The following is a 57,671-nucleotide window of genomic DNA, read 5'->3' on the forward strand; positions in this document are numbered from 1 at the left end:
CGGTGAAGGCGCGTTCAATCAGGGTGTCTTTTTCGCGGTTGGACAGCAACCCTGCTGGGGTGCGTGAAACGGTACTGAGGATATCTGGGGGGTGAATGTCGGCCACAATTGCTCCTGAAGATTTTAGAGATTGTGTCACAAAGCCTGAAACGGTTCAAGTGCAGATCCGACTGCAAAAACCCCTCTGGCAGGTGTCCTGGACATTCCAGAAGACGAAAGGAAAAGGAGACTGGTTGCCCAGTCTCCTTCAAGTCAAGTGGTTGCCTTACCAGCGATCGTTGCGCTGGGGTCGGCTGTTGTAGTTGCTTTCGGGTGCTGATTTGGTGACGACAATGTTGGCAGCCTGGGGCCCTTTGCCGTTCTGACCTTGCTGGACGTCGAATTCAACTTCATCGCCTTCATTGAGTTTTTTAAAGCCATTGCTTTTGATGGCACTGAAGTGGGCAAACAAATCGGGGTTGCCCTGGTGTGAAATGAAGCCGAATCCTTTTTCTGCGTTGAACCATTTAACGGTGCCTGAAGCCATGTTCTACTCTCTTTTCCCTCTCAAAAACAAAAAACACCGCACTCAAAAACCTGTGCCGTGTTGATTTTGGCGTCTCTGGAAGAAATTCATTCTGACACAAAAATTCTCAAAAAGCAAGACATTATTTTTGACTGAGAGATGACATGAAAAATCCTTCCTCTCATGTGCATCTGGTACAATGGATTTTAGACATCCTTGTCTGGATTTTAAATTCATCCCTGAATTCATTTCCCTTCATGCGGTGGCTGTCCACAAACGCCCCCCTTTCCTCGATTCCTCCGGGTGGCCCTTGCAGGTCATCTCGCCTGCCCTTCGTGTCAGAAGGGAAACTTTTGATGAGAGGAACCCATGCAACTGACTGCCCCCTGGAACACCACCGAGACCCACCGCAACCTGGTGCTTGAACTGCTCAACACCTGCGATTCCGTGGGAAACAACGACATCCGCCAGGCACTGGGCTGCACCGCAGGTCACGTGCATCTGGTGATGGATGACCTGATCACCGAAGGACATGTACAGGCCGACACCCGCGGACCGATCCGGTACAGCAAACGCACCTTCACCTTCGAAGAAAGGCACGTTCGCCCGGAATGGTTTGAGCGTCTGAAACGCTGGTTTCAGGGAGGCAAAAGCGAGACCTCTTTTCTGGTGGCCCGTCAACTGGACCTGAAATGGGAAGAGGTGGAAGCCACCATGGAAGCCATGCGCCAGCAAGGATGGCTGCACGGAAGATTCGTGGGCCGCATGTGCATCTACGCCCTGGTGCCCAGAGGAACCACCTTGCAGGGCCCGGCAGGACAGCAGGAACCTCGCGTCATCAGATGACCTGGAGTCCTGCCATTCCTATGGGTGGGTAGAGGGTCCTGATTCTCCTCTGGTCTGCATTCCGCAGTGCACCGCAGCATGTTCCGTCGTGTTGCGGTGCATTTGAGCGTCTGAACGAAATCCAAATCAAGCCCCAACCGGACCAGCACCCCGGGTTTTCCCAGCCTTTCGCGGCCCACTTCTGGAGGTCCCATGAACAGCGATCTTTTGCTTCTCACCTTGCGCCGACTGCTCACCGAAATTGTCCGCCTGCGGTTCAAAGACCAGTTCGCCCGCCACCGCCAGATGCAGGTGGACCTCGCCGACAATGACATTCGCAGCAAACTGACGGACATTGAGGCTCTGGTTGTTCCACTGCTGGGTGCGCAGAACACCGAGCAGGTGATTCTGGAGGCTTTGCAAGAGGCACGAGAGCACCGAACCCAGCCCTGAGGAGGTCATGGGCTTCAGATCCGGTCAGATGCACATGTTGCCTCACCGCTGCCCATGAGCATCACCTGCACCATGACGGATCTCCATCCAAATTCCATGTGCGGCCAGCTTCCCCAGCAGTGTGCCTTGCCATGGGTTTGAACGGTTTTGTGCATCCACTTTTGGTGTTCGGGGTGGAACCAGACCTTTGAAAGGGGTGAGGGATTTCTTCAAGTCCTTGCTTATCAGGCATGCAACACCCTTTTCTGGACATCAACCACCATTTGGTTGATCAACGATCCCTCCACACAAAGAAATACCCATTGTTTTCCAGGCGTTCTGTGAGGTGATCTTTCCAGCATTCAACTTTGAAGTCATCCATGACCCATTCTCTTCCCTTCACCTGAAGCCTGCAGAGAAAACGCAAACAAAACCATCAATTTCGCAGCCAATGAATCAATGCAAGGGGTGAGCCCCTCACCTGAGGGAATGTGAGGGTGAAACATGAACCGACTGGTGCTTTCTCAAGCCAAACAGGAATTTCTGGCAGGCACAGGGTGCAGCAGTCCGGCTCAAGCCATCGAGTTTGGTTTGAGAACCCTGCAAGAGTGGACAGCGGTCCTTGACTGCTGCCAGAGGTCCTCTGAGGACCTCAAACATCAGGGGAAACCTCAAGGCAGACCCGCTGGTTCGCCAAAACGTCAGGTGTCTTGAGGTGGATTTGCAGGTCAAGTGAAGCTGTACCTCTGGGTGCAGGGATTGCCCAATATCCGCTGAAGGAGCTTGCATTTACTCCAGGAGAGCAGGACAGAGCGAATCCTTCTGGAAGGATAGGGTTCCAATCAAGAAAAAAGACTGCGCTGTCCTGGGTGGCAGCGCCAACACTTTAACCCCTTTAGGGTTCTTATCCAGGTCAGGTGCTCAGCGTGAAGCTGCTTTGCTCAGCCACTCCAGAGCTGCTTCTGCCTGATTGAGCACCGAAATGTGTCCTTCTTCAGGCCTCAACCAGAGTTCTGCTGCAGCAATGTGCCGGGTCAGCCACTGGCTGTGGGAAGCGGGCACCATGCGGTCTTCTTCACCATGCACCAGCAGCACGGGAACCTGAATTTGTGCAGGGTCAAAACCCCAGGGATTCACGTAAGCCAGATCATCGTCGATCAGGCCTTCTGGACCTGCAGCCAGTGCAGGTTCGACCACGCTGTTGATCCAGGACCAGGCACCGTTCAGGGCCTCAAAATCTGCTCCGGTGAACACCTCTGGGTCCCATTCAGGGGGAGAAGCCTGGAAGGCCTCTTTGGCCTTGCGTCCTGCCACAGAGGCTTGCAGCGACTCCGGGGAATGCATGCCTGCAAACCAGTCCAGCCCTTCTGCGCCATATGGGGCCAGTCCAGCCAGACTGACCGCAGCCTTGACCCGCTCTGGCAGCAGTGCTGCACAGGCCAGGGCGTGAGGGCCTCCGCCAGAGTGTCCCATCACTGCAAAATGCTGAATGCCCAGCTGATCTGCAATGAAAGCCACATCCTGAGCCATGGAGCCCACGGAGCGGTCTGGCACAGGCGTGGAGGTGCCATAACTGGGGCGGTCAAAGCCCACCCAGCGCACCCCCAGGCGTTTTGCTGCTTCAAACAGGGGAACAGGAGGTCTGCCCAGGTTGGGGGTGCCGTGGTGCCAGATCACGGTCAGGTTGTTCTGGTCTGCAGAGGGGGTGTCGTACACATGCAAGGTGCGACCATCGGGCAAATGCAGGTCGGTTTCGATGCCGGGTTGTCCTGGGGTGGGGGTCCAATGCAGGTTCATGGTGTGGGTCATGGGTGCGCCTTTCTGTTGCAAGTGGTTTAAAAGTGAAATGTTTGGGATTTTTAGTATTATAACATAATTAGGCATGGGGCAGTAAAGGTGAGGGCGGTCAGCCTGTTGGTCGGTCATGCTGGCCAGAAGGACAGGGGAACAGGAGATGCCCACTTGACGCCATCAAGACTCCATTGCAATGCATGACATGCTATCCTGAAGATTGAGTATGTCAGAAACAGATTTTTACCCTTATACTTTGCACAAAGCACTCAAAACTGCAGGATCACCGGTGCACCATGCACAAGTGACTCCCCATGGCGAAGTCCTGTTTGCCCAGGGCTGCCACCTCCATGTTTTCGATGTTTCAACAGAACAGCTGAAACACTCCATCACCACCAAAACAGGATTCATCCAGGGTTTTGCGGTCACCCTGGACCGGCTCGCCCTGGTGACCGCTTCAGGTGCAGTGGAGGTGTGGGACCCTCAAACAGGCAGGCAGATTCAGACCCTCCCGGTTCAGGCCTCTCGGGTGTCCTGCCGTCCCCAGGGAGACCTGCTGTTTCTGAAAACAGGACCCGCCACCCTGGCCGTCTGGGATTTTCAGAACCTCAAACCCCTGCGGGAAGTTCAGTCCAGGCTCTCAGAAGTCAACCTTTTGGAAACCAGCCTGGATGGTCTGCAAATTGCCCTGGGAGGAGAAGGCATCGAAGTGCTGGACCTCCCTGCCTGCACTTCACGCTTTGTCCTGAACGTGGAATGGGAAGTGCAGCACATGCATTTCCAGCCCGAAGGCGTGGGGTACGTTGATGCAGCCGGGTGGGAAAATGAAGAACTTGTCCGCCTGGTGTCCTCTGTGGACGGCACCCCCCACTACAGCTTCAGCCACCATCGAGATGATTTTTCATCTCTCCAACCTTACGCTTTTGTGGACTCTGAACTGCTGGTTACCTCTCCAGCACGAGGAGAATTGCAGCTTCACCACCCCCAGCAGGTTGACACCGAGCCCGAGACCTGGGAAATTGGCTCCTGGCAGATTTCCCTGCTGAAGTTTCAACAGGGTTTGCTGCTGGTGGGGGATGTGACTGGACAGGTCCAGCTGTTTGACGTGTCCAAAAAGCAGCGGATTCAGTCGTTTCGGGCGTTCGACAGCCGCGTTCTGCAGGTGGATTATTCCGCAGATGGCTCAAGGTTGTTGGCCCTGGGATATGGTGATCAGGTGGATGTGTGGGAAGCCAAGGCTGGTGAGGTTCTCTTCCAGCACACTTTTGATCGGCCCACCTGTCTTGCCAGCTTGGGTCCAGATGGAAGTGTGCTGGCGGCCCTGTGGGTCAATGAAAACGAGCTATTCCTTGAGGTTTTGAATGCGTCCACTGGAGAAGTCATTTACCAGAATGAGGAAAAGGCCACAGCATTGGCTTTCGCTGAACACCCTGCAGCATTGTTTGGTTTTGGAAGACATGTCACCTGCTGGCACCTGCCCGATTTTGACAGCACCGATGTGCTGGAACCTGCACGGGTCAGAAAGGGACAGGTCATTTCACAGGAAAACACCTTTTTTGTGGAAGGCGACCTGGGCTCCAGTGCAGGCGACATCTCTCCAGATGGCCGCCTTCTGGTGATGGGGAGAAGCACCCAGAATGGCAGGGGTGTGGTGCTTTTGTGGGACCTGCATCAACAACGTGAAATCTTCCGCATCCACCTGGACGATGGAGTGAGAAAGCTGCAGTGGAACCCCAGCACAGAACAGGTGGTGATGCACCTGCACAACAAAATGGCTTGCCTCTGGACCCTGCATGGGCAGCAACAGAGGGAGTTGCCTTTCTTGGTGGAGGCCATCACCATGCATCAGACTGGAAAATGGCTGGCCGTTTCGACCGAGAGGTGTGAAGTTCACCTGCTTGATGTTGCCACGCTGGCAGTGTTGCAAACCCTCGACGGTTTCTCCAGTCCCGTTCAACAATTGGCTTTCGATCGATCGGGAAGGCATCTGGTGACCAGCAGTGGAACTGTGGATCAGCAAAGCAGTTTCAACATCTATGGCCAGAGCCAGTGACTTGATCGTGAAGAATGCTGTCTTGTAAACCAATCTCAACCTGTCTGTCTTGATGGAAACCAGGGCCACCATGGAATGCTTCCTACTTCTCAGCCCTCGGCCCTCGGCTTCTCCCCAGCATCACCAGCGCCACCCCGCACAGCAGCACCTCCGAAATCCCCTCTGCCACCCAGATTCCAGTCAGGGAAAAGAAATGGGCAGAGAGCAGCAGCACCGGAAGTTTCACCATCACAATGCCCCCAATGGTCAGCCAGAGGGCTTTTGCAGGCAAACCCAGGGACTGAAACACTGCAGCAGCAACCATGGACACCCCGGCCACCGGGCAGGCCAGGGCCATCCAGCGCAAAGCAGAGGAGCCAGAAGCAATCACTTCGGTGTCTCTGGAGAGCAGGGAAATCAGGCTGGCTGGAACCAGCGTGCAGAGCGCACAGATCAGCAGCCCATACCCCACGGTGGTCAGGATGGACACTTTGATGGTCTGCTGCACCCTGTCCTGTTTGCGCTGCCCAAAATTGAACCCCACAATGGGCTGCATGGCCTGCACGATGCCCATTTGTGGGATGGACAGGGCCACATAAAGCCGGTTCACCACGGCAAAGATGCTCAGGGCGCTGTCTCCTCCCATGCCTTTCAAAAGGTTGTTCACCACAATGGCCAGCACACTGGCGCTGAGGTTGCGGGTCAGGGAGGGCAACCCCACCAGCAGGATTTCCTTCAACGTCTGCCAGTGGGGTCTGAAGTGCTTGCTTCTGATCTGGTAGGAGCGGTTTTTCCTGAAGAAAAAGAAATGCATCCCCATCCCTGCCGAGACCGCCTGACCGCAAACGGTGGCCAGGGCTGCTCCAGCGGCACCCAGGTGCAGCACCATGATGAACAGCCAGCACAGCACCACATTCATGGTCACCGGAACCACCCAGATCAGGGTGGCGTAACGGGCACTGCCATCTGCCCGGATGATCGCTGAAAACCCTGTGCTGGTGAGGGCCCCCAGAAAGATGATGCGTCCGTATTCGATGGCGTAAGGTGCAATCGCGTCTGTTGCCCCAAGCAGGAACACCAGGGGCCTGATGAACGTGGCCCCCAGCACCGTGAGGGTGAGGGCCGCAGTCCAGAAGATCAGGTGAGAAGCCGCAACAGCACGGGAGGCTCGCTCTGTGTCTTTTGCGCCCAGCGCTCTGGACACCACCGACGCCCCACCTGCGCCAACGGTGGTGGACACCGCACCCAGGGCAATCAACACCGGAGCAATGATGGACGCCCCGGCAGCAGCAAGCGGCCCCACGCCTTTTGAGAGGAAATACACATCGGTGATGGTGTAGATGGCATAAACCAGCAGGGCGAAGGTGGTCTGGGTGGACATCTCCAGCAGCAGCCTGCCAATGCTGGCGGTGCCCAGACGTTCCACACCAGATGGGGTTTTCATGTCAGATCAGTGCTCTTTCAGCCACTGCATGGTGTCTGCAATGAAGGTTCTGGAAAAATTGAAGATGTCGTCGGTGTCGTAATGGCGGTAATGGCATTCCACGTGCATCACCAGACCCAGGTGCAGTGAGTACAGGTGCATGCGCTGTTCTTCTGCAAAAGTGAATTCAGTTTTGCCGTAGCCGCGCATCTGCTGGGTGATGCCTTCCCCGAAGAAGGGGCGGAACTGGGCTTCCATCAAAGGTTCAGCCCACAAAGCGCGTTCAAAGTCGATGATCCCGATGATTTTGTCATCCCTGGCGAAAAAATTGGGGTTCCAGCCATCCCAGTGCACCAGACACGGAGAGGTGATGTCTTCCAGCGCAGGAAGGTGCCGGTGCAGGGTGTCACGGATCTCCTGGTAAGAGAAATCAAATTGCACATCTTTCTTTTCTGCATCTTCCAGTACAGCCTCAAAGATTTTCAGGAAAGCGTCTTTCCAGGTGGCTGCCCGCAGTTTCTCGTTCCCTTCATATCCAAAATAGGTGCCCTGAAAGGTGTTGATCTCCCGGACCACCTGCCCGGTTTGCTGCTCCAGCTCTGTCCAGGTTTCTGCCGGAAGGTGGCCTTTGAGGTGTTCGAGGGTGTCTCCAGTGATTTTCTCCATGAAGAAGTAACTGGAGTCGCACACTTCATGGCTGGGGTCGTAAAAGTGGATTTCGGGAACCGGGATCCTGGGGTTGGCTTTCACCAGACGCATGGTGTGCACTTCGGTGGTCATGATGTCTTTCTCGTACTGCATGACTTCTGCACCTGCTGGTGGGGCGATTTTCAGCACCACTTCCCGGCCATCTGCCAGCTGAATCAGGTAACCAGCGTTGAACCAGCCATCTTTGAGTTCCTGAATGGCGTTTTCGTGGTCTGCCAGTGTGGTTTCAGGGAAAGCCCTGGCGGTCATCTGGGCAATCTGCGAACGGGTTTTGAGGTTTTTGGTTTTGCTTTCCATGGGGTTTCCTCCGCAGGTGGGGACAGGTGAAAGGTGAGGGCAGGAGACAGGTTGTGCTCTGTCTGAAGGGGAGCAGGAAGATGAGGCGGAATGGAGCAGAACAGGCCGCCCGCTGCCGATTTATTGAAGCAAGGTTTAATAAATCAAAGATATTCTGAAAGCGCTTTCATGTCAAGGGGATGTTTCGTCTGGTGGTTGTTTCAACTGGGAAATGGCCAATCATCCCATTCTGGACGCATTTTGAGGGGTTTGTTGCCTCATGGGCAAAAAGGATGTGCAGCGGTAAAAGTCCAGATCCTGGGCCATGAGGAGCCCCAGGAATAAAAAGGTTTTCAGGAATCCAGCCAGAAGATCCATGAAAAAACAGGCGTCAGATGCGGCATTTTGTGCGAGTCAAAAAAGATCCTGCTGGTTTTTGATTGCGATTTCAAAAAGCCCGTGTCTTGATCAGGGCATTTCTCCCCGAAGTTTCTGCTGCTCCAGAATGTGAGCCCCATAATGGGCTGCACTGTACAGTCCACCCATTGGCCCCAGTGGGCTGACCATCACCCGGGGATGCAAATCCAGTTCGGAGAGGGCTTTCTGCAGTTCTTTCTGCAGAGGGTCGGCAGCGTGCGGTACATCCTGCAAGACCATCACTGCCGGATCCAGCACTGCAGCCACGGCTGTGAGGTGGTTGGCCAGATCCTGGTTGAACAGCTTCAGGGCTTTCAGGGCGCTGCGGTCGCCTTGCACGGCCACTGCGGCCACCTCTGCAGTGGTGCTGCCTGGGATGGCGCTGTGCAGGTGCCTGATCAGCCTGCGGGCCAGAATGTCGTGCCTGCCGCGTTTTGCAGGGTCTGCAGCATAAGAGACTTCTCCTGCTGCGCCTGTTGCGCCGTGGTACACTTTGCCGCCCAGCACCATGCCCAGCCCGATGCCGTGGCTGTAATTCAAAAACACCAGAGGGTCTTCTTTTGCAAGGCCCAGGGTGTGCCAGCTGTGCCATGCAGACAGATTGGCGTCGTTTTCCACCAGAACGGGCCAGCCCAGCCGCTCTGAGAGGTCTTTTTCCAGCGGGTATTCTTTCATGCCCAGCGGATGGCTGCTGAGGATACGGGTGCGCGGATGAACGGCCCCCAGCACGCTGATCACCGATAAATTTGCGCTGCCCTGTTCCTGCAGCCACGCTTGCAGCAACTGGACATTGTGTTCAGGGTCTTCGCTGAAACGGGAGAAGGCGGTCCCGTGTGTTCGGGTTTCGCTTCCCTCCTGAAAACCGCCCAGCAGATTGAAGCGGCCTGCCAGCACCTGGGGTGCCCCGAGGTCCAGTGCGGTGATGGTGGTGTCCAGGCGCAGGCCCACCCGTGCTGCAGGTCTTCCCCGACCTGATGGAGGCGGGGTTTCTTGCAGACGGGCCAGTTCGCAGGCGATGAGTTCATCCACGGCGGCAATCACCGAAACCACGCTCAGTCCGGTGCGCTGGGCCAGTTCCGGGCGGGTGCCGGGTGCGGTTTTGAGGGCGTGGTACACCTTTTCACGGGCAGGGATGGAATCGCTTGAGAGGGTCATGGTGCCTTTCTGATGAGATTCTAGAGGCTGGCGGGTCGCTTGACAATCCTCCCATATTTTACTAGGCTTGATTTAATAAATCCAACCTTAGAAATTCTGATCCCGAAACGTTCCCTGACCCCCAAGAGGTGCCCCATGACCCAGACCCAGTCCCCAACCGTTGAAGACCTGCTGCAACAACTCACCCTGCAAGAACAGGTTTCTTTGCTTTCTGGCGCAGATTTCTGGCGCACCTCTGCCATTGAACGCCTGGGCATCCCGCAGCTCAAGGTCAGCGATGGTCCTGCCGGAGTGCGGGGTGGGGGTCCTCTGGTGGGCGGCAAGAAAACCGCGGCTTTCCCGGTGGGCATTGCGCTGGGCAGCACCTGGAATGAAGATTTGCTGCATGAAGTCGGGCAGCACCTGGCCCGTGAAGCCACCGACAAGGGCGCAGGGGTGCTTCTCGCCCCCACCGTCAACCTTTTTCGCAGCACCCTGAACGGACGCAACTTTGAGAGCTACTCCGAAGACCCTTTCCTGACCGGAAAACTCGGGGCCGCCTACATCCGTGGTTTGCAGGAAAAAGGCGTGGCTGCCACCGTCAAGCACTTTGTGGGCAACGAATCCGAGTACCAGCGCAACACCATCTCCAGCGACATCCCTGAACGTGCCCTGCGTGAACTGTACCTGCTGCCTTTCGAGATGGCCGTCAAGGAAGGCAAAACCTGGGCGGTGATGAGCGCCTACAACAAACTGAACGGCACCTTCGCCAGCGAAAACAAACGCCTGCTCACAGACATCTTGCGCCAGGAGTGGGGGTTTGATGGCCTGGTGATGTCGGACTGGTTTGGCAGCCACAGTGCAGGAGAAAGCGTGCTGGCAGGCCTGGACCTGGAAATGCCCGGTCCGGCCCGTGCCCGCGCAGCCCTCTTGCAGGAAGCCCAGAACGATGAGGCCTTGCAGGAAGCCATCAAGACTGCTGCCCGCAATGTGCTGCGCCTCCTGGAGCGCACCGGGGTGCTGCATCAGCCCCTGGATGTGCAAGACGCCAACGAAAAAGACCAGGAGCACCAGGACACCACCGCCTTGATCCGCAGGGCTGCCGCAGAAGGCATGGTGCTCCTGAAAAACCAGGGTGATTTGCTGCCCTTCCCTGCCGGAGCAAAAGTCGCCGTGATCGGACCCAACGCAGCCAAGGGACAGGTGATGGGTGGAGGCAGCGCCCAGATGAACGCCCACCGTCAGGTCTCCCCCCTTCAGGGGCTGCAGGCCGCACTGGGTGAAAATCAGGTGTCTTACCACATCGGCTGCTACAACGACAAATTCCTGCCCGTGCACCAGGGGGGTTTTGACATTGCCTATCAGGAGCTGGGCTCAGACACCGTGCTGGTCCAGGAACACCAGCCCCTCGGGGAAATCATGTGGTTCGGGTTGCCTGAAGGGGTGCCCAGGGCTTTTCAGGCAAAAATGACCTCCACCCTCAGCATTCCCGAAGAGGGCCGCTTTGAACTCAGTCTGGCCAGCGCAGGCCTCACCCGCCTGTATGTGGATGGGGAACTGGTGGTCAACAACTGGGAAGATTACCGTCCTGGAGACACCTATTTCGGATTTGGCAGCGATGAGGCCAGAGGCGAAGCCACCCTGACTGCAGGTGAACACACCGTCCTGATCGAATACCGCACCCCGGAAGTGGCCCACGGTTTCGGGATCAGTGCCGTGCGTTTCGGGTTCCGCAAACCCCTTCCCGAAAACAGCATTGCAGAAGCCGCCCAGCTTGCTGCAAAGGCAGATTACGCGGTGGTGTGCATTGGCACCAACGGCGAATGGGAAACCGAAGGCGTGGACCGCTGGGGTTTAGACCTCCCAGGTCAACAAGATGAACTGGTGCAGGCCGTGCTGCAACAGAATCCCAACACCATCGTGCTGCTGCAAACCGGAGGCCCCGTCCTGATGCCCTGGCTGAACCAGGCTCCTGCTGTGCTGCAGGCCTGGTTTCCCGGCCAGGAAGCCGGACATGCCATTGCAGATGTGCTGCTGGGTCAGGCGGAACCCTCAGGACGCCTCCCCCAGACCTTCCCTGCTCAGCTTTCAGACGATCCCACCCACCCTGAAACCCCGGACCTGCAATACCCCGGTGAAAACGGACACGTGGAATACCAGGAAGGCCTCTACATCGGGTACCGCCATGTGGACAGGAAGGAACTCAGGCCCCTTTTCCCTTTCGGGCATGGTCTGGGTTACACCACCTTTGAACTTTCTGACCTGCAAGCAGATCCCACTGAACTGAATCCCGGAGACGCCCTCACTGTGACAGTCAAGGTGCAGAACACTGGCCAGAGACCCGGCCAGACCGTGGTGCAACTCTACGTCACAGACCAGCAAAGCACCCTGCAGCGCCCCGAAAAGGAACTCAAAGGGTTTGCCAAAGTCTCCCTGGAACCTGCAGAAAGCACCACCGTGCAACTGAAGCTGGACATGCGCTCTTTTGCCTTCTTCGATGACCAGCAGCAAGCCTGGGTGGCTGAAAAAGGCACCTTCCTCCTCAAAGCAGGCCAGAGCAGTGCCGACCTGCTCCTCTCCCTCCCTGTGCAACTCAACGCAGACTGGCTGGACAGCGTCCAGACGATCTGATTCCTCTTCCTCTTCAAAGGCCCCCGGGAAAGCTGTGTCCTCCAGCACCTCTCCGGGGGTTCTGATGTTCAGCCTCCCACGTGCACGTAAGGGCAGTGTGCCGGATCGGATTCGGCTTTGCGCAAAATTTCATTGATTATAATGTTTGCAGATGGACAGTCCCCTGCACCGCTACAAAGCCGAATTCTTCAAAACCCTGGGTCACCCCCTCAGGCTCGCCATCCTGGATGCCCTCAGAGAAGGCGAGCTGTCTGTGGGTGAATTGCAGCAACGGCTTGATGTGGACCAGAGCAGCTTGTCCCAGCACCTGGCGAAGTTGCGCACCTTCAATTTCGTGACGTCCCGCAAGGAAGGCACCCTGGTGCACTACCACGTGCATGACCAGGAGGTGTACGGTTTTCTGGATCTGGCCCGCAGCATTTATGAACGTCAGTTGCTGCAATCCAGCCAGTTGCTTCAGCAATTGCAGCAGGGTTGATCTTTGATGGTGGGCTTTGTCCCTGGCTCAATAGATTAGAAAAGTATAATATTAGAATGTGATCATTAAAGAATCAAGGTTGTACACTGTGCTGGTTTTCCTGGATGTGAATGGAACCCACACCTACAAACCCTTCACCCTACACAGCGAAAACAGCATCCAGGCCCAGGATGAAGCCCTGAAACGCATCCAGACCCAACACCCCAACGCCCACCTGAACATCACCTGCATCTGCCTGCAAGACCATCCCAACGAACACAGCGCACAGGGCTGGTTTCACACATGGACCCCTCACCTGACCCAACAACCCTGAAACGCATTGCTCCAGTCATCCATAAACCCATGACCAGACCCCAAGGGGCCTTGCTGTACCCCCACGTTGTCTCTCATGTGGGCTGTGGGTCACAGGGCGTGGTAGGCGTCCGTCAGGCATTTCATCAGGTGGGCGTGTCCTGGATGGGTGTCTGGAGATGCTTTTGGGCTACACGGAGGCAGCGCAGGCAGTGGCGTTTGTGCTGGGCGTATTCTGTGAGGGTGCACCTTTTCGTAGTGGGGGATGCCCCCGATATCCACGCCCTTTCACGACCCGAAACAGCAGCGATTCACAAGACAGCAGCACCAGACGCCGTTCTGACAGGCTCTCCTGTCGAGGATCTTCTGACATGCACAGCAGGACTGTTATGGAGGTTCACTGTACTGCACTGGGTTTCCAGCCAATTCGGACCCCACCCACCTTGCCCTTCAGGGACGCCCTCAGGCAAAGTCACCCCGGTGGGAACCCCATGGGTCAGGTCGCCTCGGGTGTGGTTGTGCCCTGTGAAGTCAGGGCAGTGCCCTTTTGGTCCTTGGGGATGCCGGTGGTTGATGCTGGTCCTGATGGGATTGACTGTCCAGGTCGAAGACACACCAGGCAAAGCTTTTGATGCTTTGCTGTTGATTCACTCATTTTTTTACATATTAGAATATTAAATATTTATAATATTTTAATATGGAGCCTGAACTGCATCAGTACAAAGCTGAATTCTTCAAAACCCTGGGGCATCCCCTGAGGCTCGCCATCCTCGACCAGCTCCGCAAAGGCAGCCAGACGGTCACCGAACTGCAAAACCAACTGCACGTCGACCAGAGCAGCCTCAGCCAGCAACTCAGCAAACTCCGACAGCAAAACTTCATCCACGCCCGCAAAGACGGCACCACCGTGCATTACCAGGTGGAAGACAGGGACATCTACACCTTCCTCGACCTCGCCAGAAGCATCTACCAGCGGCAAATCCACCGCAGCAGCCAGATCCTGCAGCACCTCCAGCAATCCATGGCATCCAGGGAAGAACCATGAACACCACCAAACGTGCTTTTCAGCATCCCCTCAATCCCCTGCCCGCCTGGAAGAAAGAATTCCAGCATTACACTCCCACCCACCTCCAGCAAGACCTGCTCGCAGGCCTCACCGTCGCCGTGGTTGCCCTGCCCCTCGCCCTGGCCTTCGGGGTCACCAGCGGAGCAGGTGCCGCAGCCGGACTCTTCACCGCCATCATCGCTGGACTGCTGGCCAGCCTGTTCGGAGGAAGCCGCTACCAGATCACTGGACCCACCGGAGCCATGACCGTGGTGCTCATCCCCGTGATTGCCCAGTACGGACTGGAAAAAGTCTTCGTGGTTGGCCTGCTCGCCGGAGCGATGGTCACCCTCATGGGCATCCTGAAACTTGGACGGGTGGTGCACCTGATTCCCTGGCCGGTGATCACTGGATTCACCAACGGCATCGCCATCATCATTTTCTTGCAGCAACTCCCCAACTTCCTCGGGCTTCCCCCCTCGCACAGCGAAAGCAACATCCTCCTCACCAGCACCCACCTGATTCAGGCTTACCTGCAGCACCCCAACTTCCTCCCCCCCCTCACGGCCCTGGTCACCATGGCCATCATGCTGTTCTGGCCCCGCATCACCAAAAAAATTCCCGGCAGCATCATCGCGCTGGTGCTGGTGACCAGCACCAGCGTGCTGCAACACCACACCCTGCCCCGCATCGGGGAGATCCCCCACGGGTTGCCCACCCCGCACCTGCCCAGCCTTCCATTTCAGGACCTCGGAACCCTGTTCAGTGCAGCGCTGGCCATTGCGGTGCTCAGCGCCCTGGAAAGCCTGCTCTCGGCCGTGGTGGCAGATGGCATGACCCTCAAAGACCGACATGACCCGGACCGGGAACTCATCGGACAGGGCATCGCCAACCTGGTCACCCCCATCTTCGGAGGCATCCCCTCCACCGGAGCCATCGCCCGCACCGCCGTGGGGGTCAAAAGTGGCGCACACACCCGACTCACCGGCATTTTCCACGCCCTGTTCCTGTTGCTCATTGTGTTGCTGCTCGGACACTATGCCGCCAGCATCCCGCTGGCGGTGCTCGCTGGCATCCTGATGGTCACCGCCTACCGCATGCTGGAATTTGAGGCCATCAAAACCCTGCTGAAAAGCACCCGCAGTGACCTCAGCACCATGCTGATCACCACGCTGGTCACGGTGATGTTTGACCTGATCCTGGCCATTGAAGTGGGATTGCTCATTGCAGGGGTGCTGTTCATCCAGCGCATGATCCAGAGCCACACCTTCGAATCCATCGACCTCACCGAAAACACCCCCCTGGACCTGGAACATGACCCGCACCTCCTGAAACGCAGGGTGCTGGCCTACCGGGTGGAAGGCCCACTGTTCTTCGGGGTGGCTGGTCGTTTCCTGGAAAACCTCACCAGCCTCAGCAGCATCGACGTTGTGATCCTGCGCATGCGGCGCGTCAAAACCCTTGATGCCAGTGCCGCACACGCCCTGGAGGCCATCTTGCATGAATTGCACGGGAGGGGCATCACCCTGATGTTCTCCGGGCTTCAAAACCAACCCCGCATCCTGCTGGTGAACATGGGCCTGTATGACGTGCTCACCAGACATGGCCACCATGATTTCACCAGCACAGACCAGGCCATCACGCACGCCTGGACGCATGTAAAACGCAACCAGGAGGCCCAATGAACCGCATGGAATTCACCCTGAGTGGGGCACCATCAAGAACCATGTGCAGGAGCTTCTGGTGCAACTGTCTGCCAGTGACCACACCCAGGCGGCAGTGAAGGCCGTGCGCAGTGGCCTGCTGTGAGAGAACAGGGCAAGCTGCAAAGCTGCTGGACTGGGGTCTGAAGCGCTACCCTCGGACAGGCTTCTGGATTTCTATCAGTTTTCTGTCAGGATTCTCAATTTGACTTCAGTCCCTCTCAGACGAAATTCAGTGCCCCATTTTAAAGTGGGTTCAGGAAAGGTATAGGGGAATCTCCCCGGGAGGTGATGCCATGTTGTTCTTGATTGGCGCCCTGATGTTGCTGCTGGCAAAATGCATCACCCCCGTCCAGAGCAGGCTGGCTGCACCCGCTTCAAGGTGGGTGCAGCAGCAGATTCGCAGCTTTTAAACTCCCACACTGAACAAAACCTCTCAAAAAACAATAAAAGTCACGCAGGGCATCCCCTGCGGTTTTCTTTTGGATGCAGTTGGAGTGTCTGGAAGAGCAAAGTCAGTGCATTGTCAGGGCCAGCCACTGCTGGCCTTTTTGTTGTTTGGGCTTCTTCAACCAGTCATGACAAAACGCACGCTAGCAGGAGACTAAATACAGGTTTTTTCTGTCTGGCACGAGACATTTCGATTTTCCGTATGCCGCTTTCAGAGTGGTCATTCTGGGTTGAAGATGTTGACAAGAAACGCCGCCTACTCATGAAACACCTGCATCCCAATGTTTAAACTGGTATCTTCCTAAGACTGGTTTCTTGTTCGATCAAAGACGGACCAGCCACCTTAGAGGTTCAAGGAGATCCCATGTTCAATCGTCTCGTATTCCTGATCGCTGCAAGCCTTCTGGCCTGCACAGCCAGTGCTGAAACCTGGACATTTAAAGGTCAGATCGTCGAATGGCCCGCAGGTAAAACCGGAGTCCTGAAAATGTATCCTGGAGCAGACCTGCGCTACATTCCCGTCGGAGCCATTTCACTGCTTGAAACCCAGATTGACAGTAAAGGCCAATTTATCCTGACCCTTCCTAAAGAGGGGATTAAAGCCACTCTGACAAAAGAATTTCTCTTGCTGGGAGACCCCAAGACCTGTCAACATCAAAGTAAATCACAGGCGGTGAGGGTGGTTCCCATGACCTTTGTGATCTTCAACAGCAAAGGCCAGAACATTGACAACCTGGAGATCAGCATTCCAGGAGACCCCCCACAGACGCTCTCCGTTTTTTATGCTTCTCAAAGCGCCAATCTTTCAGCTGTCTGTGGTGTGGATAGATCCATGGTGTTGAGTGTGCAGATTAAGACGGGCTGGAACCTTCTGATATTGAAGCAAAACAGCAGCGGAGTCATGCTGAACTCTGTCAAACAACTGCCTGAGGGCGTGATCTGGGAATCAACTCTACATTTGAAGTACCTCTGATAAGGCCAACCTGGAGCAGGAATGGCAGGCACTCTTCAACCCAGAATGACCACTCTGAAACCAGAATGACCACTCTGAAACCAGAATGACCACTCTGAAAGCGGCATACGGAAAATCGAAATGTCTCGTGGCAGACAGAAAAAACCTGTATTTAGTCTCCTGCTAGCGTGCGTTTTGTCATGACTGGTTGAAGAAGCCCATGACCAGCGGTCCCCGGCACAAACTGGCCAGATTTGCTTCCTCGCACAGCTGCAGCATGGCAGGGTTGTCTTCAAAGAGGTTTAGCTGCTGCTGGACGGCACTGCAATTCAAGCGCACACTGAAACGCTGCGCACGCTCCACATCGTCGGTGCTCCTGCTGTTCCTGCAGCAGACCGGAAAGTTGTGGGGCGTGCCAGGACCTCAGGGCTTCTTTGATGTCGTCCAGGGACATGTTGAAATCCCTGAGCAAAATGATCTGCCGGGCTTCTTCCAGCTGGCTGAGGGTTGTAGTAGTGGTACCCGCTGTGGGGGTCGGTGTGCACCGGGCGCAAGAGGCCCTGCTCGGCGTAGATCTGCAGGGCTTTGCGGGTCAGGCGGGCAATCTGTGGGAATCGGCCACTGGGAATCAGGTCACGCATCCTCTTCTCTGCTGAAAGCAGGGTAATCCTGGCCCCGGGGGCCAGCACAAGGGGTCAGGATACAGCTTCAACGCAGCAAAAGTTTACAGTTCCTCAGCATCCAGGTCGCGCAGGAGGGTGTATTGGTTCAGCAAGTGTTGCTGCACCTCAACCATCTGCAGCAACTTGAATACCAAATAGATACTTATTTCACGAACTTCAACCAACCCTACCCCCCTCACCCTTCCCTTCTTTTTCCATGTGTTTTTGACCCTCTTTTTCCCCTTCCCTTTTCCAGCTTTTTTCCCTTGCTTTTTCATTTCTTTGCTGTTGCCACAGCTTCAGCTCTGGGCAATAAGCAGCTTGCGGAATTGTGGAAGGGCTCAGCCCAGCAAGACAACAGGGAAGTTTCCCTGCTGGGCATGACCTTGTGGGTCAGGTTTCCGTTCTGCTCGGCTGCATTGACTGGGTTACACCCTCACGGTCAGGCCATCCCAGGGGATCAGGTAACCATGCTGATGGGCGTACCTTGCGAGTTCCTGGTGTTCGGGGTTTCCCTGGTGTGACAGGTGCGTGGCGTAGATTTTTGCGTTGTCTTCAAGCAGACCTGCCTCCCGGAGCCAGGCCATGGTGGCACGGAAGCGTTCTGCATTCAGGTGCCCTCCTCCATCGCAACCCGGGCCATAGGTGTGGTCCAGCACCACCAACGAGAAACGGAGACCGCTGACTGAAAGCTGGTTCTGTGTGGGCTCCAGCAGGGTGTCCGTGTCCGTCGCGTACAGCAGGGCGCGCCCCCCGGATTGGATTGCGTAGAGCAGCGATTCTGCAGCAGCGTCGTGGTTGGCTTGAAAAGCGGTGATGTGGTGGTCCCCGATGGTTGTGGATTCGCCTGCCTGAAGGGGGTGAACCTCGGTGTTGAGCAGGTGTTGCGTTTCTGCCCTCACAAGATCCCCTTCAAAACCTGTGGCTTGCAGCATCATGGACATGCGCCCCAGTGTCCCTGAGGAAGCAACCAGGGTCAGGGGGGACGCCCAGATGCAGCCGTAATCGGGAATGCGGGTGATCAAATGGTTGGGATCGAAGTGATCGTGGTGCGGATGGGTTTGCAGGAGAAAGCGAATCTGACCCGGGTCAAAACCAAAAGTCAGCAGGGCCTGGATGCTGTCTGGTCCCAGGTCAATCAGCAGGTCCCGGTTGACCATCACGCTGGAGCGTCGCCGAATGTTCTTGCCACCCGTGCCCCGGGCTTGCTGACAGATGGTGCAGGCGCAAAAAGGCAGGGGGTAAGCGCTGTCAGCCGCTGTGCCCAGAAAAGTGAGTTCCATGAACCAGTGTAAAACGGAAGCTGGGAGGTGATGGTCTGAATCCTTTAAAGCTTTTGCTTTTTCCCTGTGTTTTTTCCCTGTGCTTATGCATTGGCCTGGGCCTGGTGAAAAAGCCGAAAGAAAAGAGAAAGGTGGAAATTGGGGGTGAGAAGAAGGAAGAAAGGTGGAGATTGTGGGTTGGGGGAGCTTTGATTTAAGCTCGTGAAAAAAAGATTGAATTGAATTTGATTGAACAGGGCTCTTTACCCTGCTGGTGGAGTCGCTGGTATCATGCAGAGGGTCACCATGAAAATCGTTTGCATCTCAGACACCCACAACCAGCATGACCAGTTGCAGTTGCCCCACAGTGACGTGCTGATTCACGCTGGTGATTTTTCCATGCGGGGTCATGTTGCAGAAACCCAGGCTTTTCTGACCTGGTTTGCTGCCCAGCCTCACCCCCACAAGATCTTCATTGCAGGCAACCACGACTTCATCTTTGAGAAACGACGCAAGAAAGCCCGGGCCATGGTGCCTGATGGAGTGATCTACCTGGAGGATGAAGGGGTTACGCTGGAGGGGGTGAAGTTCTGGGGATCACCCATCACACCGACTTTTTTCGACTGGGCCTTCAACCGTGGTCCGGCCACCATTGGCAGTTACTGGGACCTCATCCCGGATGACACCAACGTGCTGATCACCCACGGCCCACCTTTTGGGACACTGGACCAGGTGTTGCCAGAGGGTGAACACGTCGGCTGCCCGCGGCTCCTGGCAGCACTGGAGAGCCGTTTGTGCCCGAAACTCCATGTCTTCGGGCACATTCATGAGGCTTATGGTCAATTTGTGCAAGGTGGGCGGGTGTCCGTCAATGCGTCCATGCTCAACCAGGAGTACCTGCCGGTGAATCCGCCGGTGGTGGTTGAACTGTCCTAAGGGCAAGATCCCGAGGTTCACATCTGCGGGGGCTTTTCGCCCTGCAATGCCACTGCAGATGTGACGAACAGACTGTTGTGTGCAGGGGGTTGGGGTCAGTCGGTTCCTGCCTCTGCGTACCAGTTGCGGTCCCAGCGGTGCCCATACAGTTTTTGCACCTGCTCCCGGGGAAGCCCCTGTCCATCTGCCAGTTGCACGTTGCGTTCCACGTTGCGCACACTGCGCATGCCCACGATCACCGTGGACACGGCAGGATGGGAGAGCACAAAACGCAGGGCGGTTTCGGGCAACTGCTCGGTGTTGATCCCCAGGTCCTGTTCGATGGCCTGCAGGTGGGTTTGCAATTCTGTTTTGCGGTTCCCACCGAAGTAGTGGTTGCGCCAGTCCTCTCTGGGGAATTCCGTTGCGGGGGTGATTTTTCCGGTGAGTCCCCCTTCGTCGAGGGCCACCCGCACAATCACACCGACGTTGTGTTCCAGGCAGGCGTCCAGCAGACGGTCCTGGGGGCTCTGGTCAAAGACGTTGTAAATCACCTGCACGCTTTCCACCTGACCAGACTCGACGAGTTTCACCCCGTTGCTGGCCTGGTGGTCGTTGATGGAGATGCCAAAATGCCTGATTTTGCCTTCTTTTTTGAGTTGCCCTATGGCCTCCAGCCAGTCGCCCTGGTCGGTCCAGCTGTCATCCCACACGTGAAACTGTTGCAGGTCAATGTGGGGCAGGCCCAGGTTCTTCAGGCTTTGTTCGGTGCAGGCCATCACATGCTCACCTGGGTAGGTCTCCTGGGCGGTGGTGCGTTTGCGGGCAGGCCACAGGAAGTTTTTGGGTGGGACTTTGGTGGCGACCAGCACGTGCGGGTGTTCTCTGACCACCTGCCCCACCAGCCTTTCACTGTGACCATCTCCATACACCAGGGCCGTGTCAATGAAGTTGCCGCCCAGCTCCACATAACGCCGCAGGGCATTCAGGCTTTCGGTGTCCTCGGCCCCGATCCACATGCTCTGCCCGATGCCCCAGGCCCCGTATCCGATTTCGGTGACGCCCAGTCCAGTCTGTCCCAGTGTTCTCTTGTGCATGGTGTGTCCTTTCGTTTGTGCAGTGAAGAATGAACCCACAGGAAACTTGAAGGCCTGTAGGAGGCTTTGCCCGGGGGTGAATTGTGCTGCAGCGGGCACCCCATGCCATCCGGCAAGGCTGGGATGTTCCGGCATTTTCAGCTGCCCGCCCTCTTTGCCCTTTCAGCAAAGGCCTTTCACCATCCTGTTTCAGCCCAGAGCAAAAGCAGGATGCCGTCTCACATCAAAAAAGTGAGCGATCACATTCTACCATGACCTTTCAGGAAGCACCAAACCACTTCCACTGGATTCGCCTCATCTGTGGCGTTTTTCTCAGCATGGCCTGCGCAGCTTCACCTCAGGCTGCGCCTCCAGGCCGCCGGGGTCTGGCCCACGTTTTTCCTGAATTGAACAATGAAATGTGTGGGGTCTCCAAAACCACACGCAAGCCCGAGGTCTTCCACACCCATGTCGGTTTCCAGCAACAGCCGACGCGCTTCGGCCAGGCGGCGTTCGGTGATCCATTCCAGCACGGTTCTGCCGCTTTTCTGTTTCACCAGTAGGCCGGGGCGCGGTGCAGGTGCTGCGCCACCTCCCTCAGGCTGATGCCTTCCCGGAAGTGCCCTTCAATGAAGTCCCCAGCAAGGGTTGCATGCGCTCACTGGCGGGGTTTCCTGGGACAGAAAAACGCTCCAGTGCCGTGGTCAGCAAGATCAGGTAACCTTCGGCCATCTCCAGATAACGCAGTTCTTGCTGCGCCAGTTCTCCCGCCAGTTCTTCCATCCAGCAACACCAGCGCAGCACCTGACCTGTCTGCAGCAGGTGGGGACCATCCATGAGCCCCATGTGGGTGCGCCAGCGCCAGCTTTCCTGCAGGTGATGTGGGAGGGCATCCAGGTCAAAGGGCACCATCCAGCCATGGGCGTCTTTCACCCCCCTGCCATCCTAGAGGTGGCGAGGGCCAATCCGAAACAGCTGTCCTGCCTGCACGGGCACCTGCTGGCCATTGATGCGGTGGTGGCCTGCCCGTGCAGTGATCAGCACCAGTGAGTGAAATTGCCGGTAATGGGGACGGTCTTGCAGAGAAGCATGCTGTGGGTAAAGGCGCACCACTCCCAGCCGCACAGGCAGGGGATGGGCAGGTTGAAAGGTCACCACTTTGGGGGCAGGTTCAGTGGGCATACCAGAAGCATACCTTATCATCGCCGAGGGGAACTTCGTGTTCAGCCACTCCGAGGGGACATTTGCAGGCAAGCACGTGGCCTTTGCTGATTTGTTCCGCATCGAGAACGGCAAAATCGTGGAGCACTGGGATGCCATCCAGGAAGTTCCCACAGTGGGCCGCAACGCCAACGGGATGTTCTGACCGCCAGGCTGCTTCCTGCATGAGAATGGAAACATGAAACTTGAGCAGGTTCAAAAGAGCAGGATTCAAAAGAGCAGGATTCAAAAGAGCAGGATTCAAAAGAGCAGGATTCAAAAGCGACGAAGGGTGTTGTCCACAGGGTGTTGTCTGCGCAGTTGGGCACCGGTAAACTGACCTGAACCCATCAGGCCATTCCAACGAGGTGAACCCATGACCAGACCCCAGCCCACCGAGTACGTTTCCTTTTACGCCCGTTACATCGATATGGTGCCAGAAGAGGATGTGCTCGCTGCAATGCACCAGCAGGCCGCTGTGACTGCTGAGCAGATCCTGCGCTTTGCTGGCAAACCTGACGCCCGCTACACACCAGACAAATGGAGCGTCAAGGAGGTCATCGGTCACATGACCGACACCGAGCGGGTCTTCGGACAGCGGGCCCTGTTTTTTGCCCGGGGTGACCGTGCCGAACTGCCCCCTTTCGAACAGGATGACTGGATGAAGGAATGCGATTTCGGGGCCTGTTCGCTTGAGGGCTTGCTGGAGGAATTTCAGGCGGTGCGTCGGGGCCACGAACTGTTTTTTCGCCACCTGGCCGTGTCCGCCTGGGAGCGCCGGGGCATTGCTGGTGGCAATCCGTTCACGGTGCGGGCGCTGGCTTACGGCATGCTGGGCCATGAACGCGCTCACCTGCAGGTCTTGCTGGAGCGCTACAGCTGACCTCCTGCCAGGCCGGGAGCAGCATTTTGTTGATCGGTGACCAAAAAAGAACCCATGTCCCAGAAAACCAGGGCCGGTTGCAGGATGCGCAACTGTTCCCTCCTGGTGAAGCTTGCTCTTGCTCAACAGTCTCCTGCCTTCAGACTTCTGGTTCCAGGAGGGGCAACACCACGTGCTTGATGATCCGGGCTGTTCCCTCCGAAGGGTTGTGGTAGGCATAAGGCACATCGGAGGGGAAGGTCAGGGTGTCTCCTTGCTTCAGAGGAATGCGCTGCCCATTGTGTTCCAGTTCGATCTCCCCTTGAATCACATACAGGATTTCTTGCACGCCGGTGCGGTCGGGGGCGGCCTGGTAGTGGTCTCCGGGGGCCAGCGACCAGTGCCAGAGTTCGGTGGTGCAGGGCATGGGGGGGGAGGCCAGCATTTCGGCATGGCTGTCCGGGTGGGTGTTATGCCAGACCACCACGCCCTGCCAGGGGTGTTGTGGGGAAAAATCGATGGTGGAGCGGGTGGTGATCAAATCCATGAAGCGCACCCCCAGGGCGTTGGCCAGCAGGTCGAGGGTGCCCAGGCTGACGTTGTTCTGTGCACCTTCGATGGCAGCAATCATGCGCCTGCTGATTCCGGAGTGGGCAGCAAGGTCTTGCTGGGACCACCCTTTCTGGTTGCGGGCCTGCTTGAGGTTGCGGGCAATGTGTTGCAGGCGTTCCTGCAATTGGGTTGACATCGGTTCGTCCATTATGCAATATATTACACATCTCGCCTGTGCAATATATTGCACAGCACAGCTTTCCTCTGGCAGCAATCCGGCCACCCCCTCAAATCACCCCCACACGAATCCCAAGGAGCACCATGAACACGGCACTCGCAGGACTTCTCTCTGCCCTGACCTACGGCACCGCCGACTTCCTGGCGGGTCTCGCCAGCAGACACGACCCAGCCCTGCGGGTCATTGCCCTCACCCACCCCCTGGCCGCCCTCTTCCTGCTTGCCCTGGCCCTGAGCCTCGGGCAACCCATCCCGGCCCTGGAAAGCCTGCTGTGGGGAGCAGGCGCAGGCCTCATGGGGCTGCTGGCCCTGCTGGCCTTTCTGCAGGCCCTGGCCATTGGACCCATGGGAGCCGTGTCGGTCACTGCAGGAGCGCTCTCTGCGCTGGTGCCGGTGGGGGTGGGCCTTGTGCAAGGTGAAACCCTGAGCCTGCTGGGATGGGTCGGGGCTGCCTGCGTGCTGCTGGGAACCCTGTGGCTCACCCTGAGTCCCCATGGCCAGCACGCAGAAAAACACAGTTCTGGCATGCTGCTGGGCATCCTGGCCGGACTGGGCTTCGGGTTCTTCTTTGTGCTGCTCGGACAGGTCCAGGACAGCTCTGGAAACCTCTGGACCCTGGCTGCAGCCCGCATCAGCAGTTCCCTGGTGGCCCTTCCCCTCACCTTATGGACGGTGGGCCTGCAGCCCCGCAACCTCAAGCTCATCCTGGCTTCGGCTCCTGGAGACACGCTGGGAAACCTGTTTTACCTGCTGGCCGTGCAGGGCGGTGGACTCGCCCTCTCTGGACTCCTGACCAGCCTTTACCCTGCAGTGACCACAATGCTGGCGGTGCTGGTGCTCCGCGAGCACCTCAGGGGCAGACAGTGGGCGGGGATGATTGTGGCCCTGACCGGAGCAGCACTGCTCGCCACCTCCTGACCAGCGTTGCCGACCAGGGGCATTCGGCAAAGGTTTCCTCAAGAGTGAAGAAAATAAAGACGTTCAGGGGCACCCTCCCTGTACATTGAAAAAGTGAAGTCCGTGGACATGACTGAAAAAACACCCGACGAACCGGGGTGCAGGCCGCTCAGCCAGACCTTCAAACCCCATCTGTGGGGCCACGGTTCCTTCTGGCACCATCATGCCAGGTTCAAACGCGACATCCTGCTGGTTTTTTTCAACTTCCCCTCCAAAGCTTCCCCTGGAAGCCTGGTGGTCTCCGGCCTGTGTGCAGGGCTGGTCAGCAAGCATTTGTCCCCCAACCTCAAAACCTGTGGAGCAGGCTGACTTTCAGCCCCTCCTGGACGGGATTCATCAAGGAGCAACCATGCCCGCAAGCATCACCCGGGTCCTCATTGTGGAAGACAGCCCCGAAGACGCCGAAATCCTCCGGCATCACCTGAAACGCAGCGTTTCACCTGACCTGAAAGTGGTCAGCGCACAAACGGGCGCTCAGGGTTTGCAGGAAATGGCCGGGCCGAACCCACCGCAACTGGTTTTTCTGGACCTCAGCCTGCCTGACATGGACGGCATGGAGGTTTTGCACGCCCTGCAGGCCCTCAAAGACTCCCCCACCGTGATCGTGATCACTGGGAGTGGCAACGAAAGCACCGCGGTGAAAGCCATCAAATCCGGTGCCGCAGATTACCTGATCAAAAGTGCCCTCAGCGGCCAGAGGGTGCAGCAGGCGGTGCATCATGCCCAGGAGCAGCGCCGCCTGCAAACAGAACTGCACTTCGCGCAGGACCAGATGGCCTCCATGGTTCAGCAAGCCCCCATCGGGATGGCCCTGCTGGACCGCGATCTCTGTTTCACCCAGGCCAACCAGGCCTTCATGGACCTCACCAGACAAACCCAGTTGCCTGTGGGCACCCCCCTGCGCAGCATCCAGCAGCCCGTGGTGCAACAACTGCTCCCTCTGGCAGAACAGGTCCTCGGTGGCGGGATGTTCAAAGCCCATGCCCTCACCACTTTTGACCAGAACGAGGTGCGCCATCACCTGGTGCATGCTTATCCGGCCGCCCACCACCAGGGGGTGGTGCGCTGGGTGGGCCTCACAGTGGAGGACGTCACCGAACACCAGAACACCGCCACCTTGCTGAAAGAAAACCAGAAGAAACTCAATTTGCTGCTGTCCTCCACCAACATCGGCACCTGGGAATGGCCCATCAATGAGCACCAGACCCAGAACTTCGAAGAGCACCACAGCCTGCTCGGCGAAATCACCGAAGTGATGGAAGGCAAAGCGCACTTCACCAAGTTCCTGCACCCCGAGGACAAAACGCAGGTGCTGGAAAAGCTGGACCGTTACCTGCAGCAACCAGAACACTTCTCTTTTGAGACCCGCATCGTCACCCACGGCGGAGACACCCGCTGGATGCTGGTTCGCCGCGCACCGGACAGTCCAGAAGGGATGCTGAGCGGGGCGATCATTGACATCACCGAACTGAAAACCATTGAGGAGACCCTGCGGGAAAGCCAGCACTTCCTGGCCCGCATCACCAACACCACCCCCACGGTGCTTTACCTCACCGATTTGCACCTGCGACGGGTGATTTACGCCAACACCCAGTTCGAAGACATGCTGGGCTACCGGCCTGAGGAGATTTTGCAGATGGACGCCGGACAACTCGACCATCTGGTGCTCCCCGCTGACCTGCAGCTCACTCCCCTCCACCACCCCCAGATTGAGGGTCTCAATGACGGAGACATCCTGGGAACCGAACACCGCATCCTGCGCAAAAACGGACTCTGGCGCTGGTGGTCTTCGCGCAACACGGTGTTCGCAAGGGATGCCCAGCAGCACCCCACGGTGGTGCTCACCTGCGCAGTGGACATCACCGAACGCAAAACCGCCGAGGAAAAACGCCGGGAAGCCGAGCAGACCCTGCAGGAAAGCGAACACCGCTTTCAATTGATGGCCGATCAGGCCCCGGTGCTGATCGTGATGACCGACGAGGAAAAGCACGGGGTGTTCCTCAACCATGCCTGGATGGTGTTCACTGGTCATGCCGGGCCTGGGACGGCCAGCACCTGGCTGGAACCCATCGATCCTGAAGACCGCCCCCGGGTGGAACAGGTGTTCCGGCAGGCGCACCTGCAACGCAAAGGCTTCGAGGTGGAATACCGCCTGAAAAACCACGATGGGGAGCACTGCTGGATGTTTCACCGGGCGGTGCCGCGCTTCACCCCGGAAGGTGAATTCAAGGGTTTCATTGCGGCGGTGATTGACGTGCACACCCGCAAACTGGCCGAAAAAGGCCTCCAGGAAAACGAACAGCGCATGCGTGACCTGATGGACGTGCAAAAACGCTTTGTTGCAGACGCCGCCCACGAACTGAGAAACCCCCTGACCAGCATTCAGGGCAACATGGATTTGATGGTCCGGCACCGGGTGCTGGCCGAACAGGACCGCAGTGAAATCATCAGTGACGTGCAGCGTGAGGCCGCCAGGCTGGGACGGCTGGTCAACGACATGCTGCAACTCGCCCGTGGGGACGGTGGGGCCGAAATCCGCGAAGATGAAGTCGAACTGCATGAGCTTCTGCAGGACGTGTGGCAGGACTTCGTGCGCCTGCACAAGAACCACCACTTCAGGCTGGGCACCCTGCAACCTGCGCTGGTGCTCGGAGACCATGACCGCCTGAAGCAACTCGCCATCATCCTGCTGGAGAACGCCGTGAAGTACACCCTCCACGGAGGCCAGATCACCCTTTCGTTAAAACAGCAAGGAGACACCGTGGTGTGGAACATCGCCGACAGTGGGGTGGGAATTGCAGAGGAACACCAGGAGCGGGTGTTTGAGCGTTTCTTCCGGGTGGACCCTTCCCGGCAGAGCACCGGAAACCCTGGAGGCACCGGGCTGGGTCTGTCGATCGCACGCTGGATTGTCGAGAAACACGGAGGCAAAGTGTCCCTCACCAGCGTTCTGGGCGAGGGAACCACGGTGACAGTGGAACTCCCGGTGTTCACCCTGGAAGAACAGAACGCCTGAGGGAAGGTTTGCAGGGGTGGGGTCAGAGGGTGGGTCTGGACCAGAAGTTTCAAAAGAAGCCTTCTGGTCCAGGAATCAACGCAGCAGGGACCGCGTAGCTCAGAACAGGGGCCATTTTGACCCATCAGAATCATGTGGCTTCAAAGGTGTGGACTTCGCCCTGAATTCAGGGCTGCAAGGTCAGTCCCGTTCCCTGCCCTCTGGACAGGGTGATGTACTCCCCCCGTTGCCAGAGCGGCATGAAGTTGCTGTAATGGCTGCTCAGCACATTCCCATTCTGACCCAGGGTGGTGATGAAAAGGCTCTGTTCGGGCTGGGAGAGGTCCACAATCTGACGGTAACTGGGGCCAAAAACCTGCTGGTAGGTGGCAGACAGGTAATGCCCGACGTTCACGGTGGAGAGCCCGCCAGGGCTGGCAGCACTGCGGTTGAACAGCCAGCGCACCTGATCGCTGGCGTCGAACACGTGCTTGTTGAACACCTGGTGCAGTTTGCCCCACTGCCAGTTTTGCATGTTGTTGCCCAGCCTGCCTGAGAGGTCTTTCACGGCCAGGGTGAGCCCCTGTTGCAGCAGCTCACGGCAGTTTTTCAGTGTGGGGCTCTTGCAGTACAGGCCTTCATTTCTGAGCTGTCCCACCACGAATTCCGGGCTGCGTTTTTCTTTCAGGAAAGGCAGTTCATCCTGCACCATCTCTGCGAGTTGCTTGTACCAGGCGGCAAAGAGGGTGCTGCCCACGCTGTCTGTGGTTTGCTGTCCGTCCCAGGCAGAGAGGATGTTCAGCGCCTGCTGTTCCTGTTCATTTGCAGGTTTCACCTTCAGCAAGATGGGTTTGAGGTCCTGCCAGATTTCACTGTACACATCGTTCTGGATGGCTGCAAAAGTCTCCGGGGTGTGTCTGGGGGTGGCCTGGATCAATTGTTCGATGCGGCGTTTGCGGTAAGGGAAAGTCCACACCGGGTCGGCCCCCAGCAGGTAAGGGTAGTTGCCTGGAGCGACCTTCTCGTTGGCAGAGGCAATGTAGCCTTTTTCGGGGTTCAGCACATGCGGGAGGTCTGCAAAGGGAATGTACCCAGACCAGTCTCTGTCGCCAGAAATGGGCTCACTGCCATCCCAGCCTTTGCGGATGGGGATTTTCCCGGCGGCATAATACCCGATGTCTCCGTTCTGGGCTGCGAACACGAAATTCTGGGTGGGGGCCACAAAATGACTCAGGGCTTCGGTGAATTCCTGCCAGTTGCGGGCGTAATTGATGCCCACAAAGGCGTCCATGGTGGTGTCTCCGGGCTGCAGTGCGGTCCACTTCAGGCTGATGGTGTCTCCCACAACACGGGCACTTTCGCTCTGGTCGGAAACCACCGGGCCGTGCTGGGTTTCCCGAACCTGCAGAACCTCGTCTGCGTGGCCTTTGACCCGGATCACTTCCCGGCGGATGTTGAATTTCACCCCGGTTTTTTCCACAAAGAGGTCTTCCACATCCGGGTTGGTGTTGGTGACGCCCCAGGAAATCTGGTCGTTGCGGCCAATCACCACTGCAGGCATGCCAGGAATGGTGCCTCCAACCACGTGCAGGGTGGGCCCCTGCAGTTCTGCCAGGTACCACAGGCTCGGGGCGGTGAGGGACAGGTGGGGGTCATCGGCCAGCAGGGGTTTGCCAGACACGGTCCTGCTGCCCGAAACCACCCAGTTGTTCGAGCCCTTGTCTGGCACTTTCTCCATGCCCAGTTTCACCTGTGCCTCCCGCCAGGACCACACCTTTTCCAGGGACTGTGGATGCAGGGTGACAGGTTCTGAAGCTGCACTGGACACCTGTTGTGAAGACTGAACTTCCTGCTGGCTGAGGATGGTGGGGGCGTCTTGCGGATAGGCCGGAAAGAGTTCCCTCACCCCACGCTCCCCGAGTTTCTGGCGCACCCGTGCCGCCAGGACTTCATCGTCCCAGTTTCCGCCCAGATCGAAAGCCATCATTTTTTGCCAGCTGAGGGTGTCGATCACTGTCCAGGGTTCGGGTTTGTAGCCCAGCAGGGTGAATTCCAGCGGCAGTTTGCCCTGCTGAAGGGAACGGTTCACGCCGGCGGTGTAGGCTTCCAGCACCTTTCTGGTGTGCTCAGAGAGGGCCGGGTAGGCCTGTTCTGCGGCCCGGTAAAACCCCCAGGTGCGCAAAAACCTGTCTTCTGAAAGGGTGTCTTTCCCCAGCACTTCTGACAATCGACCCGCGGCCACCCTGCGCTGGAAATCCATCTGCCACAACCGGTCCTGGGCATGCACGTAACCCAGTGCAAAGAAAGCGTCCAGATCATCTGCCTGGGCTTTGATGTGCGGGACGCCGTTTCTGTCCCAGAACACCTCCACTTTGCCTTTGAGTCCGGGAGCCTGCAGGGTCCCACGGGTGGGGGCAGTGGTGCTGTAATACAGGTACCCCACTGCGCCGCCCAGCAGGAGCAGCACCACCAGCACAAACCAGCCAAGGGTTTTTCCAAGGATTCTCAGGACCAGGGACACAATGCCTCCTCAAGGGGGTGGTGCTGGATCTGCATTCCCGTCTGGCAGGCCACCGACTGCACCTGATGTGCAAAAGTGCAGGTGTGCCATTCCCAGCCCGGAAGGGGGTGCAGGGTGTTCAGCTGGGCAAGCTCTGCAGTGAGACCTTCTCCCGTGGCTTTCAGCCGGGCTTCTTTGCGGGTCCAGCACCAGAAAAAGCGTTCCACAGGACCACTTTTGATGAAATCCTGTTCTTCAGGGCTGAAAAAGCGCAACAACTCCAGGGGATTGAAGTCCGGGGGAATGTGCTCCACATCCACCCCCAGCGGACTGCGGGCCACCCCGATCAGGAGGGTGTGGCCAGAGTGGCTGACATTGAAGTGCAGATCGGGAAAATCCTGCAGAAAGGGCTTGCCTCTGGGGGTGCTGGACAGGCGCAAATCGGCAGGGGATGCCTTCAAATAACGGGACAGCAGAAAGCGGAGTTGCCCCCTGGCTGCTGCAAATTGCCGTTGCAAAAGGGAAGTGGTCAGACGTTCCCGACGCTGGTGTTCTTGCAGGCTGAGGGTGTTCAGACAACTGGAAAGCAGGTCTTCTGAAACATCCAGTGTGCCCTGCCACAGGTGCACCTGCTGCGCGGTCGGTTCAGGCCAGACCAGAGGCGATTTGAAAGGGGCAATCACAAGCTGAGCACCCCTTTCAGGCGGGCACGCATGTGTTGCAGCAAGTGCTGGCTGTGGGTGCGCACCAGAAAGTGGTCGCCTTGCACGGTCAGCAGTTCAAAATCTTCAGCAAAATCTTCAGTGGTGCAATCCTGCCAGTGCTGCATGTCTGCAGGGGTCGCATGGGGGTCCTGGATTCCAGCCACGGCACCGATGGGACACCCGAGTTTCCCTGTCACTGCTGGAGCGGTTTCCACCAGTTGAAAATCGGCCCGCAGCAGTTTCAGCACCAGGGGCCTGAGCAGGGGTTCCTCGAAGACTTCAGGAGGGGTGCCGCCCAGCGAGAGGATGCGCCCAATGAAGTCCTGGTCGGAGAGCAGGTGCCAGGCTTCCTGACGGAAATGCAAAGGAGCTGCGCAGCCCGAAACCCACAGGTGTTCTGGCAGCGGGAGGCCACGCTGTTGCAACTGCAGGCACACATGGTAGGCCACCAGTGCACCCATGCTGTGTCCGTAAATCAGGTAAGGCTCGTGCAGGTAGGGTTGCAGCTCTGCAATCAAAATGTCCACCAGAGGCTGCATCTGCTGGAAGGGGTCTTCCATGATGCGGTTTTCCCGTCCAGGCAGTTGCACTCCCCACACCTGCAGTCCGGGGGCCGACCAGTTGCGAAACATGGAAGCTCCACCCCCGGCGTGCGGCAAACAGAACATCCGCATGCCGAAAGGATGGTGGGGCGGCATCAACCAGGGGCTGTTTTTCACCCTTTGAGTCCTGAGGGCGGCAGGAAATCCGGGACCAGCGTTCCCAGGTTCAGGGTTTCGGCGCGGGTGAGCACCAGATCGGCAACAGCCAGGTCCAGAATGCCCAGACCGAACGGGCTGAACATCACCACGCTGTTTTCCTGTGCCCTTGCAGGAATTTCCCCCAGGGTGACCTGGGCCAGGGTGCCCCGGATGAAGTCGCGGTGCCCGAGTTTCAGTTCCAGCAGGTGTGGGCTGGTGTTGGCCCTCAGCACGTGGTCGAGGTCATCCACAATGTTCTCGCTGTGCTCCAGCACCTCCGGGGTGAAGTCCCGCAGGGAGACATTCAAAATGGTGGCCCTTTGCAAATCTGCAGGCAGGCTGGACACATGTGGATCCAGGGCAGTGGTGGCAAAGGAAATCACCCAGTCGGACTGCCAGACTTCTGCAAGGTCCTGGGCCACCTGCACGTGCAGACCAGCATGCAGTTCCTCGGCCTGCTTTTTAAATCCTGCTGCCCGCTCTGGCAGGGTGTCGTAAACCAGGGCCTGCTGCACATCCGGGAACACCGTGCGCAAAAAACGCAGGGTCTCAAAGTTGATGGGACCACAGCCCACCAGGGCCACACCCTGAGGCGTGTGACCCTGCAGGTGTTTTGCTGCAAGGGCAGCGCTGGCCGCCGTGCGTTTCATGCTGATGATCGAACCTTCCAGAAAAGCCTCGGGCAGTCCGGTGCGGGGGGAATTCAGCACCATCACCGCAGAAGCGCGGTCCAGTCCCTGCTGGTGATTGCCGGGAAAAGAGGCAATCCATTTGATGCCTGCCCGCTGAATGCCTCCGCCCAGAAAAGCAGGCAGGGCAATGATGCGGTCTCTGGGCTGCTCCGGGAAACGCAGAAACAGCGAGTGGGGCAGCGCACTGTCATGCTGCTGGTGGTGCTCGTAGGCGGCCTGCACATGCTGCAAAATCTGCACCTCCTGGCCTTTAAGCAGGTCCTGCACGGTGGGGCCAGAAAGCACCCGCAGGGACGGGGTGGGGGCGGTTTCAGAATGGGGGTTGAAGGTCATCATGCCTCCTGTAAGGTGTGAATGTGCACGGTCAGGTGGTCCGGCTGGCGCAGGTCGCCGTGCAGGTCGTGCTGCAGGATCTCGATGTCTCCGCGCTTCTCCACGGGCACAAAGCCCGCGAAACGGTAGGTCACCTGCATCATGCGGTTGCGGTCATTGGGTTTGAATTCGGCCTGCAGTTTCACCCCGGCCCGTCTGGCCTCCTGCATCAGGTGGGTGAGCATCACGTTGCCCACCCCACGGGACATCACCCGGCAGGACATCAGGAGCAGTTTGATGGTCCACACCTCCCGCTGCTTTTCCACCACCCCCAGACCGATGGTGCCGTAGGTGCCAAAACGGTCTTCCAGACGGGCCAGATGCACCAGATGATCTGCAGATTTGCGCATCTGGTCCAGTTCCTGCAAAGCGTAGGTGTACCCGGTGGTGTTGAGCTGGTGGGTGCGCACAGTGAGTTCCTCGGCGCGTTCCAGGTCTGCAAATTCCGGGGTGAACAGCGTGAAATGCATGTCCAGGGTGCGCAGGAACTCAGCGGAGGTGCCAGAAAACTGCTGCTCTGCCCCTTTGCGTTGCTCCTCACTGCGGTACAGGGCGCGGCGGGTGCGGGCCTCAGGGGTCACAGTGGGGCTGAATTCGGGCAGGGCAAGCAGGGTGTTCAGGTCCTCTGCCCGGTAACAGCGCACCTGGGGCAAAGCGTACTGCACCTCCTGCAACTCAAAATCCTGATCGTCCATGAAAGCGATGCTGTCCAGACCGATGTTGAGGTTTTCAGCGATCTGCCGGATGGACTGGGATTTGGGGTTCCAGTGCACTTCAGGGTACAGGAAATACCCCCACAACCCCAGTTCCTCAAGCCTGCTTTGCACGTCCTGAAAGTGGTTTTTGCTGGCGATGGACAGCAGGATGCCCCGTTCATCGAGCTTTGTCAGCACCCCTTCCACATGCGCTTTCAGGCTCACCTGGGGGTCTTCCAGCAGGGTGCCGTCCCACAGGGTGTGGTCGAGGTCCCACACCAGACACTTGATGGTTTTCATAACGCTCCTTCAAAAATGCCCTGGCCGTACCCGTCCTGAAGCTGTCTGGCAATCTGCATCTGCAGGATTTCGGGGGTGCCCTCGATGATCTCTGCCACCTTGGCATCCCGCCACAAACGCTCAGCAGGGAAATCGGGGAGGCAACCTTTTGCGCCCAGGAGGTGCACTGCGGTGTGTGCAGCCTCGGCAGCAAAATTTGAGGCCTGGTACTTGGCCAGCAGCGTGTCGGTGAGGTGCTGCGGGTCGCGGCGGTCCCGGGACAGGGCAGCCTGATAACACAGCAGGCGGGCACTGTGCAGTTTCACGGCCATTTCGGTGAGGTGGCGCTGCACCAGCTGGTGGGAAGCCAGCGGTGACCCATACTGCTCGCGGGTGCGGGTGTGCTCCAGCACGGTGTCCAGTGCTGCCTGCAAGATGCCCACGCTGCCCCAGGCCACACTGAAACGGCCCCAGTCCAGCGTGGAGGTCAGCACGTAATGGTGCCCGAACCCTTCACGGCCCAGCAGGTGTTCTGCAGGCACCCTGGCATCCTGAAAATGCAGGCGGGCCAGCATGGAAGCGCGGGTGCCCAGCAAATCAGAGAGCGGTTCGATGCTGAGGCCAGGGGTGTCCCGGTCCACCAGAAAAGCGGTGTGTCCCTGTTGCATGCGGCCAAACACCACAAACACATCCGCCCGCTGTCCGAAGGTGATCCACTGTTTGGTGCCGTTCAAAAGGTAATGGTTGTCTTGCCGGGTGGCCATCAGTTGCACGTTCTGCGCATCTGACCCAGCAGTGGCTTCACTGAGGGCAAAAGCGCCAATCAAATCTCCACAGGCCAGTCTGGGCAATACCTGTTCCCGCACACTGCGGGTGGCCCAGCGGGCCGTGGCGTGGCAGGCCATGCCGTGCACGGTCAGCAAACTGCGCACCGAGGAACAGCCTGCTCCAATGGCTTCATGCAGCAGACCGTAGGTCAGGGAATCCCAGCCCTGACCTACGGATTGTTCTGGCACATTGGCCCCCAGGTACCCATGCTGTCCCAGCAGGGAAATCAGGGATTCGGGAATGTATTGAGCCCGGTCCCACGCTCCAGCATGAGGGGTGATGTGCTGGCTGGTGAAAGCCTGAAAAGCCTGGAACTGGCGCAAATGGGGTTCAGAAAGCGGAAGTCTCATGGGTGCTGCCTCATGCAGGCTGGACGGTTTTGCGCAGCACAAAGTCACCGAGGGCCTGAATGCTGCTGAAATTCTGGATGTCCAGGTCTTCGCTTTCCACCTGAATCCCAAAGGCCTGCTCCACAAAAACCACCAGTTGCATGGCAAAAAGCGAGGTCACATACCCGCTGCTGAACAGGTTTTCATCGTCTTGCAGGTCGTAGCCTCTGAAGCGGCCGAGCACAAATTCCCTGATTTTGTTTTTGATGTCTGTCATTTTGATGTCTGGCATAACGTCTCCTCTGGTGGGTTCCTGGTGGTTTTACTGGTGTCTGAAGAAGCCTTCTCCGGTTTTGCGGCCATGCAGGCCAGCGTCCACCATCTGCTTCAGCAGCGGACAGGGTCGGAATTTGGGGTCCTGGTAGGCGTCCAGAAGCACTTCCAGGGAATGCAAAATGGTGTCCAGGCCAATCAGGTCAGCGGTTTCCAGCGGTCCCATGCTGTGCCCGAAGCAGTTCTTGAACACCAGATCAATGTCGGTGGGGTTGGAGGTGCCTTCATGCACCAGAAAGATCGCCTCGTTGATGGTGAGCATGAGGACCCGGTTGGAGATGAAACCCGGAGCGTCTTTGACCAGCACATGCTTTTTGCCAAATCGGTTTAAAAAATCTGCGGTGGTGTCCAGGGTGGCCTGGGAGGTGTGGTAACCGCGGATCAGTTCCACCATGCTTTTCTGCGGCACCGGGTTCATGAAGTGGATGCCCACCACCCGGTCTGCGCGCCCGGTCACCGAGGCAATGCGGGTGATGGAAATGGCGGAGGTGTTGGCAGCAAAAATGGTGTGCTGTGGGCAAATTTCACCCAGTTTTTCAAAGATGGGTTTTTTGATCTCCCAGTTCTCCGTGACGTTCTCAATGATGAAATCACAGTGCTGCACGTCTTCAAGTTGCCCACTGAACCGGATGAGGTCCCAGTCCAGCGTGGTTTCCCAGCCGGTTTTCCCCATCATTTTCTGGAAACGCAGGTTCTGCTGCATGGATTGTCTGGCACCTTGCAGGGCCTTTTCAAAGTGGTCGATGAGCACCACCTGAAAGCCGTGCTGGGCGAGGTTCTGGGCCACACCAGAACCCATCACACCTGCACCGATCACCCCCACACGGGAGATGACGGGTTGTTCTGGTTTCTGGGGGGTCTTAAAGGCAGGTTCCTGAATCACAAAGCCTCCTGGGGTTTTAAAGCGGGGCGTCCCAGTGGGGACATGAGGAAAGGCAAACTGAGCAGCAGCACGGCAATGCCAATGCCCAGATAAACAGCGTTGATGTTGTGGGTGTGTTCCACCAGATACGCGCCCAGAAAGCCTCCCAGGGGGATGGCAGACCAGGCCAGCACCTCTGCCACAGTGACCACCCGGCCCAGCAGTTCGGAGGGCACCATCGACTGGCGCAAAACCCGTGCAGAGATGGCGCACAACATGATCAGTCCGTTGTCGATGGCCCACCACACGGCAGAAAGCCAGAAGTTCTGCGAGAGGGCAAACAGGATCAGGGCCACCCCCTGCAAGAACACCGTGCCCAGGATCAGGTGGCCGGGTTTGAAGCGCTGGTTGAACCATCCGGCCAGCAGCGAGAACCCCACCACCCCCAGGCTGCCCGAGGCAAACAGCACCCCCAGCTGAAAGTCAGAGGCGTGCAGCACCTGCTTTCCGTACAGCACCAGTTGCGCAGAGGTGGTCCCGGTGAGGAAATTCAGCAAGGCCAGCAGCAGCGAGATGGAGCGCAGGGTCGGGTGGGAAAACACGAATTGGAGGCCTTCCAGGATGTCCTCTTTAAAGGTGCGGCGGGGGCGGTTGGCCGGACGGAATTCGGACTTCAGGCCTCCAATGGCAAAGGCCGAAAACAGGTAACTGAAAGCGTCCAGCACGAACAGCACCGGCAAGGTCAGCAGGGTGCGCAGGGACCCGGCCAGCAAAGGCCCGAGGGCATTCATCAGGGAGTAACTGGCCTGGATGCGCCCGTTGGCGGTGGCCAGCAGCGGGGTGGGCACCATGCTGGGAATGGCAGCAAACTCTGCGGCGTTGAACAGGATTCCCAGGGTGGAACTGACAAAGGCCACCGTGTATACCCACCAGAGCGGCAGCATGTCCAGCCACCATAAAGCAGGCAGGGACAGCACCATCACAGCCCGCAGCACATCAGCGATCACCATCAGGCGTTTGCGGTCTGTGCGGTCCACCCAGGCCCCGATCACCAGTCCGAAACACAGGTAAGGCACGTACTGGGTGGCCGTGATCACCGCAAGGTGCAAAGCAGACCCGGTCAGATCGTAGACCAGCAGGGGCACCGCGAACTTCGAGAAGGCATTGCCCAGGTTGGACACCGACTGCCCACTGAAGAACCGCCAGAATTCCCTGGAGAGCCGTTCAGCCACCGTGTTCACCGTGGCCCTCCTGCGCCTCCTGCCGCACCACCACACAGCGCATCTCACAGGTGTAGGTGTGGCCCTCGTGGTCGGTCAGCCAGGTGTTTTCGGGGGTGGGCAGCATCTCGCTGATTTTCAGGCTGGGTTTCCCGGCCTCCTGGGTGCGGCGCACCGCCTTGCAGAACAGTTCCACGTAAACAGGGCTGTCAAAATCCACGAAGAAGGGTTTCCCTTCCACCGGGGTTTTCACAAAGACCAGACGGGGAAGCCCCTGGGATGCAGCCCACCTGCGGGCCTCCAGAAAGCGGCTGCTTTCTGCTTTGAGGTTTGCAAACTTTAGTGCATCCACCTGCACCGTCCAGTTTTCGCGGGACACCACCAGGTCCCCGAAGGCCACCCTGGGCTGGTGGGGTTTTTCGGCCAGCAGGCGGAAGAAATCCACAGCCACCTCGTTGAGCCCCTCTGCCACAGCTTCGATCAAATCAAAAGAGATGCGGTGGTCGCGGGTGCGGGCGATCAGCTGTCCATCTTGCAGCTCAACAACCAGATCCCCGATGGGAATCTGCTGTTTTAAAGGCGTGCTGGCGATGTTCTCGGACATGATCAGGCGGTGGTCTTTGCCCGGAACCACGCCCAGTGAGGTGCGGGTGGTGTAGCCCTCCCAGTCCTCCGGGGGAACCGGGTGCAGGCGGGCCTGCGGGATGTCGGTTTCCAGCAGGTGCTCGATCAGGGCGGCATCCGGGTGTTGCTGCACAAAGAGGGCGGTGACCTGGGTGTTCTGGGCGAGGTGCATCTCCCCCATCACCAGCTGGTAATCCCCGTTCTGCAGGGCTTCCAGGCTGGATGCGGAAACCATGATGTCCGGGCACTGGTAACGGGCACTCTGCCAGCCCAGGTCCGGGGTGTCAAAAGCAGCCCGCACTTTCGCTTCAAGTTCCTGCAGGGTGAAGTGCACCTGCTTGCTTTCTGGGTCAAGATCCAGGATCTCTGCCCATTTCTGTTGAAACAGGTGCAGCACCTGTTTTGCGGGTGCATCCGGTCCCAGCATCAGGGGCTGGGCCTGCTGCCAGAACACCGCAATGTCAAAAGCCTGCTGCCCCAGTGCAGCGGCAATCTGCTGGTACAGGCCGTGAAACACCTGACGGTACAGCCTGCCCAGTTGGGCGGTGGCCCAGTTTCCGCTGACCAGCAGCAGTTCCAGCGCAGGACCCAGCCGGTCCAGCAACAGTTGCCCGACTTCAAAGTGCAGGTCGCGCTGGCAGTCTTCGTAGACCAGGGTGCGTCCGGCGTAATTGCGTCCTGCACCACGGGTGGTGTCCTGCCCGGTGATCTGCTGAAACACCTCATCCAGTTTGCCCAGGGCGAGGTTCAGTTTTTCGGGGTTTCCGTGGGCCTCCTGCACGGCCTGCCTGCCCTGCTCCAGTTGCTCCAGTTGACCCAGGGCAAGCTTTTTCAGCCCTGGGTCGCCAATCTGCTGGAGTTGTGACAGCAGGTACCGCTCTGCATGGGGCTCCAAAGGGGCACGGAAGCTCCAGTCCAGCAAACCCTGCTGCTGCAATTGAGAAAACAGACCGTAAACCTGCTGGGCAGGCACCCCCTGCTGCGCGGCCAGATCGGCAATTTGCTGGGCACTGCGCTCACCATTGCAAAGTTTCAGCAGGGTCACACCGGGCACATCCAGCGGGATGCCAGGGCGTCCGGGCAGGGTCAGGGTGGTGCCTTCAAAACCCACAAAAGACTTCAGGCGAGGGGGCAGCCAGGGTTGCATGCCAGGAAGGCTGGACAGGCTGCGGGCAAAAGCGTCCAGGGCCCAGCCCTCCCAGTAGACCTGGCGGCGTTTCAGCAGCTGTTTGCCGGGTTTGTGCAGCACTTGAAAGGGAGCCTGCTGAAAGCCCCCCCAGCCAATCGGCCCAAAAAACCCGATGGAGTCGTTTTTCAGGCTGTAGCGCTGCAGGTAACTGGCCACCATCTGCTCGTGCTGCCGGACCTGCGAGGAGCGCTTCTCGAGTCCAGGCTGGTGGTTCAGCAGGGGCTGGATGCCGCTCTGGAAAGCCCTGCGGTTCTGCCACAGCACCGCCTCCTGAAAGAGCGGCTTCAGGGCCAGTTCTTGCAGGGTGCGGGTCACCTCTGGCATGTCCTGCTGGAAGGTGTGCTGGTAAGCGTCCTGCTGCTCTTGCACGGCCTGCAGGGCTTCCCGGAAAGGCTGTAAACCACTGCTGTCTGACTCGGGGCACCTGCCCTGCTGCAACGCACGCACCCATTTCACCAGACGGTCCCGCTCCGGGGTTCTGGTAGGGCTGGCCTCCAGTTGTGCCCTGAGGTGTTGCAAGGTCTTTTCCTGCACCCGTTGAAGTTCGTTTTGTTTTGCATTCAAAAGATCGGCCTGCCGGGAAATGCCTGCAGCAGACAGGGACAGCGCCCAGTCCACCGGGAAACCCGCCCCCCGCACACACAGAAAAGGCCACAGTTTGAAGGTACCCGCTTTGAAGGTGCCCTGAAGGGAATGTCTGCTGGATGGTTCCTGAATGGCCTGTGTCACTGCTTCCTCCTGGTCAAACTGTTTAATGTGGGGCATGCGGTGATCTGCCGCAGGGTGCCGGTCATGCCAGCGTCCTGCCCCGGCTGAGCTCCCGGATGCGTTCCTGCCACTCCAGGTCGTACACACTGTCCATGTAGCGTTCCCCACGGTCGGGCAGCAGGGTGACGATACGGGACCCTTCGGGGATGCGGGGCAGGCACTTCTGGATGCCCGCCACCACCGAACCGGAGGATCCGCCCGCCAGGATGCCTTCGTGTTCCAGCAGGGCCATGCAGCCCTCCATGGCTTCCAGGTCATTGACCAGCACCACTTCATCGATGGACTCCGGGTGGAACAGTTCCGGCACCCGGCTGGCCCCGATCCCTGGAATCCAGCGGGGTCCGGGAGGCGTGCCAAAAATCACCGAACCTGCCGCATCGATGGCCACCACCTTGAGGTCAGGGTGGGTTTCTTTCAGGCGTCTGGAGAGGCCCCGGATGGTTCCGGTGGTGCTGACCGCCACAAACAGGTAATCGATCTTTCCCGACACCTGTTCAGCCATTTCTTTCCCGGTGTGGTGGTAGTGGGCCAGCCAGTTGTTCTCATTGGCATACTGGTTGAGCCACAGCCCTCCAGGAACCTGCTGTTCAAGCCACTTCACCCGCGCAACCCGGGTGTTCAGGTAACCCCCCTGCTCATCAAGCTCGGTGACCATGTCGATCTTCGCCCCCAGGCGGCGCATGATCTCCAGGTTGGTCCCGGAAATTTTGGGATCCACCACGCAGGTGAGGGGCAACTGGTGGGCACGGGCCACCATCGCCAGGGCAATCCCCAGGTTCCCGGAAGTGCTTTCAATCAGGTGGGTGCCTGCATGGATGAGTCCGCTTCGCAGCCCTTCCTGGATGATGTATTTTGCAGGTCGGTCCTTGGCACTGCCCCCCGGATTGAGCATTTCCAGTTTGGCCATCACCTCGATGCCTGTTCCGGCAAACAAACGTTCCAGACGGACAACAGGCGTCTGACCAATGCAATCAACCACCGATGAATAAACCATGCGTCCCTCCCCTCCCCTGCACGCTCATGCGGGGGTCACCGCGTCCTGCAGGAAGCCTTTGTGCACCATGAAGCGGTGGTACACCTGCAACAGCTCTGCATTGGCGGTGGGGCAAGTGACCCCCTCCTGTTGCAGCAAACTGGTGGTGAGGGTGCTGTCCACCAGCCTGCCCTGTGCGCTGCCGTCCTCGGGGGCGTGGAAATCCTCGGGAAGGTACGGCACCAGCGGGTACAGGGCGTTTTCCGGGGTGGCCGCAATCTTGCTGATCCAGCGGTCGTAATGCACCTTGCTGAGGGGATACCCCAGCGTGCCCATCCAGCCGATGATTTCCTGCCAGAAGGAGGTTTCACTGTTCACCACATGGAAGGTGCCTGCTGCCTGGCTCAGGGAAAGCCGGACCAGCCCTTCAGCCACAAAATCCACCGGGGCGATGTTGAGCTGCACATGGATGTCCGGGACCAGCCCCAGTTCAATGCAGCCCTTGGTCATGCGGTAAATGAAATCCCCGGTGTTGCAGGCCCCGGTCTGGCTGTGGCCCGCCACGTAAGCCGCGCGGTAGATGCTGGTGGGAATGCCGCGCCTGCGGGCTTCCAGCACCAGTTGTTCCGCCACCCATTTGCTGATGGCATACCCGGTGAGCATCCCCTCGCTGTAATCCAGGGAAGCCAGGTCAAAGTCTTCAGCAGGCAGGCTGGATTCGGGGTAGGTGGGCACATCAAAGACCGCTGTGGAAGACACATGATGCACCGGTTTGAGGGTGCCCTGCACAGCAAAACGCAGCACCTCAATGGTGCCTTCCACGTTGGCCGCTTTGAGGGCCTGATAGGGGTAAATCCAGTTCACCCAGGCCGCAACGTGGTACACCGCCTGCACTTCCTGGGCCAGTTGCTGGTAAGTTTCTGCAGACAGACCAAAATTGCGCTGGATGAGGTCTCCCACAATGATCTGCAGGCGCTCCAGACGGGCTGGATCTGCAGGAAGCACCCCGTAATTCTGCAGGTTGGCCAGCAGGCGTTCACGGGCCTCTGCTTCGTTTTCAGCCCGGATCAGGCAACAAATCTGGGCGTCGGTTTGCTGCAGCAGTTCATCCACCACGAACGCCCCCAGAAAACCCGTTGCTCCAGTGAGCAGCACTTTTCCGGGCACCCCACTGAAGGCCACTTGACCGGCCTGAGGGCGAATTTCTGCTTCCAGCCGGGCTTCCTGCCAGAAATCCAGGGTTTCCTGCCGGGAAGGCTGCGCGTCCAGCAGGGGCAGCAGGGCTTCCACACTGGGGGCCTGAAAGAGGGTGACCAGTTGCAGTTTCGCCCCGAACACCTCCCGGATGCGGGAAATCAGTTGCACCGCCAGCAGGGAATGCCCGCCCAGTTCAAAGAACCCCTGGTCTTTGCGGATGTTCTGGATGCCCAGCAGTTCGCTGTAAAGGTCCAGCAGTTGCTGTTCTGCGTTGCTGTTTGAAAGGGAGGGGGTGGAGGAGGTTTCCCCTTGCTGGGGCTGACTTTCGGAGAACGCCAGTGTCGCAGCTTGCACTGCCGTTTCCTGTTTTGCAGGTTCAATCCAGTGGTACTGGCGCTCAAAAGGATAGGTGGGCAAGGGCACGCGGCAACGCTGTTCTGACGCATAAAAACCCTGCCAGTCGATCTGCACGCCCTGGCACCACAGTTTCCCCAGCGTCTGCAGGGCATGCTGCTGCGCAGGAAGTTGTTCAAAAGGGTGGGGCAGCACACTGAAGACGGGGTGGGTGTCTGCCTGCAGGTGTTGTCTGGCAAACACGCTGAGCGACTGGGCCGGTCCCACTTCCAGCAAGATCCCCTGGAAGTCCTCTGCCAGCCTGCTGATTCCCTGACTGAAGCGCACCGGGGCGCAGAGGTGCTCAGCCCAGTAAGCGGGGTTGCAGGCCTCATTTTCGGTGAGCCAGTTTCCGGTCAGGTTGGACAGCACTGGAATTTCTGGAGCCTGCAGTTTCACGCCTTGCAGGAGTTGCAGAAGTGCAGGTTTGAGGTGTTCCAGCCTGCTGGAATGAAAGGGATGGGTGGCGGCCAGACGCCTTGCAGCAAGGCCTTCCTGCAGGAGTTCGGTTTCCAGTGCGCCCACCGCTTCCAGCGTTCCAGAGACCACGCACAGCGCTGGAGCATTCACAGCAGCCAGAGAGAGTCCATCTTTCAGGCGCTTCAGGATGTCCTGTTCGGAGAGGGGGACGGCCAGCATGGCCCCCACAGGTTCCTGATCGATCAGGGCGGCCCGCAAAGCCACCACCCTCAGGGCGTCTGGCAGCGACATCACACCTGCGAGGGTCACCGCCACGTATTCGCCCAGGCTGTGCCCGATCAGGCGGGCAGGCTGGATGCCCCAGGCCTGCCAGAGTTGCGCAAGGCTGTACTCCACGGCAAAAAGGGCAGGCTGGGCATGGCGGGTGCGGCCCAGTTCTCCTGCAGCTGCACCTCCGCGCAGATCCCGGAAGTTGACCTGTCCTTCCTGCCACAGCAGGGTGCGCAGATCCAGCCCCACATGCGCTGTGAGCCGTTCACAGCAGTGGTCCAGGCTTTCCCGGAACACCGGCTCGGTGTCGTACAGATCGCGGATGGTGGCAGCGTAACGTTCCCCCACCCCTGGAAACATCCAGGCCACTTCGGGGGAAGGGGCAGCCAGTTGTGAGGCAGCAGGTTGCTGCAGTTTCTGCACGGCCTCTTCCAGGCTTTTTGCCACCACGGCCCGCCTGTGTGAGAAGGCTTTGCGTCCCACCTGCAGGGTGTAGGCCACGTCTGGCAGGGTTTCTTTTGCACCTTTCAGGTGTTCTGCAAGCTGTTGGGCCTGCTGCTGCGCTGCGTTTTCGCTGCGTCCTGAGAACAGCAGCAGCTGGGGGGTTCTGGAAGGTGCAGCAGGAGCACGCTGTGGGGCCTCCTCCACAATCACGTGGGCGTTGGTGCCGCCCAGCCCGAAAGAACTCACCCCGGCGATGCGCCTGCCCCCAAAAGGTTCCCAGGTTTTCAGGGTGGTGTTGATGTAAAAAGGGCTCTTTGCCCAGTCCACCAGCGGGGTGGGGGTGTGCAAATTCAGGCTGGCGGGGATCTGCTGGTGCTGCAGTCCCAGCAGGGTTTTCATCAGGCCTGCCATGCCTGCTGCAGTGTTGACGTGCCCGATGTTGGTTTTCACCGAACCCAGTGCAACCGTTCCTGCTTCCACGCCCTCATATGCCTGTCCCAGTGCACGCAGTTCGATGGGGTCTCCCAGGCGGGTGGCGCTGCCGTGCGCCTCCACATAAGACACCTGCTGGGGTTCGATGCCTGCCACGCCCAGCGCTTCCAGGATCACCTCGGACTGGCCAGGAACCCCTGGAGCGGTGTAGCCCACCTTGTGGGCCCCATCGTTGTTGAGGGCGCTGCCCAGCAAAACCCCATGAATGAAATCCCCATCCCTGAGGGCGTCTTCCATGCGTTTGAGCAGCACCACACCCACCCCGCTGCCAAACAGGGTGCCGTCTGCATGCTGGTCAAAGGAGCGGCAGTGCCCATCCGAGGACACAATCCCTTCTGGCTGGTACAGGTAACCCCCAATTTTGGGCAAAGCCAGGGACACTGCACCCGCCAGTGCCAGATCCGATTCTCCGCTGAGCAGGCTCTGGCACCCCAGGTGGATGGCCACCAGCGAACTCGAGCAGGCGGTCTGCACGGTCAGGCTGGGCCCCCGCAAATTCAGCTTGTAGGAGATGCGGGACGCCAGGTAATCCTTGCCGTTCCCCACGATGGCCGGAAAGCCACCCATGCTTTCCATCAGTTCCCGGTGGGCCGAAAGGTTGTACCACAGGTACCCGTTTTCTCCGGTTCCAGCGTACACCGAGACCCGTTCTTTCAGGGTGTCCGGAACGTACCCGGCGTTCTCGAAGGCCTCCCAGGCGGTTTCCAGCAGCAGGCGGTGCTGCGGGTCCATGATGCTGGCCTCGCGGGGGGTGAAACCAAAAAAGCTGTGGTCAAAAAGCTCAATCCCTTCCAGATAAGGCCGTGCCCTGACATAGTTGGGGTCCTGCAGCAGTTCCTGGGAAACCCCGGCCTGCAAGAGTTCTTCCATGCTGAAGGTGCGGATGCACTCGCGGCCCTCTTGCAGGTTCTGCCAGAATTCCGAGAGGTTCTGGGCGTCTGGGAAGCGTCCAGCCATGCCAATGATGGCGATGCTCTGGCTGTGGTCTCTGTCCAAAAAATCATTCATGTGTCTCCTCGGCGTTGCTGCCTGCGCTGCATGGCCTGACGGCGTTGCTGTCCACGGTCCAGGGCCTGTTCGGCCTGATCCTTGCCGGATCCTTCCTGCTGGAGGTGCAGGGCAAAACTGCGAATGGTGGGATGTTCAAAAAACAAAGTCATGGGAAGTTCTCGTTCCAGACATGCCTGCACCCTGGCATGCAACTGGACCAGCAGCAGGGAATGTCCCCCCACCTCAAAGAAGCTGTCTTCCACGCTGAGCTGGGTCTGCCCCAGCAACTCACACCACAGCTCTAAGAGCTGGGTTTCCAGAGCGCCCGAAGGGGGAACAAGGGGGCGTTCTGCAGCACTCCACTGGGGTTCGGGGAGTTGCTTGCGGTCCAGTTTGCCGTTGGCGTTCAGGGGCATCTCTGGCAGCACCACCACCCAGGAGGGGACCATGTAATCGGGAAGGTGCAGGGCCACGTGCTGCCTGAGCCGTTGCACGTCCAGTACATCTGTCAGCACCACGTAAGCCCCCAGGCGGTCCTGATGGCCGATCACCACGGCTTCCCGGACCTGGGGATGCTGGTTCAGCACCGCTTCGATTTCCCCGAGTTCGATGCGGAAACCGCGAATTTTCACCTGGTGGTCCAGCCGTCCCAGGAATTCCAGTTGACCTTGCACGTTCCAGCGCACCAGATCTCCGGTGCGGTACAGCCTGCCTCCTGGCACAAAAGGATCCTCCAGGAACACTTCAGCGGTGCGCTTCTGGTCTTTGAAGTAACCCCTGCCCACACCCACCCCACCCACAAAGAGTTCTCCGGGGGTGCCAAGCGGCACGGGTTTGAGCTGCGGGTTCAGCACGTAAAGCTGCATGTTGGGGATCACCGACCCGATGGGGGTGATGCGGGTGTGCTCTGGCAAGGGGGCGTGAAGGGCAAAGTGGGCCACGTCGTCCGAGCATTCGGTGGGACCGTAAGCGTTCAGCAGGGGAATGTGCGGGTAAAACTGGAACCATGCTGTGCACAGGTCCGGGGGCAGGGCCTCTCCGGTGACCAGCAACCAGCGCAACTGCAACGCTGGCGGGGCCTGCAGTTGCAGAAGTTCGGTGGTGGCCCTGAGCAGGGAGGGCACGGTTTCCAGCACGCTCACCCCATCCTGCACAACACAACGCAACAGTCCCAGGGGATCGAGGGCCACTGCATCGGGGTAGACCACCGTCTGACCGCCCTGCAAGAGCGCCACCAGGAACTGCCACACCGATATGTCAAAGCACTGCGAGGCGGTCTGGGCCACCACATCCTCAGGGGTGAGCCTGAGGTCATGCACCTTGGCGTACAGGTGGTTGACCATGCCTTTTTGCAGCACCATCGCCCCTTTGGGCTTCCCGGTGGACCCCGAAGTGTAAATCACATAAGCCAGGTTTTCCGGGCTGGTCTGCACCTCTGGGTTGCTGGTGGGCTGGTCTGTGAGGTCCAGGGCGTCCAGTGCAAGCTGCAGCACCGTTTCCGGGAGGCCCAGACGGGACACCCGATCCAGCACCTGCAGAAGGGAATGCTGGGTGAGGATCAGCGGGGCGTCCAGCTGTTCCAGCACCTGCCAGAGCCTCAATTCCGGGTGCTGGGGGTCCAGGGGCACGTAAGCTGCCCCCGCCTTGAACACCGCCAGCATCGCCATCAGGAAGTCCCCGGAGCGCTCCATCAGGATGGGCACCAGCACCTCTGGACCCACGCCCTGCTGCATCAGCAAATGGGACAGCCGGTTTGCACGGTCGTTCAGCTCCCGGTACGTGAGGTGACGGCCCTGGCAGGAGACAGCAATGTGATCTGGGGTGATTTCCACCTGTTTTTCAAACAGCACCTTGAAGCTGGAGTCCAGCGGGAAGTCCTGCTGGTTGCTGTTCCAGGTTCTGAGCAGCACATGTTCTTCTGATGGGGGCACAAAAGACCGTCTGGTGTGAGACCCTTCAGGCTCCTGCACCAGGGCCTGCAGCACCTCCCGGTACACCTGCCCGATCTGCTGCACCTGCTTTTCACCCAGCTGTGAGGTGTCGTAATGCAAATCCAGCGTCAGGGCAGAGGAATCCAGTCCCTGGTTGAATTCGGCCCTGAGGGGGTACTCTGTTTCCAGCACGGCACTGCGCTGCAACAATCTCCCGGCCTGCAACTTCAGGAGGTCTGCAGCCACATGGAAGTGGGTGTAATTGAACACCACCTCGAAAGGCAGACTGCCCTGCTGTCCCTGCTGCATGCGGGCCATCGGGTAACGGCGGTGGGGCAGCAGCGAGCGTTCTTTCTGGTGCACCTGTCGGATCAAATCCAGAAAGCTCCCTTCCGTGAGGTCCAGCCGGAAGGGCAGGGTGTTCAGAAAGAGGCCCAGCACCTCCTCTGATTGCCCGGATTCCAGGCGTCCGCCCTGTTCCAGACCGCTCACAAGGTCCTGCTGGTTGGTCAGCACCGAAAGGGACTTGAGGTGCCAGGCCAGCAGCACGTGCTTGATGGACACCCCCAGTTCACGGGCCAGCAGGTGCAGTCTGGCTCCTTCTGCCTCTGCAACCTTCACCGGAGAGAGGGCCACCCCACGTTTCTGCAGGGTCTGGGAGGCCACCCATCTGGGCAGCACGGTGGCCTGGGCACCGGAAAGTTCCTGCTGCCAGAAACCCTTGCTCTCCGACTGCAACGCCTGCAGCTCGGCCTGCACGAAATCCCGATAAAGCGGCTGGGGGGTGGGTTTTTCGGGCAGGTCCTGGCCCTGCAAAAGCTGCTGGTAGCTGGAAAACAGCTCGGCCTGGAAAGCATTCACGCTCCAGCCGTCCAGCAGGGAATCGTGGAAACTCAGGGTGTACTGGTAGGTCTGGTCGTCCAGCAGATGCACCTGAAAACGGGCCAGCGGAGGAGAAGCCCAGTCGAAGCGCCACTGTTTTTCTTGCTGCAGGTCCTCGTGCAGGCGGTTTTCCTGGACCTGTGCATCCAGACCCCGCAAATCATGCAGTTCAAAAGGCACCTGCACGTGACGGTGCACCCGTTGCAAGGGACCGCCCGGAGCACCCAGGTCAAAAGAGGTGCGCAAGATGGGGTGCCTGCGCACCAGACGGTCCAGCGCCTGAATGAAAATGGGTTTGCGGAATTCCCCCTGGATGCGGTAGGTCATGATGTCGTGGTACAGGGCACTTCCGGCATGCAGTTCGCTCTGGAACACCAGTCCGGCCTGCAGGGTGGAGAGGGGATAAGCGTCTTCCAGGCCCTCTGGCAGCAACTCCAGGGCTGCGGATGGGACGAGGGAAAAGGGAACTGTGGTTTCTGTCTCTGCAACGCCATCTTGCAGGCTTGCCGCCAGTTCCCGCAGGGTGGGATGCTGGAAAAGCTGCTGCAGGGTGAGGCCCAGGCCTTTTTCACGGGCACGGGAAATCACCGTGAGGCTGCGGATGGAGTCTCCTCCCAGCGCAAAGAAACCATCGTCCAGGCCCACTTTCTCCACGCCCAGCACCTGTGCCCAGATGTCTGCCAGGTCTTTTTCCTGTGCTGTGCTGGGGGCCACGTAAGCCTGCTGTTGCACCGTCAGATCTGGCAGGGGCAGGTTTTTGCGGTCCAGCTTGCCGTTGGGACTGAGGGGCAATGCCTCAAGGAACACCACATGCTGCGGCACCATGTGTTCGGGCAGGGTGCGGGAAAGCTGGCCGCGCACCTTGCTGGCTTGCAGCGGTTCAGCAGAAACCATGTAAGCCACCAGTTGCTCTGCCCCTGCAAAAGTGCGGGGCATCACGGCAGCGTCCTGCACACCAGACAGGCTTTTCAGGGCCACCTCGATTTCCCCGAGTTCGATGCGAAAACCACGGATTTTCACCTGGTGGTCCAGCCGCCCCAGAAATTCCAGTTCGCCCCGCGCGTTCCAGCGGGCAAGGTCTCCGGTGCGGTACACCCGTTCCCCGGATGGCAGGGTCACGAATTTTTCAGCGGTGAGGGCAGCTTTGCCGAGGTAGCCCCGGGCCAGTCCCGTCCCCTCAATCAGCAGTTCTCCAGGAATCCCAATCGGCAGCGGGCGCAAATTCTGGTCTGCGATGTGAATTCTGGTGTTGGCAATGGGCCGACCAATCGGCACCGAGGCGCGCTTTTCGTCTTGCTGGCAGGGCCAGAAGGTGACATCAATGGCAGCTTCGGTGGGGCCATACAGGTTGTGCAGTCCTGCCTTGCTGCGCGCAAAAAACTGCTGTGTGACATCCAGCGGCAGGGCTTCCCCGCTGCACATCACCTCCCTGAGGCTCGGGCAGCGTCCGGGGGCAAAATCCTGCAAGAACGCCCGCAGCATGGACGGCACAAAGTGCAACACAGTGATCTTCTGCTGCTCGATCACCTCAGAGAGGTAACGGGGATCCCTGTGGCCTTCCGGGCGGGCCAGCACCAGGGTGGCCCCGGTGATCAGCGGCCAGAAAAACTCCCACACCGAGACATCGAAGCTCATGGGGGTTTTCTGCAACACCCGATCTTTTTCAGTGAGGCTGTAGATGTCCTGCATCCACAGCAGGCGGTTCACCACGCCCCGGTGGGTGTTCATCACCCCTTTGGGTTGCCCGGTGGACCCGGAAGTGTAAATGATGTAGGCGAGGCTGTCCGGGTCCAGGGGCACGGCAAGGTCCTCCTCCAGAGGGGGGCGAGGCAGATCTGCCACCTGCAAAACCACCAGGGTTTCCGGAACCCATCCGGGCACTGTGCCTTTCTCGATCAGCAGCACCCCCGCTTTGCTGTCCTGCAGCATGTAAGCCAGCCGTTCCTGGGGGTATCCCGGATCGAGGGGCACATAAGCTCCTCCGGCTTTCAACACGCCCAGCAGGGCCACCGGAAGGTGCCCGGAACGGTCCATCAGAATGGCCACCGGGATGTCTGGCCCCACCCCCAGGGCCTGCAGGTGGGCAGCCAGCAGGTCAGCCTGCTGATTCAGCTGGTGGTATGTGAGGGTTTTCTGTTCAAAGACCACCGCTGGAGCATCGGGGGTTTTCTGGGCCTGCTGCTCAATGCGCTGGTGCAGCAGGAGGGGGCCTTGCAGCAGCACTTCTGTGCTGTTCCATTGCTGCAGGGTCTCGCGGTCCGCCTGCGTCAGGAAATCCAGTTCACCCAGTTTTGCAGTGGGGTTCAGCAGCATTTCTTTCAAGAGGTGCTGGTAATGCTGGGCCAGCAGCTGCACCGAATTGTGCTCAAAAAGTTCGGTGCTGTACTCAAAGATGCAACGGAAAGCGTTGCCTTCCTCAAAAACCAGCAGCTGCACATCAAACTTGGCGGTCTGGTTCAGGACTTCCCTGGGGGTGACGGTCATTTCACCCATGGAAAAAGCACTCAGGGGCGTCACCTGATGGGCGAACATCGCCTGAAACAGCGGGCTGTGACTGAAGTCGCGCTCCACCTCCAGCGTTTCCAGCACCCGCTCAAAAGGCACCTGCTGGTGTTCCAGGGCACTGAGGGTGGTGCCTTTCACCTTCTGGAAGGCCTGCTGCACGGTGAGGGTTTCCGGCAGGTCTGAGCGCAACACCACGGTGTTGGCAAAGTACCCCACGGTGTTCTGCCATTCCGCGCGGGAGCGGCCCAGGGTGGGGGTGCCAGTGGTCACCTCCTGCTGACCGCTGGATTTGCACAGCAGCACCTGATAGGCCGTCAGCAGCACCATGAAGGGGGTCAGATTCTGCCTGCGGGCCTCTGAACGCAGCAGACCTGCGAGTTCGCTGTCCAGTTGCAGCACCACCGCATCCCCATCGTCCCCCTGCAGGGCAGGCCTGGGGTGGTCCAGGGGCAGGTTCAGCAGGGGCAGCGGTCCAGCCAGACGTTCTTTCCACTGGGTCAGGGAAGCATCCTCTGCGGATTGAACCTGTTGCAGGCTGGCATACGCCCCAAACGTCTGGGAGGGTGCAGGCAAACGTTGACCTGCATACAGGGCACGCAGGTCCTGCAGCAGCAACCCCAGAGACCAGCCATCGGCCACGCTGTGGTGCACCACCAGGGAAAGGGTGTGCTGCACGTCAGAATGGTGAATCAGCGAAATGCGCAGCAGGGGTCCGGTGCGCAGGTCAAAGAGGGTGCGGGCCTCCTGCAGCAGCATCTGTTCTGTGCGTTCAGGGCTTTCCTGGCTGAAGTCCAGCATCTGAAAAGGCACTTCCAGATCAGCATGCACCACCTGCAAAAACCGTTCGCCGTCCTGCTGGAAGGTGGTTCTGAGGGCTTCATGGCGCTGAACGAGGTGCTGCAGGGCCGTTTTCAGGCGCGAAACCTCCAGGTTTCCCTGCAGTTCCAGGGCCGTGGCCATGTTGTAGGCCCGGCTGGGACGCAACTCCGACAGGAAGTACAGGCGCTGCTGGGCGGGGGTCATGGGATAAGTTCTGGGCGCTGTGGCCTGCCGTTCCCGCAGCCGTTCCAGCACCTTCTGGCGCTGTTCGGGGGTCAGGTTTTTCAGGAGGTCATTCTGGGTCATGGGGGCTCCAAGTCAAATCAGGCATCAGGACAGATCCAGCTCACCCAGCAACTGGGCCAGCAAGTCAGGATCTGCGTCCTGCAGCATCTGCACATCCAGGCGGCTGCCCAGGTGGTGGATGGTGAGGGGTTCAAACAGCGCTTCGCTGAGGTTGAGGCGCTGCCCACAGAGGGTTTCTGCCTGCTGTTGCAGGTGCAGGAGTGCGTGAATGTCCCCGCCCAGCGCAAAGAAATCTTCATGGATGCCCACCGGGTTGATGCCCAGCAGACCGGAAAACACCCCATGCAGGCTGTGCTCGGTGGGGGTGGTTGGGGGTGAGGTGTCCAGCGGTGCAGGAATCCAGGTGGGTTTCAGTTGCTTGCGGTCCACCTTGCCGTTGGGGGTGAGGGGAAAGTGCTGCACAAACTCAAAATGGGCAGGAACCATGTGGGGCGGCAAAAATTGCCCGAGGTGCTGGCGCAATTCCACTGCACTGATGGGGGTAGAGGTTTGCAGGTAAGCAGCAAGCTGGATTTCACCACCCACCTGCACCGGCAGCACCACCGCCTGTTGCACCTGCGGGTGACGGCACAGCACCGCTTCAATTTCTCCGGGTTCAATGCGGAAACCCCGGACTTTCAGCTGGTGGTCGCTGCGCCCCACATAAAGCAGTTGCCCCTCTTGCACCCGCACCAGGTCACCGGTGCAGTACAGCCTTTCCTCACCCTGCTGCACAAAACGGGATTCGGTGAGTTCCGGGCGGTTCCAGTAGCCTTTCGCCACCCCCAGACCGCCAATCCACAGTTCCCCCACCGCTCCGGCAGGGACAGGTCTGAGCTGTTCGTCCAGCACGTGCAGGGAGGTGTTCAGAATGGGCTGACCCAGGGTGATGGGTGCCTCTGGCAGCATGCGTTGCAGCGTGGACCAGATGGTGGTTTCGGTGGGTCCGTACATGTTCCACAGCTCCACCCCCAGAGCCAGTATTTCTGCAGCCAGCTGGGCGGGCAGGGCCTCTCCTCCGATCAAGGCTTTGAAGGGTTTTTCGGGTGTCCAGCCAGCATCCAGCAGCATGCGCCAGGTGACCGGGGTGGCCTGCATCACTGTGGCTGTCCGGGCCAGTTCCATCAGAGCAGGGCCGTACATGGCTTCTTCTCTGGAGGCCAGCAGCACCGTTGCGCCCACCGTGAGAGGCAGGAACAGCTCCAGGCCCGCAATGTCAAAAGACAGGGTTGTCACGGCCAGCAGCACATCTTCTTCTGTGAGGCCAGGACGCTCCTGCATGGACAGCAGGAAGTTGTCGAGTCCTGCCCGGTTCACCATCACCCCTTTGGGCGCACCTGTTGAACCGGAGGTGTACATCAGGTAGGCCAGATCTTCCCCGCTGCAGTTCAGGGCAGGCGCAGTGTCGGGTTGCCGGGCCAGGGTGTCTGCCAGCCCCTGCAGCAGCAAAACCTCACAGGGAAACTGGAATTCCTGCTGCAGGGGCTGGCTGGTGATGAGGGCTTTCAGCTGGGCATCCTGCAGGATGTATTCCAGTCGGTCCCGGGGGAAACGGGGATCCAGCGGCACATAAGCCGCTCCGCTTTTCAGCACGGCCAGCAGGGCCAGCAGCATCTGGGGGCTGCGCTCCAGGCAGATGCCCACCCGGTCTGCTGGGGTGATGCCCTGCTGCAGCAACTGGTGGGCCAGCCTGCTGGATTGTCGGTCCAGCTCGGAGTAACTGAGGTCTTCCTGCCGGGAGCGCACAGCCACTTTGTGGGGGTTCAGCATGGCCTGACGCTGAAAGGCCTGCAGCAGGTGATGCTGCGGAACCTGCCTTTGCTCTCCCTGCCCCACCACCGCAACACCCATGGGGTGGTCCTGCACGGGCCGTTCCGGGAAGGCGGTGAGGCCCTGCAGCAGGCAAACATACTGATCCAGCAGGGTCTGCACGGCTTTCTCGCTGAACAGTTCGGTGCGGTATTCCAGCGTCAGCTGCTCTGGCGTGAACTGCACCCTCAGGTCATGCAGGCGGTGCGGCATGTGGGCAAACCGTTCCAGCAGCAGCCCTTCACCCAGCCAAAGAGGGTCTGCAGCCGTGAAAGCCAGCGGGCATACCGGATGCTGGCGGGGAACCCCGGACAGATTCGCCTGCTGCCACAACCCTGCATTGGACAGGGTTTTCTGTTCCTGCTGCATCAGGTCTACAAAAGACATCTGACCCGTGATGTGCACGGCAACGGCCCTGCTTTGATGGGACAGCCAGAAGTTCTCCTGCCCACCCAGGCGGTAAATCAGCACCTGAAAAGCCGCAAAAGCAGTTTTTGCATCCAGCTTTCTGAGGGCATGCGGCCACTGGAAGGTCCGTTGTGCCGCCTTCCAGTGGGGCCGGGCAGGTCGGGCATAAGAAGCAGGGAGTTCAGCAGGAACCCCATCCCCTGCAGGCAGGTCCGTTTGTGGGCTGTCCTCCAGCAGAGGAAGACCCCGCGAACGCCGGGACACCTGTGCTGCAAACACATCCAGCGCAGCTTCATCCAGGCCCAGCGGGTGCGCCACCAGTCCGAACAGCATGCCTTGTGGCAGACTGGCACTGAAAGAGCGCAGGAGTGGCGGGTGCTGCAGGTCAAAAGGGCTGTGCAGCTGCACCTCCAGCCAGGAGGTCAGGTTTTCTGGCTTGTTTTCGCTGTGCTGATGGGCAACCACACCTGCAGGGACTGCACGTGCTCCGTTCAGGTCCACCACCGTGTGCAACTCAGGGGTGGCTTCCAGCGCCTCCTGAACCCAGCCTTTCAGCGTTTCAGGGTCCACGGCTGGCCCTTCCCACAGCCGGACATGGTGTTGCAGGTCGGAGGGCTGCAATTGCTGCAGCAGCAAAGAGAGGGTCTGGTGGGCGTTCAGCGTTCTGGGTGGCTTCTCAGGCTGATGGCTTCTGGTCTGGGGTGCAAATATGGGCTCCTCAACCACCCGAATCCCCAGGTCCCGCAGCACCTTTGCGGTCTTCTCGATGGTGAGGCGACCATCGAAAAACACCTGCTGGGGCAGCATCACCCCAAAATGCCCATTTAAATGGGTCCAGAGTTGCACCACCTGCAAAGAACTGCCTCCCAGTTCAAAGAAACTGTCCTGGATTCCCACTTCAGGCAAGCCCAGCACCTTCTGCCAGAGGTGCTGCAGCACCCTTTCCAGGCTGTCGCGGGCCGTCCGGGTGGGTTTTTGCTGGGAGGGTGCATTTTCAGCAGTCCGGGGTTGCAACTCCAGGGTTTCCCCGTTCAGCAGGGCATCCAGGCTCTGGTTGAACAGCACAGAGAGTTCATGGACCACTTTTCTGAGGGGCCATTTGCAGTCCCAGTCTAGGCGCACGCCTTCCGGGTGGACTGTTTCACCCACCGTGAGGCGCAAGTCCTGCTGGGTCATGCTGGCGGGCACCACCCCTTGCAGGCGTGCCGTGAGGTTTTGCCGGGTGATTTCCGGGATGCGTTCCAGGCCCTGCATCACAAAACCTGCGTTCAGGGGAGTGGCATTGCGGTCTGCTTCACGCAATCCGGGCAGCAGCACTTCATAAGGCAGCAGGTGCTTCAGGCCAGCGAGCACCGTCTGGCGCATCTCGCTGCCAAAGCGTTCTGCAGGGATCTGGCCTGACCAATGACTGCGCACCGGGAGCACATTCACAAAACAACCTGCCGTGTGCTGCCAGTTTCCCCGGCGGCCTGAAACCACCACACCAGTCATGACCTGCTCTGCCCTGCTGTGCTGGTGGAGGGCCAGATGGTACGCAGAGAGCAGCACCATGAAGGGGGTCATCTGTTGCGCGCGGGCATGCTTTTTCACCTGCTCCCAGCGGCTCCAGGGCAGCACTTCCGTGTGCCTGCTGAGCCGGTCCACGGCAGACAGAGGATCTGGGAAGGCAACGGCAGGGCGTGCGCCTGCAAACTGGGTTTCCCAGTACTGCAGGTGCCCTGCTGTCGGGGGTTGCTGGTGCTGCACATGCTCCTGATAGGAAGCCGCTGTGGGGGTCTGGTTCAGCAGGCCCTGCAGCAACACCTCCAGCGAGAAGTAATCTCCGGCAATGTGGTGCAGCGTCACGCCCAGTTCAAACCGTTCATGTCCACACTGGAAAAGCATGGCCCTGAGCATGCAAGGTCCGGTCAGGTCGATGGGATCTTCGCTGAGGCCTTCCAGCACCTTCGCCATCACCCGCTCCTGCTGGTCTGCCTGCAGGTTTTGCAGGTCCAGCAGGGGAAGGTCGGGGGTGTAAGGTGCTTCCAATTGCTGCAGGGGGCCTGAAGCAGCAAGGTGGTAAGAGGTGCGCAAAACCGGATGACTGAAAACCAGCTGGGTCAGACGCCCTTGCAAGAGGTTCGGGGTCCAGGGGCCTTCCAGGGCGATGCGAGCGGTGATGTGGCTGGCATGGGTGGCCTGATGGGATTGCAGGAAAGCATCCAACAACCAGAATTGCCGCTGTTCCGGGCTGAGGGGAAAGGGAGCAGACGTTTCCGGCGAGGTGAGGGCCACTGCAGGCTGGTTTTCCGCAGGGTTTTTCAGTTGCTGGCGGATCTCCCGGATGGACATCCCCGCAAGCAAATCTTCCAGTGAAACTTCAGAACGTGCAGACAGCCAGTGCTGGAACTCCATGAGTTTCAGCGAATCCAGACCCAGTTGCAGAAGGGAGAGGTCATCTTGCAGCTCATGGGCAGCAAAGGGTCCCAGTTGCATGAGTTGCAGGGAGAGGGGATCCTGCGGAGCAGCAGGCGTTTCAAGGGACTTTGCACCTTCCAGAGCAACAATTTCACTTTGCAGAAAGCGTGCACGGGTCAGGGTGCGTTGCAGTTTTCCGCTGGAGGTCTTCTCCAGGCTGCCAGGAGGAACCAGCAGCAGGTGCCGCAACTGCAACTGGTGCTCCAGGGCCACCGCTTCACGCACATCCTGCAGCACCCCCCCCAGGTCGGTTTTGCGGTGGGAGCGGCGCACCTCCTGCACCACCACCAGTTCTCCCGCTTCATCGGTGAACGCCACCCCTGCTCCGGGTTCCAGGGCAGCATGGCTGGATTGCACCGTGGCTTCGATGTCCTGCGGGTAGTGGTTGCGCCCCCGCACGATCAGCACTTCCTTGATGCGGCCCGTGACGAACAGTTCCTGCTGCCACAGGAAACCCAGGTCTCCGGTGGGAAAACCAGCTTCTGCCCTGGGGGGTTTGTGCCAGTAGCCAGGGCTGACACTGGGTCCAGACACCACAATCTCCCCAATTTTTCCCTCCGGGAGGGGCAGTCCGGTCTGGGGGTCCAGGATGTCCACCTGCAGTCCCTCTCGCACCTGTCCGCATCCCACCAGTTCGCGGCCCTGGGGGTCTGGAACGGCCTGGTGCTGCTGCAGCTGTTCAGGGTTGAAGGTGGAGGACATCCAGGGTTCACGGGCGTCTCCTCCGGTGACCATCAGGGTGGCCTCGGCCAGTCCGTAGCAGGGATACAGGGCTTTTTCCTGAAAACCAGACGTCAGAAAGGCCTCTGAGAACTGCCGCAACACTGCAGGTCGGATGGGTTCTGCGCCACAGAATGCCACTTCCCAGCAGGACAGGTCCAGGGTCTCGCGGAACTCGGGGGTGGTTTTCTGCACGCACAGTTCATAAGCGAAGTTGGGGCCTCCGCTGCAGGTGGCCCTTTCATTTGCGATGTGCTGCAACCAGCTTTCTGGTTTTTTCAGGAAGGCCACCGGAGGCATCAGGTGCACCTCGAACCCCACAAAAAGCGGGGTGAGGATGCCCCCGATCAGGCCCATGTCGTGGTAAGGTGGCAGCCAGATCATGCCTTTGCTGTCCTGGTGCAACCTGAAAGCATCCTGGATGGTTTTCAGGTTGCTGAGCAGGTTCTGGTGGGTGAGTTTCACCCCTTTGGGGGCCGAGGTGGACCCGGAGGTGTACTGCAGGAAAGCCAGGCTGTCCGGGCGCACCAGGGGCCGCTGGTACGTTGCAGCCTGTTCATCGGGGATCTGGTCGGTGGCCATCCACTGGCAGCGCGGATCTGCAAGACGCTGGGGGTGTTTGCTGTGAAGGCCCTTGATTGTGGCAGAGGTGCTGAGGATCAGGCGGGCCTGTGCATCGTGCAACACGGCATCCAGTCGCCCCATGGTGCGTTCCGAGGCGGGAGGATAG

Annotated in this window: 42 protein-coding genes (1 of these 42 running past the window's edge); 15 read left to right on the top strand and 27 right to left on the bottom strand. The window is 59.0% G+C overall.

Going from position 1 to position 57,671, the window contains the following annotated elements; all coding sequences use genetic code 11:
* Positions 1 to 265 precede the first annotated feature (265 nt).
* Positions 266 to 526 carry a cold-shock protein gene (locus IEY52_RS21510; protein WP_189006784.1) on the bottom strand — a complete coding sequence of 87 codons (261 nt, stop codon included), beginning with the start codon at positions 524 to 526 and terminating at the stop codon, positions 266 to 268.
* 348 nt (positions 527 to 874) lie between these two features.
* On the opposite strand from IEY52_RS21510, the gene IEY52_RS21515 reads away from it, so the two are divergent.
* Positions 875 to 1,351: a hypothetical protein gene (locus tag IEY52_RS21515; RefSeq protein WP_189006787.1), complete on the top strand. Its 477-nt coding sequence runs from the start codon at positions 875 to 877 to the stop codon at positions 1,349 to 1,351.
* 192 nt (positions 1,352 to 1,543) lie between these two features.
* On the top strand, positions 1,544 to 1,783 hold the full coding sequence (locus IEY52_RS21520; protein ID WP_189006790.1) for a hypothetical protein: 240 nt from the start codon (positions 1,544 to 1,546) through the stop codon (positions 1,781 to 1,783).
* 900 nt (positions 1,784 to 2,683) lie between these two features.
* Here IEY52_RS21520 and IEY52_RS21525 read toward each other — a convergent pair.
* Positions 2,684 to 3,571, bottom strand: a complete 888-nt coding sequence (locus IEY52_RS21525; RefSeq protein ID WP_229684908.1) for an alpha/beta fold hydrolase — start codon at positions 3,569 to 3,571, stop codon at positions 2,684 to 2,686.
* Positions 3,572 to 3,857: 286 nt separating this feature from the next.
* Between IEY52_RS21525 and IEY52_RS21530 the strand changes: the two genes are divergently transcribed.
* Positions 3,858 to 5,606, top strand: a complete 1,749-nt coding sequence (locus tag IEY52_RS21530) for a WD40 repeat domain-containing protein (RefSeq protein WP_189006793.1) — start codon at positions 3,858 to 3,860, stop codon at positions 5,604 to 5,606.
* 82 nt (positions 5,607 to 5,688) lie between these two features.
* Here IEY52_RS21530 and IEY52_RS21535 read toward each other — a convergent pair whose 3' ends face one another.
* The 3 genes from IEY52_RS21535 to IEY52_RS21545 all read right to left on the bottom strand — a co-directional run bounded on the left by IEY52_RS21535 (position 5,689) and on the right by IEY52_RS21545 (position 9,564).
* On the bottom strand, positions 5,689 to 7,029 hold the full coding sequence (locus IEY52_RS21535; RefSeq protein WP_189006796.1) for an MATE family efflux transporter: 1,341 nt from the start codon (positions 7,027 to 7,029) through the stop codon (positions 5,689 to 5,691).
* 6 nt (positions 7,030 to 7,035) lie between these two features.
* Complete coding sequence (locus IEY52_RS21540) at positions 7,036 to 8,013, bottom strand: phosphotransferase family protein (protein ID WP_189006799.1); 978 nt, start codon at positions 8,011 to 8,013, stop codon at positions 7,036 to 7,038.
* A gap of 447 nt (positions 8,014 to 8,460) precedes the next feature.
* Positions 8,461 to 9,564, bottom strand: coding sequence for an ROK family transcriptional regulator (locus IEY52_RS21545; protein WP_189006802.1), 1,104 nt, complete (start codon positions 9,562 to 9,564; stop codon positions 8,461 to 8,463).
* A gap of 135 nt (positions 9,565 to 9,699) precedes the next feature.
* On the opposite strand from IEY52_RS21545, the gene IEY52_RS21550 reads away from it, so the two are divergent.
* The 6 genes from IEY52_RS21550 to IEY52_RS21575 all read left to right on the top strand — a co-directional run bounded on the left by IEY52_RS21550 (position 9,700) and on the right by IEY52_RS21575 (position 17,114).
* Positions 9,700 to 12,174, top strand: coding sequence for a beta-glucosidase (locus IEY52_RS21550; protein ID WP_189006805.1), 2,475 nt, complete (start codon positions 9,700 to 9,702; stop codon positions 12,172 to 12,174).
* A 151-nt stretch (positions 12,175 to 12,325) separates the two neighbouring features.
* A complete protein-coding gene (locus IEY52_RS21555) occupies positions 12,326 to 12,652 on the top strand; it encodes an ArsR/SmtB family transcription factor (RefSeq protein WP_189006807.1) in 327 nt (108 codons plus the stop codon).
* A gap of 58 nt (positions 12,653 to 12,710) precedes the next feature.
* Positions 12,711 to 12,965, top strand: coding sequence for a hypothetical protein (locus IEY52_RS21560; protein ID WP_189006809.1), 255 nt, complete (start codon positions 12,711 to 12,713; stop codon positions 12,963 to 12,965).
* Positions 12,966 to 13,640: 675 nt separating this feature from the next.
* On the top strand, positions 13,641 to 13,988 hold the full coding sequence (locus tag IEY52_RS21565; protein ID WP_189006811.1) for an ArsR/SmtB family transcription factor: 348 nt from the start codon (positions 13,641 to 13,643) through the stop codon (positions 13,986 to 13,988).
* Positions 13,985 to 15,673 carry a SulP family inorganic anion transporter gene (locus tag IEY52_RS21570; protein ID WP_189006813.1) on the top strand — a complete coding sequence of 563 codons (1,689 nt, stop codon included), beginning with the start codon at positions 13,985 to 13,987 and terminating at the stop codon, positions 15,671 to 15,673. The genes IEY52_RS21565 and IEY52_RS21570 overlap by 4 nt, the downstream gene beginning before the upstream one ends.
* Before the next feature lie 832 nt (positions 15,674 to 16,505).
* Positions 16,506 to 17,114, top strand: a complete 609-nt coding sequence (locus IEY52_RS21575) for a hypothetical protein (protein WP_189006816.1) — start codon at positions 16,506 to 16,508, stop codon at positions 17,112 to 17,114.
* A gap of 308 nt (positions 17,115 to 17,422) precedes the next feature.
* Here the strand turns inward: IEY52_RS21575 and IEY52_RS21580 are convergent, their stop codons facing one another.
* The 3 genes from IEY52_RS21580 to IEY52_RS21590 all read right to left on the bottom strand — a co-directional run bounded on the left by IEY52_RS21580 (position 17,423) and on the right by IEY52_RS21590 (position 19,038).
* Positions 17,423 to 17,734, bottom strand: coding sequence for a MerR family transcriptional regulator (locus IEY52_RS21580; protein ID WP_189006818.1), 312 nt, complete (start codon positions 17,732 to 17,734; stop codon positions 17,423 to 17,425).
* 83 nt (positions 17,735 to 17,817) lie between these two features.
* Complete coding sequence (locus IEY52_RS21585; RefSeq protein ID WP_189006821.1) at positions 17,818 to 18,033, bottom strand: hypothetical protein; 216 nt, start codon at positions 18,031 to 18,033, stop codon at positions 17,818 to 17,820.
* A 150-nt stretch (positions 18,034 to 18,183) separates the two neighbouring features.
* Positions 18,184 to 19,038 carry an MBL fold metallo-hydrolase gene (locus IEY52_RS21590; protein WP_189006825.1) on the bottom strand — a complete coding sequence of 285 codons (855 nt, stop codon included), beginning with the start codon at positions 19,036 to 19,038 and terminating at the stop codon, positions 18,184 to 18,186.
* Between the two features lie 285 nt (positions 19,039 to 19,323).
* Here IEY52_RS21590 and IEY52_RS21595 point away from each other — a divergent pair, with 285 nt between their 5' ends.
* Entirely contained in the window at positions 19,324 to 19,953 is a 630-nt protein-coding gene (locus IEY52_RS21595) for a metallophosphatase domain-containing protein (RefSeq protein WP_189006828.1), read from the top strand.
* Between the two features lie 95 nt (positions 19,954 to 20,048).
* Here the strand turns inward: IEY52_RS21595 and IEY52_RS21600 are convergent, their stop codons facing one another.
* The 4 genes from IEY52_RS21600 to IEY52_RS21615 all read right to left on the bottom strand — a co-directional run bounded on the left by IEY52_RS21600 (position 20,049) and on the right by IEY52_RS21615 (position 22,190).
* Complete coding sequence (locus IEY52_RS21600; protein WP_189006831.1) at positions 20,049 to 21,029, bottom strand: aldo/keto reductase; 981 nt, start codon at positions 21,027 to 21,029, stop codon at positions 20,049 to 20,051.
* A 332-nt stretch (positions 21,030 to 21,361) separates the two neighbouring features.
* The gene (locus IEY52_RS21605; protein WP_189006834.1) at positions 21,362 to 21,565 is read right to left on the bottom strand and encodes a helix-turn-helix domain-containing protein; all 204 of its coding nucleotides are present in this window, start codon (positions 21,563 to 21,565) and stop codon (positions 21,362 to 21,364) included.
* Between the two features lie 40 nt (positions 21,566 to 21,605).
* Positions 21,606 to 21,941, bottom strand: coding sequence for a hypothetical protein (locus IEY52_RS21610; RefSeq protein ID WP_189006837.1), 336 nt, complete (start codon positions 21,939 to 21,941; stop codon positions 21,606 to 21,608).
* 12 nt (positions 21,942 to 21,953) lie between these two features.
* On the bottom strand, positions 21,954 to 22,190 hold the full coding sequence (locus tag IEY52_RS21615; protein WP_189006840.1) for a cupin domain-containing protein: 237 nt from the start codon (positions 22,188 to 22,190) through the stop codon (positions 21,954 to 21,956).
* 37 nt (positions 22,191 to 22,227) lie between these two features.
* Here IEY52_RS21615 and IEY52_RS21620 point away from each other — a divergent pair, with 37 nt between their 5' ends.
* Both IEY52_RS21620 and IEY52_RS21625 read left to right on the top strand, forming a co-directional pair.
* Positions 22,228 to 22,374: a nuclear transport factor 2 family protein gene (locus IEY52_RS21620; protein ID WP_189006843.1), complete on the top strand. Its 147-nt coding sequence runs from the start codon at positions 22,228 to 22,230 to the stop codon at positions 22,372 to 22,374.
* A 210-nt stretch (positions 22,375 to 22,584) separates the two neighbouring features.
* Positions 22,585 to 23,091, top strand: coding sequence for a DinB family protein (locus IEY52_RS21625; protein ID WP_189006846.1), 507 nt, complete (start codon positions 22,585 to 22,587; stop codon positions 23,089 to 23,091).
* A gap of 139 nt (positions 23,092 to 23,230) precedes the next feature.
* On the opposite strand, the gene IEY52_RS21630 is transcribed toward IEY52_RS21625, so the two are convergent.
* Positions 23,231 to 23,818, bottom strand: a complete 588-nt coding sequence (locus IEY52_RS21630; protein WP_189006849.1) for a helix-turn-helix domain-containing protein — start codon at positions 23,816 to 23,818, stop codon at positions 23,231 to 23,233.
* Positions 23,819 to 23,943: 125 nt separating this feature from the next.
* Between IEY52_RS21630 and IEY52_RS21635 the strand changes: the two genes are divergently transcribed.
* From IEY52_RS21635 to IEY52_RS21645, 3 genes are all read left to right on the top strand, one after another.
* On the top strand, positions 23,944 to 24,777 hold the full coding sequence (locus IEY52_RS21635) for an EamA family transporter (RefSeq protein WP_189006852.1): 834 nt from the start codon (positions 23,944 to 23,946) through the stop codon (positions 24,775 to 24,777).
* 108 nt (positions 24,778 to 24,885) lie between these two features.
* Positions 24,886 to 25,125 (top strand): hypothetical protein, encoded by a 240-nt coding sequence (locus tag IEY52_RS21640; protein WP_189006854.1) that lies wholly within the window; start codon positions 24,886 to 24,888, stop codon positions 25,123 to 25,125.
* Positions 25,126 to 25,165: 40 nt separating this feature from the next.
* Positions 25,166 to 27,832 carry a PAS domain S-box protein gene (locus IEY52_RS21645; RefSeq protein ID WP_189006857.1) on the top strand — a complete coding sequence of 889 codons (2,667 nt, stop codon included), beginning with the start codon at positions 25,166 to 25,168 and terminating at the stop codon, positions 27,830 to 27,832.
* A gap of 166 nt (positions 27,833 to 27,998) precedes the next feature.
* On the opposite strand, the gene IEY52_RS21650 is transcribed toward IEY52_RS21645, so the two are convergent.
* The 14 genes from IEY52_RS21650 to IEY52_RS21715 form a co-directional block, all read right to left on the bottom strand.
* Complete coding sequence (locus IEY52_RS21650; RefSeq protein WP_189006860.1) at positions 27,999 to 30,332, bottom strand: penicillin acylase family protein; 2,334 nt, start codon at positions 30,330 to 30,332, stop codon at positions 27,999 to 28,001.
* On the bottom strand, positions 30,317 to 30,994 hold the full coding sequence (locus tag IEY52_RS21655) for a 4'-phosphopantetheinyl transferase family protein (RefSeq protein ID WP_189006863.1): 678 nt from the start codon (positions 30,992 to 30,994) through the stop codon (positions 30,317 to 30,319). Before IEY52_RS21655 ends, IEY52_RS21650 begins: the two co-directional genes overlap by 16 nt.
* The gene (locus IEY52_RS21660; RefSeq protein WP_308425024.1) at positions 30,991 to 31,713 is read right to left on the bottom strand and encodes a thioesterase II family protein; all 723 of its coding nucleotides are present in this window, start codon (positions 31,711 to 31,713) and stop codon (positions 30,991 to 30,993) included. Before IEY52_RS21660 ends, IEY52_RS21655 begins: the two co-directional genes overlap by 4 nt.
* 17 nt (positions 31,714 to 31,730) lie before the next feature.
* On the bottom strand, positions 31,731 to 32,783 hold the full coding sequence (sbnB, locus tag IEY52_RS21665; protein ID WP_229684909.1) for a 2,3-diaminopropionate biosynthesis protein SbnB: 1,053 nt from the start codon (positions 32,781 to 32,783) through the stop codon (positions 31,731 to 31,733).
* Positions 32,780 to 33,814 (bottom strand): HAD-IIIC family phosphatase, encoded by a 1,035-nt coding sequence (locus IEY52_RS21670; protein WP_189006870.1) that lies wholly within the window; start codon positions 33,812 to 33,814, stop codon positions 32,780 to 32,782. The genes sbnB and IEY52_RS21670 overlap by 4 nt, the downstream gene beginning before the upstream one ends.
* Positions 33,811 to 34,971, bottom strand: a complete 1,161-nt coding sequence (locus tag IEY52_RS21675; protein ID WP_189006873.1) for an acyl-CoA dehydrogenase family protein — start codon at positions 34,969 to 34,971, stop codon at positions 33,811 to 33,813. Before IEY52_RS21675 ends, IEY52_RS21670 begins: the two co-directional genes overlap by 4 nt.
* A gap of 10 nt (positions 34,972 to 34,981) precedes the next feature.
* The gene (locus tag IEY52_RS21680) at positions 34,982 to 35,242 is read right to left on the bottom strand and encodes an acyl carrier protein (protein WP_229684910.1); all 261 of its coding nucleotides are present in this window, start codon (positions 35,240 to 35,242) and stop codon (positions 34,982 to 34,984) included.
* 30 nt (positions 35,243 to 35,272) lie between these two features.
* The gene (locus IEY52_RS21685) at positions 35,273 to 36,166 is read right to left on the bottom strand and encodes a 3-hydroxyacyl-CoA dehydrogenase family protein (RefSeq protein WP_229684911.1); all 894 of its coding nucleotides are present in this window, start codon (positions 36,164 to 36,166) and stop codon (positions 35,273 to 35,275) included.
* Entirely contained in the window at positions 36,163 to 37,386 is a 1,224-nt protein-coding gene (locus IEY52_RS21690) for an MFS transporter (protein WP_189006876.1), read from the bottom strand. Before IEY52_RS21690 ends, IEY52_RS21685 begins: the two co-directional genes overlap by 4 nt.
* Positions 37,370 to 39,907: a lantibiotic dehydratase gene (locus IEY52_RS21695; protein WP_189006892.1), complete on the bottom strand. Its 2,538-nt coding sequence runs from the start codon at positions 39,905 to 39,907 to the stop codon at positions 37,370 to 37,372. Before IEY52_RS21695 ends, IEY52_RS21690 begins: the two co-directional genes overlap by 17 nt.
* A gap of 61 nt (positions 39,908 to 39,968) precedes the next feature.
* Entirely contained in the window at positions 39,969 to 40,940 is a 972-nt protein-coding gene (gene sbnA / locus IEY52_RS21700; protein ID WP_189006895.1) for a 2,3-diaminopropionate biosynthesis protein SbnA, read from the bottom strand.
* Positions 40,941 to 40,964: 24 nt separating this feature from the next.
* Positions 40,965 to 45,143, bottom strand: a complete 4,179-nt coding sequence (locus IEY52_RS21705; RefSeq protein WP_189006912.1) for a type I polyketide synthase — start codon at positions 45,141 to 45,143, stop codon at positions 40,965 to 40,967.
* A complete protein-coding gene (locus IEY52_RS21710; RefSeq protein WP_189006916.1) occupies positions 45,140 to 51,568 on the bottom strand; it encodes a non-ribosomal peptide synthetase in 6,429 nt (2,142 codons plus the stop codon). Before IEY52_RS21710 ends, IEY52_RS21705 begins: the two co-directional genes overlap by 4 nt.
* A gap of 24 nt (positions 51,569 to 51,592) precedes the next feature.
* On the bottom strand, positions 51,593 to 57,671 hold the 3' portion of the coding sequence (locus IEY52_RS21715; RefSeq protein ID WP_268239752.1) for a non-ribosomal peptide synthetase. It continues 290 nt past the right edge of the window; the window shows 6,079 of its 6,369 coding nt (coding positions 291-6,369); the start codon falls outside the window, past its right edge — the gene reads right to left on this strand; the stop codon is at positions 51,593 to 51,595.

This window comes from Deinococcus roseus, assembly GCF_014646895.1.
Taxonomy (GTDB): Bacteria; Deinococcota; Deinococci; order Deinococcales; family Deinococcaceae; genus Deinococcus_C; species Deinococcus_C roseus.

Bases quoted from the DNA above. Each gene is read 5' to 3' on its own strand.
- IEY52_RS21520 (WP_189006790.1), top strand. From the start codon at position 1,544: ATGAACAGCGATCTTTTGCTTCTCACCTTGCGCCGACTGCTCACCGAA.
- IEY52_RS21680 (WP_229684910.1), bottom strand. From the start codon at position 35,242: ATGCCAGACATCAAAATGACAGACATCAAAAACAAAATCAGGGAATTT.
- IEY52_RS21540 (WP_189006799.1), bottom strand. From the start codon at position 8,013: ATGGAAAGCAAAACCAAAAACCTCAAAACCCGTTCGCAGATTGCCCAG.
- IEY52_RS21710 (WP_189006916.1), bottom strand. From the start codon at position 51,568: ATGACCCAGAATGACCTCCTGAAAAACCTGACCCCCGAACAGCGCCAG.
- IEY52_RS21580 (WP_189006818.1), bottom strand. From the start codon at position 17,734: ATGCGTGACCTGATTCCCAGTGGCCGATTCCCACAGATTGCCCGCCTG.
- IEY52_RS21635 (WP_189006852.1), top strand. From the start codon at position 23,944: ATGAACACGGCACTCGCAGGACTTCTCTCTGCCCTGACCTACGGCACC.
- IEY52_RS21705 (WP_189006912.1), bottom strand. From the start codon at position 45,143: ATGAATGATTTTTTGGACAGAGACCACAGCCAGAGCATCGCCATCATT.
- IEY52_RS21640 (WP_189006854.1), top strand. From the start codon at position 24,886: ATGACTGAAAAAACACCCGACGAACCGGGGTGCAGGCCGCTCAGCCAG.
- IEY52_RS21670 (WP_189006870.1), bottom strand. From the start codon at position 33,814: ATGAAAACCATCAAGTGTCTGGTGTGGGACCTCGACCACACCCTGTGG.
- IEY52_RS21525 (WP_229684908.1), bottom strand. From the start codon at position 3,571: ATGACCCACACCATGAACCTGCATTGGACCCCCACCCCAGGACAACCC.
- IEY52_RS21595 (WP_189006828.1), top strand. From the start codon at position 19,324: ATGAAAATCGTTTGCATCTCAGACACCCACAACCAGCATGACCAGTTG.
- IEY52_RS21515 (WP_189006787.1), top strand. From the start codon at position 875: ATGCAACTGACTGCCCCCTGGAACACCACCGAGACCCACCGCAACCTG.
- IEY52_RS21660 (WP_308425024.1), bottom strand. From the start codon at position 31,713: ATGCCGCCCCACCATCCTTTCGGCATGCGGATGTTCTGTTTGCCGCAC.
- IEY52_RS21550 (WP_189006805.1), top strand. From the start codon at position 9,700: ATGACCCAGACCCAGTCCCCAACCGTTGAAGACCTGCTGCAACAACTC.
- IEY52_RS21615 (WP_189006840.1), bottom strand. From the start codon at position 22,190: ATGCCCACTGAACCTGCCCCCAAAGTGGTGACCTTTCAACCTGCCCAT.
- IEY52_RS21510 (WP_189006784.1), bottom strand. From the start codon at position 526: ATGGCTTCAGGCACCGTTAAATGGTTCAACGCAGAAAAAGGATTCGGC.
- IEY52_RS21600 (WP_189006831.1), bottom strand. From the start codon at position 21,029: ATGCACAAGAGAACACTGGGACAGACTGGACTGGGCGTCACCGAAATC.
- IEY52_RS21545 (WP_189006802.1), bottom strand. From the start codon at position 9,564: ATGACCCTCTCAAGCGATTCCATCCCTGCCCGTGAAAAGGTGTACCAC.
- IEY52_RS21630 (WP_189006849.1), bottom strand. From the start codon at position 23,818: ATGTCAACCCAATTGCAGGAACGCCTGCAACACATTGCCCGCAACCTC.
- IEY52_RS21590 (WP_189006825.1), bottom strand. From the start codon at position 19,038: ATGGAACTCACTTTTCTGGGCACAGCGGCTGACAGCGCTTACCCCCTG.
- IEY52_RS21585 (WP_189006821.1), bottom strand. From the start codon at position 18,033: ATGAAAAAGCAAGGGAAAAAAGCTGGAAAAGGGAAGGGGAAAAAGAGG.
- IEY52_RS21575 (WP_189006816.1), top strand. From the start codon at position 16,506: ATGTTCAATCGTCTCGTATTCCTGATCGCTGCAAGCCTTCTGGCCTGC.
- sbnB (WP_229684909.1), bottom strand. From the start codon at position 32,783: ATGATGACCTTCAACCCCCATTCTGAAACCGCCCCCACCCCGTCCCTG.
- IEY52_RS21555 (WP_189006807.1), top strand. From the start codon at position 12,326: ATGGACAGTCCCCTGCACCGCTACAAAGCCGAATTCTTCAAAACCCTG.
- sbnA (WP_189006895.1), bottom strand. From the start codon at position 40,940: ATGGTTTATTCATCGGTGGTTGATTGCATTGGTCAGACGCCTGTTGTC.
- IEY52_RS21675 (WP_189006873.1), bottom strand. From the start codon at position 34,971: ATGAGACTTCCGCTTTCTGAACCCCATTTGCGCCAGTTCCAGGCTTTT.
- IEY52_RS21570 (WP_189006813.1), top strand. From the start codon at position 13,985: ATGAACACCACCAAACGTGCTTTTCAGCATCCCCTCAATCCCCTGCCC.
- IEY52_RS21625 (WP_189006846.1), top strand. From the start codon at position 22,585: ATGACCAGACCCCAGCCCACCGAGTACGTTTCCTTTTACGCCCGTTAC.
- IEY52_RS21565 (WP_189006811.1), top strand. From the start codon at position 13,641: ATGGAGCCTGAACTGCATCAGTACAAAGCTGAATTCTTCAAAACCCTG.
- IEY52_RS21535 (WP_189006796.1), bottom strand. From the start codon at position 7,029: ATGAAAACCCCATCTGGTGTGGAACGTCTGGGCACCGCCAGCATTGGC.
- IEY52_RS21645 (WP_189006857.1), top strand. From the start codon at position 25,166: ATGCCCGCAAGCATCACCCGGGTCCTCATTGTGGAAGACAGCCCCGAA.